The 57,671-nt window shown below is 45.7% G+C and carries 41 protein-coding genes and 2 pseudogenes (1 of these 43 running past the window's edge); 27 read left to right on the top strand and 16 right to left on the bottom strand.

From position 1 onward, the window contains the following. On the top strand, positions 1–279 hold the 3' portion of the coding sequence (locus KG118_RS09930; RefSeq protein ID WP_117711601.1) for a UDP-2,3-diacylglucosamine diphosphatase. It extends 486 nt beyond the left edge of the window; the window shows 279 of its 765 coding nt (coding positions 487–765); its start codon lies off the left edge, out of view; the stop codon is at positions 277–279. A 123-nt stretch (positions 280–402) separates the two neighbouring features. Further along, positions 403–612 carry a hypothetical protein gene (locus KG118_RS09925; RefSeq protein WP_117711602.1) on the top strand — a complete coding sequence of 70 codons (210 nt, stop codon included), beginning with the start codon at positions 403–405 and terminating at the stop codon, positions 610–612. Positions 613–673: 61 nt separating this feature from the next. Here KG118_RS09925 and KG118_RS09920 read toward each other — a convergent pair whose 3' ends face one another. The 3 genes from KG118_RS09920 to pta form a co-directional block, all read right to left on the bottom strand. Continuing rightward, positions 674–2,074: an alkaline phosphatase gene (locus KG118_RS09920; RefSeq protein WP_117711603.1), complete on the bottom strand. Its 1,401-nt coding sequence runs from the start codon at positions 2,072–2,074 to the stop codon at positions 674–676. Positions 2,075–2,240: 166 nt separating this feature from the next. Next, on the bottom strand, positions 2,241–3,437 hold the full coding sequence (locus KG118_RS09915; RefSeq protein WP_117711604.1) for an acetate kinase: 1,197 nt from the start codon (positions 3,435–3,437) through the stop codon (positions 2,241–2,243). Positions 3,438–3,455: 18 nt separating this feature from the next. Next, positions 3,456–4,472: a phosphate acetyltransferase gene (gene pta, locus KG118_RS09910; protein WP_117711605.1), complete on the bottom strand. Its 1,017-nt coding sequence runs from the start codon at positions 4,470–4,472 to the stop codon at positions 3,456–3,458. Positions 4,473–4,702: 230 nt separating this feature from the next. Here pta and KG118_RS09905 point away from each other — a divergent pair, with 230 nt between their 5' ends. Genes KG118_RS09905 through KG118_RS09890 form a run of 4 tightly spaced genes read left to right on the top strand, consistent with a single transcriptional unit; the run spans position 4,703 to position 7,735 of the window. Next, complete coding sequence (locus KG118_RS09905) at positions 4,703–5,041, top strand: CidA/LrgA family protein (RefSeq protein ID WP_009121833.1); 339 nt, start codon at positions 4,703–4,705, stop codon at positions 5,039–5,041. Continuing rightward, positions 5,038–5,733 carry an LrgB family protein gene (locus KG118_RS09900; protein ID WP_117711606.1) on the top strand — a complete coding sequence of 232 codons (696 nt, stop codon included), beginning with the start codon at positions 5,038–5,040 and terminating at the stop codon, positions 5,731–5,733. The genes KG118_RS09905 and KG118_RS09900 overlap by 4 nt, the downstream gene beginning before the upstream one ends. Before the next feature lie 50 nt (positions 5,734–5,783). Then, the gene (locus tag KG118_RS09895; protein ID WP_117711607.1) at positions 5,784–6,698 is read left to right on the top strand and encodes a DUF2156 domain-containing protein; all 915 of its coding nucleotides are present in this window, start codon (positions 5,784–5,786) and stop codon (positions 6,696–6,698) included. 23 nt (positions 6,699–6,721) lie between these two features. Further along, positions 6,722–7,735: a GNAT family N-acetyltransferase gene (locus tag KG118_RS09890; protein ID WP_117711608.1), complete on the top strand. Its 1,014-nt coding sequence runs from the start codon at positions 6,722–6,724 to the stop codon at positions 7,733–7,735. A gap of 6 nt (positions 7,736–7,741) precedes the next feature. Here the strand turns inward: KG118_RS09890 and KG118_RS09885 are convergent, their stop codons facing one another. The 4 genes from KG118_RS09885 to folP form a co-directional block, all read right to left on the bottom strand. Beyond that, positions 7,742–9,061, bottom strand: a complete 1,320-nt coding sequence (locus KG118_RS09885; protein ID WP_117711609.1) for a TldD/PmbA family protein — start codon at positions 9,059–9,061, stop codon at positions 7,742–7,744. A gap of 75 nt (positions 9,062–9,136) precedes the next feature. After that, positions 9,137–10,675 carry a TldD/PmbA family protein gene (locus tag KG118_RS09880; protein WP_117711610.1) on the bottom strand — a complete coding sequence of 513 codons (1,539 nt, stop codon included), beginning with the start codon at positions 10,673–10,675 and terminating at the stop codon, positions 9,137–9,139. Positions 10,676–10,864: 189 nt separating this feature from the next. Further along, entirely contained in the window at positions 10,865–11,629 is a 765-nt protein-coding gene (gene cdaA, locus KG118_RS09875; RefSeq protein WP_117711611.1) for a diadenylate cyclase CdaA, read from the bottom strand. 26 nt (positions 11,630–11,655) lie between these two features. Beyond that, on the bottom strand, positions 11,656–12,528 hold the full coding sequence (gene folP, locus KG118_RS09870) for a dihydropteroate synthase (RefSeq protein WP_213388430.1): 873 nt from the start codon (positions 12,526–12,528) through the stop codon (positions 11,656–11,658). A gap of 211 nt (positions 12,529–12,739) precedes the next feature. On the opposite strand from folP, the gene KG118_RS09865 reads away from it, so the two are divergent. Together KG118_RS09865 and KG118_RS09860 are read left to right on the top strand one after the other, a co-directional pair. Beyond that, positions 12,740–14,668, top strand: coding sequence for a tetratricopeptide repeat-containing sensor histidine kinase (locus KG118_RS09865; RefSeq protein ID WP_233514887.1), 1,929 nt, complete (start codon positions 12,740–12,742; stop codon positions 14,666–14,668). A 6-nt stretch (positions 14,669–14,674) separates the two neighbouring features. Then, positions 14,675–15,973: a UDP-N-acetylmuramoyl-tripeptide--D-alanyl-D-alanine ligase gene (locus KG118_RS09860; protein ID WP_117711614.1), complete on the top strand. Its 1,299-nt coding sequence runs from the start codon at positions 14,675–14,677 to the stop codon at positions 15,971–15,973. On the opposite strand, the gene KG118_RS09855 is transcribed toward KG118_RS09860, so the two are convergent. Next, positions 15,970–16,368 carry a VanZ family protein gene (locus KG118_RS09855; protein ID WP_117711615.1) on the bottom strand — a complete coding sequence of 133 codons (399 nt, stop codon included), beginning with the start codon at positions 16,366–16,368 and terminating at the stop codon, positions 15,970–15,972. The genes KG118_RS09860 and KG118_RS09855 overlap by 4 nt on opposite strands. Positions 16,369–16,471: 103 nt before the next feature. Between KG118_RS09855 and KG118_RS09850 the strand changes: the two genes are divergently transcribed. Both KG118_RS09850 and KG118_RS09845 read left to right on the top strand, forming a co-directional pair. Beyond that, positions 16,472–17,839, top strand: a complete 1,368-nt coding sequence (locus KG118_RS09850; protein WP_117711616.1) for a sodium-dependent transporter — start codon at positions 16,472–16,474, stop codon at positions 17,837–17,839. A 6-nt stretch (positions 17,840–17,845) separates the two neighbouring features. After that, positions 17,846–18,778: a ComEA family DNA-binding protein gene (locus KG118_RS09845; protein WP_117711617.1), complete on the top strand. Its 933-nt coding sequence runs from the start codon at positions 17,846–17,848 to the stop codon at positions 18,776–18,778. 9 nt (positions 18,779–18,787) lie between these two features. On the opposite strand, the gene KG118_RS09840 is transcribed toward KG118_RS09845, so the two are convergent. The 3 genes from KG118_RS09840 to KG118_RS09830 are packed head-to-tail and all read right to left on the bottom strand — an operon-like array spanning position 18,788 to position 22,363. Then, positions 18,788–19,444: an ABC transporter ATP-binding protein gene (locus tag KG118_RS09840; protein WP_117711618.1), complete on the bottom strand. Its 657-nt coding sequence runs from the start codon at positions 19,442–19,444 to the stop codon at positions 18,788–18,790. 42 nt (positions 19,445–19,486) lie between these two features. Then, entirely contained in the window at positions 19,487–20,197 is a 711-nt protein-coding gene (locus tag KG118_RS09835; protein ID WP_117711702.1) for a tRNA threonylcarbamoyladenosine dehydratase, read from the bottom strand. A gap of 42 nt (positions 20,198–20,239) precedes the next feature. Beyond that, on the bottom strand, positions 20,240–22,363 hold the full coding sequence (locus KG118_RS09830) for a cation:proton antiporter (RefSeq protein WP_117711619.1): 2,124 nt from the start codon (positions 22,361–22,363) through the stop codon (positions 20,240–20,242). 152 nt (positions 22,364–22,515) lie between these two features. On the opposite strand from KG118_RS09830, the gene KG118_RS09825 reads away from it, so the two are divergent. Continuing rightward, positions 22,516–23,523: an aspartate-semialdehyde dehydrogenase gene (locus KG118_RS09825; RefSeq protein ID WP_117711620.1), complete on the top strand. Its 1,008-nt coding sequence runs from the start codon at positions 22,516–22,518 to the stop codon at positions 23,521–23,523. A 69-nt stretch (positions 23,524–23,592) separates the two neighbouring features. On the opposite strand, the gene KG118_RS09820 is transcribed toward KG118_RS09825, so the two are convergent. The 3 genes from KG118_RS09820 to KG118_RS09810 all read right to left on the bottom strand — a co-directional run bounded on the left by KG118_RS09820 (position 23,593) and on the right by KG118_RS09810 (position 29,987). Then, positions 23,593–25,365, bottom strand: coding sequence for a RagB/SusD family nutrient uptake outer membrane protein (locus tag KG118_RS09820; protein ID WP_117711621.1), 1,773 nt, complete (start codon positions 25,363–25,365; stop codon positions 23,593–23,595). 34 nt (positions 25,366–25,399) lie between these two features. Beyond that, positions 25,400–28,735 (bottom strand): SusC/RagA family TonB-linked outer membrane protein, encoded by a 3,336-nt coding sequence (locus KG118_RS09815; RefSeq protein WP_117711622.1) that lies wholly within the window; start codon positions 28,733–28,735, stop codon positions 25,400–25,402. A gap of 403 nt (positions 28,736–29,138) precedes the next feature. Then, complete coding sequence (locus KG118_RS09810) at positions 29,139–29,987, bottom strand: hypothetical protein (protein WP_117711623.1); 849 nt, start codon at positions 29,985–29,987, stop codon at positions 29,139–29,141. A gap of 312 nt (positions 29,988–30,299) precedes the next feature. Here KG118_RS09810 and KG118_RS09805 point away from each other — a divergent pair, with 312 nt between their 5' ends. The 14 genes and pseudogenes from KG118_RS09805 to KG118_RS09740 form a co-directional block, all read left to right on the top strand. After that, positions 30,300–31,466 carry an exo-beta-N-acetylmuramidase NamZ family protein gene (locus KG118_RS09805; protein WP_117711625.1) on the top strand — a complete coding sequence of 389 codons (1,167 nt, stop codon included), beginning with the start codon at positions 30,300–30,302 and terminating at the stop codon, positions 31,464–31,466. Positions 31,467–31,523: 57 nt separating this feature from the next. Further along, on the top strand, positions 31,524–32,978 hold the full coding sequence (locus tag KG118_RS09800) for a sodium:solute symporter (RefSeq protein WP_117711626.1): 1,455 nt from the start codon (positions 31,524–31,526) through the stop codon (positions 32,976–32,978). Between the two features lie 14 nt (positions 32,979–32,992). Beyond that, entirely contained in the window at positions 32,993–36,082 is a 3,090-nt protein-coding gene (locus KG118_RS09795) for a golvesin C-terminal-like domain-containing protein (RefSeq protein ID WP_117711627.1), read from the top strand. A gap of 28 nt (positions 36,083–36,110) precedes the next feature. Beyond that, the gene (locus KG118_RS09790; protein ID WP_117711628.1) at positions 36,111–37,985 is read left to right on the top strand and encodes an outer membrane protein assembly factor BamB family protein; all 1,875 of its coding nucleotides are present in this window, start codon (positions 36,111–36,113) and stop codon (positions 37,983–37,985) included. A 19-nt stretch (positions 37,986–38,004) separates the two neighbouring features. Beyond that, positions 38,005–39,471 carry a glycosyltransferase family 2 protein gene (locus KG118_RS09785; protein WP_117711629.1) on the top strand — a complete coding sequence of 489 codons (1,467 nt, stop codon included), beginning with the start codon at positions 38,005–38,007 and terminating at the stop codon, positions 39,469–39,471. A 3-nt stretch (positions 39,472–39,474) separates the two neighbouring features. Next, the gene (locus KG118_RS09780) at positions 39,475–40,407 is read left to right on the top strand and encodes a DUF4922 domain-containing protein (RefSeq protein WP_117711630.1); all 933 of its coding nucleotides are present in this window, start codon (positions 39,475–39,477) and stop codon (positions 40,405–40,407) included. 27 nt (positions 40,408–40,434) lie between these two features. Continuing rightward, positions 40,435–41,757 carry a SpoIID/LytB domain-containing protein gene (locus KG118_RS09775; RefSeq protein ID WP_117711703.1) on the top strand — a complete coding sequence of 441 codons (1,323 nt, stop codon included), beginning with the start codon at positions 40,435–40,437 and terminating at the stop codon, positions 41,755–41,757. 26 nt (positions 41,758–41,783) lie between these two features. After that, on the top strand, positions 41,784–43,106 hold the full coding sequence (locus KG118_RS09770) for an MFS transporter (protein ID WP_117711631.1): 1,323 nt from the start codon (positions 41,784–41,786) through the stop codon (positions 43,104–43,106). Positions 43,107–43,133: 27 nt separating this feature from the next. Further along, positions 43,134–44,375: an exo-beta-N-acetylmuramidase NamZ family protein gene (locus KG118_RS09765; RefSeq protein WP_117711632.1), complete on the top strand. Its 1,242-nt coding sequence runs from the start codon at positions 43,134–43,136 to the stop codon at positions 44,373–44,375. 1 nt (position 44,376) lies between these two features. Continuing rightward, positions 44,377–47,292 (top strand): FAD-binding and (Fe-S)-binding domain-containing protein, encoded by a 2,916-nt coding sequence (locus KG118_RS09760; protein ID WP_117711633.1) that lies wholly within the window; start codon positions 44,377–44,379, stop codon positions 47,290–47,292. Between the two features lie 18 nt (positions 47,293–47,310). Next, complete coding sequence (locus tag KG118_RS09755; protein WP_117711634.1) at positions 47,311–48,501, top strand: acyltransferase family protein; 1,191 nt, start codon at positions 47,311–47,313, stop codon at positions 48,499–48,501. Positions 48,502–48,527: 26 nt separating this feature from the next. Next, positions 48,528–49,370, top strand: coding sequence for an ATPase (locus KG118_RS09750; protein WP_117711635.1), 843 nt, complete (start codon positions 48,528–48,530; stop codon positions 49,368–49,370). A 16-nt stretch (positions 49,371–49,386) separates the two neighbouring features. Further along, positions 49,387–50,202, top strand: coding sequence for an N-acetylmuramic acid 6-phosphate etherase (murQ, locus tag KG118_RS09745; protein ID WP_117711636.1), 816 nt, complete (start codon positions 49,387–49,389; stop codon positions 50,200–50,202). A 100-nt stretch (positions 50,203–50,302) separates the two neighbouring features. Then, positions 50,303–50,905, top strand: a pseudogene (locus KG118_RS09740) (GDSL-type esterase/lipase family protein); the annotation flags it as partial. An 87-nt stretch (positions 50,906–50,992) separates the two neighbouring features. On the opposite strand, the gene KG118_RS09735 reads toward KG118_RS09740, so the two are convergent. Both KG118_RS09735 and KG118_RS09730 read right to left on the bottom strand, forming a co-directional pair. Continuing rightward, complete coding sequence (locus tag KG118_RS09735; protein WP_117711637.1) at positions 50,993–51,640, bottom strand: FKBP-type peptidyl-prolyl cis-trans isomerase; 648 nt, start codon at positions 51,638–51,640, stop codon at positions 50,993–50,995. 32 nt (positions 51,641–51,672) lie between these two features. Beyond that, positions 51,673–53,214 (bottom strand): glycine--tRNA ligase, encoded by a 1,542-nt coding sequence (locus KG118_RS09730; RefSeq protein ID WP_117711638.1) that lies wholly within the window; start codon positions 53,212–53,214, stop codon positions 51,673–51,675. A gap of 527 nt (positions 53,215–53,741) precedes the next feature. On the opposite strand from KG118_RS09730, the gene KG118_RS09725 reads away from it, so the two are divergent. Then, complete coding sequence (locus KG118_RS09725) at positions 53,742–55,070, top strand: family 43 glycosylhydrolase (protein WP_117711639.1); 1,329 nt, start codon at positions 53,742–53,744, stop codon at positions 55,068–55,070. Positions 55,071–55,111: 41 nt separating this feature from the next. Continuing rightward, positions 55,112–57,298 (top strand): annotated as a pseudogene (locus KG118_RS17620) (cellulase N-terminal Ig-like domain-containing protein); the annotation flags it as partial. Between the last annotated feature and the right edge of the window lie 373 nt (positions 57,299–57,671).

The following is a 57,671-nucleotide window of genomic DNA, read 5'->3' as shown; positions in this document are numbered from 1 at the left end:
GCCAAACACAGCCGCCTGAAGAGGATAGACGGGAAAGAACCCGACTACATGGGCGAAAATAATGAACATCTGGTGCTGTACACCAAAAACTACCTGAAAAGCCACCCGAATATAAATTTCTTCATCTACGGACACCGGCACATCGAACTGGATTTGATGTTGAGCACCACTGCCCGCGTCCTTATCCTCGGAGACTGGATAAATTACTTCTCATATGCCGTATTTGACGGCGAAAACCTGTTTTTGGAAGAGTTCATCGAGGGAGAAACCAAGCTATAAACCATTTAGCACAACTTTCAAGAATCGTTTATTCTTATAAATGATTACGAAAAAGGACGAAAAGCCGGAACTTTTTGCCCGAAATCTTGTAGTATCATCATAACCATTAAAAACAGCATTATTATGGATGATATGATTTACAGAAACGATTCTATTGCCGAAGAGAATATAGACCCGAACGGCCGCCCGGCAAAAAACGAGTTTGAAGAATGGAGTGAAGATGTGTCCGAACGGACAAGTATCGGCTACAAAGATAAAAAGGTAAAATCCGCCAAAGAACGGAAAAAACTTATTGAAGAGATGGATGAAATCATCAAAAAAGAGATAAAGTGAAAAGAGATGTGTCAAAACAAAATAGCGTTTACTATTTTGTTTTGACACATCTCTTTTCACTTTATTTATATCCGGCAGCTTTCGCTATGCGTTTCGGAATTTCGGTATTGTCCATCTTTCCGACAAATAGATTGGAGCCTGCACCTATTGCAAAAACAGGGACATATCCGGCAGTGTGGCTATAGCCGGTCCACCCCACCATCGCTATCTGGCTCATCACCTTTCTGGCAGCGGCAGCCAAAGGTTCGGTCTTGGAATAAAGACTCTCTTCGAATACCACCTTATTTTTCACGAAAGACGTTTCATATTCATCACGAAGCAACTTTTCCTGTTCCCAAGTTAAAGGCAATTCTTTCCAGAAGCCCATCTTATTGGCAAGCAAATCCTTGATTTCGTCCCAAGAAGTTTTACCGGGCTTTTCTTTCCGTAAGTCAGTAATCGCTTTGGAAAGAAGATCTTGGGATTGCTCCTGATGCAGTAGAGCTTTTAAGAACATTTCATATTTTCCGGTTCCCAAACTCATTCCACCGGTCTCGTGGTCGGCCGTTACAACAATCAAAGTTTCTTTCGGATGCTCTTTGTAGAATTCATAAGCAACCTTAACCGCATTGTCCATATCAATAACTTCTTCGAAAACAGTAGCCGGGTCATTGCTGTGACATGCCCAGTCTATCTTGCCACCTTCCACCATAAGGAAAAAGCCTTTGTTATTGTCTTTCGTCAAAAAAGAAATGGCACTCTCCGTTATCTCCGGCAGGGTCAAGTCTCCCTCTTTATGGTCTATGGCATAGGGCAGAACAGGAGATTCGGCATTTTCTTTCTGAATAAGCACCATTTTCTTAGCACCTGCTAATTTAGCCTTATATTCATCCACCCCCCTGGCAATGGTATAACCTGCTCTTTCTATAATCGGAAAAATACTCGGAGCCTCCTTTTTATCTGCTGTTGTAGTGGGCTTCAGGAAGCCGCCACCCGCATAAAAGTCAAAGCCGGATTTCGGAAGATCGAGCGCAATCTCATAGTACATACTACGATTCGGCTGATGTGCATAAAATGCCGCCGGAGTAGCATGGTCTACACTGACACTGGTAGCCACACCTACTTTCTTACCGGCTTTCTTCGCCTTTTCAGCAACGGTCTGAAGAACGTTTTTATCATCATCCATACCGATAGCACCATTATATGTCTTTACACCGGTGGCAAGAGCTGTGCCGGCTGCTGAAGAATCGGTCACTGAATTGGTGGCGGAAAATGTGGTAGCCATAGTACCAACCGGGAATGTGGTAAATAAAAGCGGCTCTACTCCGATACGCCCCTCATGTTCCGCCAGATACATCTCTGTCCCGTTCACTTGATTCACACCCATTCCATCACCAATGAAATAGAATACATACTTTGCCCGCTGGGCATAGGATGTACCTGCCAGCAATACAAAAAGTAATACATACATCAATCGCTTCATAAATCTATACTATTTAAATTATCATATTATCAGTACTTTCTCTCAACGAACAAGCAAAGATAAGAATTTTAAGTCATTCGCATATGACGATGTTATTAAAAAGAAAATGCCGGAAACAGCTTCAACTGTCTCCGGCATTTTTATTAAAACTCTTGTAACAATATTGTTATTTCTTCAAGATAGCCATTGTATCCGAAGCAATCATCAACTCCTCATCGGTCGGGATTACTACCACCTTCACTTTAGAGTCTTCCGTAGAGATTACAGTTTCTTCGCCACGAATATTGTTCTTCTCCAAGTCAATCTTGATACCCATAAATTCGAGACCTTCGCATACTTCGCTACGACAGTTGCATTGATTTTCGCCAACACCGCCTGTAAATACGATGATGTCCACGCCACCCAAAGCGGCAGCATAAGCACCTACATACTTCTTGATGCGGTAGAAATACATCTTCTCTGCAAGAATAGCTTTCGGATTGCCCGCTGCTACGGCATTTTCCAAATCGCGCATATCACTTGACTCACCGAAGATACCCATAACACCGCTTTTCTTGTTCAGCAGATTGGACACTCCGTTTGCATCCAGATGTTCCTTATCCATGATAAAAGTAACGGCTCCGGCATCAATGTCACCGCTGCGAGTACCCATCATCAAACCTTCCAGCGGAGTCAAACCCATACTGGTATCTATACATTTGCCATCCTTAATGGCTGAGATAGAACCGCCGTTACCGATGTGGCAAGTGATGATTTTCTTTCCTTCCGGCTGCACTCCCAAGAATTCGCACACACGCTTTGATACATAGCGGTGAGAAGTTCCGTGGAAACCATAACGACGAACGCCATATTTCTCATACAGTTCGTAAGGAACGGCATACATATATGCGTAATCAGGCATTGTCTGGTGGAAAGCAGTATCGAACACACCAATCTGCGGAACATTAGGCAGAATAGCCGAAACGGCATTCACACCCTTTAAGTTGGCAGGATTATGAAGCGGAGCCAAGTCATTGCAAGCGGTAAATGCATCCAGCACTTCCTGAGTCAGCAATACAGATTCGCTGAACTTCTCACCACCGTGCACCATACGGTGACCTACTGCATTGATTTCATCCAAAGACTTGATGGCGCCATATTCGGGGCTAATCAACGTATTCAGAATAAACTCTACACCCACTGTGTGTTCCGGTATGTCTTTTTCAAGAATCTTCTTCTCGCCATTAGGCAAAGTCAGTTTCAAGAAAGAGCCTTTCAGACCGATTTTTTCAATACCACCTTGAGCGATAACCTCTTTGTGATCCATATCAAACAATTTGTATTTGATGGACGAGCTACCGCAGTTCAATACTAAGACTTTCATATTATATCAGATTTAAAGTTATTTAGCGTGTTTAGCGGCAATAGCCTGATTGGCAGTAATTGCAATCATACGATAAACATCCTCGATGGAGCAACCGCGTGACAAGTCATTTACAGGACGGGCGATACCTTGCAGAATCGGACCGACAGCATCGGCATGTCCCAAACGTTGTACCAGTTTATACGAAATATTACCTACTTCAAGGCTCGGAACAACCAGTACATTTGCGTTGCCTGCAATGGCTGAACCCGGAGCTTTGCTGGCACCAACTTCGGGAACCAACGCAGCATCAGCCTGCAATTCACCGTCGATAGCAATGTCAGGAGCCATTTCTTTAGCAATCTTCAAAGCGTCTACTACTTTATCCACCACTTCATGTTTTGCAGAACCCTTTGTAGAGAAGCTCAACAAAGCCACTTTCGGGTCAAGACCTGCAACAGCCTTAGCGGTACGTGCAGTACAAACAGCTATTTGCGCCAACTGAGAAGCATCGGGAACCGGAGTAACGGCAACGTCACCCATCACCAAAATACCATTCTTACCATATTCGGGAGCGTGTGTCAACAAAAGCATCGCACCGGAAACACAAGTAATGCCGGGAGCAGTCTTGATAATCTGCAAAGCCGGACGAAGCACATCGCCGGTAGTATTGCGAGCACCTGCCAACTGGCCGTCCGCATCACCGTTCTTGATAATCAAACAGCCTAAATAAAGCGGATTGGTTGCCAACTTGCGAGCTTCTTCAATAGTCATGCCTTTCTTCTTACGCAGTTCGAACAGCAACTGTGCATATTCTTCCTGCTTCGGGTTGTTCTCCGGATCAATAATAGTAGCCTTGGAAATATTGCCAAGTCCCCACTCTGTTGCGCAAGCGTTAATTTCAGTTGGATTACCCAACAGAATCAGGTCTGCAATACCATCTGTCAAAATTTGATTGGCAGCTTTCAATGTGCGTTCTTCCGTACCTTCAGGAAGGACAATGCGTTGGCGATCGGCTTTCGCACGCTCTAAAATTTCATTAATTAATCTTTGCATGATATTTTAATTGTGTATAAGAATCGGTAGTTCGTGTTATTCACGCCGCAAAAGTACACAATTTTGCAATATACACATTGCAATTTCGAGCCTTTTTCTACACCAAACGAGAATTATTATAATATTTAACACTAACAGATGATTTGCAAGAGAGTTCCTCATTTCAAATAGCTAACTTTGCAGCGTTTTCGAATATTCAATAGGTAGATATTATTTAATAATCAGGTATTATGATCCGTCAATGCGCCATCCTTTTCGGATGTTTAGCTTTGGGTGAATTGATTGTATTCTTAACGGGTATCAAACTTCCATCCAGCATCATCGGTATGCTGCTGCTCACCCTTTTCCTTAAGTTAGGTTGGATAAAACTGCACTGGGTGCAAGGTATGTCCGACTTTTTGGTTGCCAATCTGGGATTCTTTTTTATCCCGCCCGGTGTGGCGCTTATGCTTTATTTCGACATTATCGCCGCCGAATTCTGGCCTATTGTTATCGCCTCATTAGTCAGTACCCTGTTAGTACTTGTAGTTACCGGCTGGGTTCACCAATTAACACGTAAAATCAAATGAACTTTTTAGAAAATGAATTCTTCCTGTTGGCTATCACTTTCGGGATATTCTTCTTAGCCAAAATTCTTCAAAAGAAAACAGGAATCATGCTGCTGAACCCCATCCTGCTGACCATTGCCATACTCATCATCTTCCTGAAAATTACAAATATCAGCTATGAAACCTATAACAAAGGCGGGCATCTGATTGAGTTCTGGCTAAAGCCCGCAGTAGTTGCACTGGGGGTTCCCTTGTACCTGCAATTGGAAACCATCAAAAAACAACTGCTGCCTATCTTGCTCTCACAGTTGGCAGGATGTATTGTAGGGGTTATCTCCGTAGTCCTGATAGCAAAGCTAATGGGGGCTTCCGATGAGATTATTTACTCACTGGCTCCAAAATCCGTCACTACCCCGATAGCCATGGAAGTAACGAAATCGATAGGTGGTATTCCCGCACTAACAGCCGCCGTAGTGGTTTGCGTAGGACTGCTGGGCGGAATACTCGGCTTTAAGACAATGAAACTTACCCACATAGGAAGCCCTATGGCACAAGGGCTATCTTTGGGAGCGGCCGCACACGCAGTCGGAACATCAGCTGCAATGGACGTCAGCAGCAAATACGGTGCGTTCGCCAGTCTCGGACTAACACTTAATGGAATTTTTACGGCCCTGTTAACTCCAACTATTTTGCGATTATTAGGGTTGCTCTAACAAAATCTTCTTATTTTTGTTATTATATTCTCAACCAATAGAAATTATTTATGATTCCATTTAAAGATATCGAACTAAAAGACAAAGATGTTATTACCTCTTTCACGCTGAACAGTCCGCGCCGGAATTGCGATCTTTCATTCTCCAACTTATGCAGTTGGCGGTTCTTATACAACACAAAGTTTGCCATTATGGACGGATTCCTGTTATTGAAATTCTGGGCAGACGGAGAACTTGTATATATGATGCCTATCGGCAACGGTGATTTAAACAAGGTACTGGATGCGCTGATAGAAGATGCCAACCGTGAAGGAGAGCCTTTTTGCCTGTTAGGTATCTGTGCCGGAATGTGTTCCGAACTGGAAACTTTTATGCCCGGCAGATTTCAGTTCACGGCAGATCGGGACTATGCCGATTATGTGTATCTGCGCTCTGACCTCGCAACCCTGTCCGGCAAGAAGTTCCAAGCAAAGCGAAACCATATCAATAAATTCAAGAAGACTTATAATTACGAGTATACTCCCATTACAGCCGACCGCATTCAGGAATGCCTCGATTTGGAAGCGGAATGGTGCAAAGTCAACAACTGCGACCAGCATGAAGGCACAGGCAACGAACGCCGCGCATTGATATATGCCCTGCATAATTTTGATGCGTTGGGACTGACGGGAGGCATTCTTCATGTGGAAGGCAAAATTGCGGCTTTTACGTTCGGTATGCCTATCAACCAGGACACCTTCGGAGTACACGTAGAAAAGGCCGACACCGGTATAGACGGCGCTTATGCCATGATTAATTATGAATTTGCCAACCATATCCCGGAACAATACATCTACATCAACCGGGAAGAGGACTTGGGTATTGAGGGACTGCGAAAAGCCAAACTCTCCTACCAACCCGCCATTATCTTGGAAAAATACATTGCCTGCTTAAAGGAACATCCGGTGGAAGCCATTAAGTGGTAAGGTTATGATAAGGAGGTGAAACGATGCGGGAAAAAGTAAAGAACTTATGGAAACTATGTTTTAACGACAGCGAAGAATTTACGGATATGTATTTCCGCTTGCGTTACAGCAATGACGTCAACATAGCCATTCAAAGCGGTGAAGAAGTGATTGCCGCCTTGCAAATATTACCTTATCCCATGACCTTCGGAGAAGGAGAAATCAAGACCGGCTACATATCAGGCGCCTGTACGCATCCCGATTATCGTAACCGCGGGGCTATGCGTGAGTTGCTGTCACAAGCATTTGCCCGTATGCAACGGGATGATGTGTGTATCTCTACATTGATTCCGGCAGAGCCGTGGCTGTTCGGCTATTATGCCGGTGTGGGGTACGCACCTGTATTCAAGTATGCCTCAACTCTCTTCACTGCTTCAGACAAGATTATCGCTGATGAAACGGTTGTCCTACATCAGATTAATGACTATCAAGAAGAGACATACCGCTATTTAGACCGAAAGCTGAGGGAACGTTCTTATTGCATCCAGCACACGGAAGAGGACTTTCGGGTAATCATCGCTGATTTGCAGTTAGGCAACGGATGTATTTACACATTAAATCAAGGCGATAAGATTCTGGCTATGTCTGTCGCATATCCGACAGAGAGCAGTTGGCAAATCGGAGAGGTCGTTGCGGAAACACCCGATATGCACTCATTATTATTGCAACGTATCTGCGAACAGCTGAATATCCCGTCCGCCCGGGTCATTGCTCCGCCTGCGGCACAGCAAGACTCACAAGTACTGGGCATGGCACGCATCATCAACGCCAAAACGATACTGCAACAATATGCAGCCAAGCATCCGGAACAGGAAATGAACATCGCACTTACAGACCTGCAAATCAGTGCCAACAACGGTTACTATTATCTGAACAACGGTAAATGTATGAATAGTGCCAAGCGTCTGCCGGGCAGCCACTTGGCACTTACTATCGGCGAACTTGCCGAAAAAATATTATCACCAGTATACCCTTATATGAGTCTGATGCTGAATTAGCATTTGCTACAATCCGCTGAAGTCTACACCCTCAAATACCAATGAAGGAATACGCCAAGAGGAAGACATACGGGGATCATTGCCCACAGCGGATAAAGAAGCCCAAAGGGTAATCATATTACCTGTCACGTTCATTTCATTGATTGGTTGGGTCAGCTTGCCATTCTCAATCAAGAATCCCTCAATGCCGTACGAGAAGTCTCCGGAACTGCTGTTGCAGTTACCTCCGTTGAAACCGGTAACCAAGATACCTTTCTGCACATCCGCCACCAGACCGTTCAAATCTTTATTACCCGGTTTGAGTATCAATAAGGAAGGAGAATTAACGGTAGGTTCCACTCCCATCTTCTTGGAATTGTAAGTGTCGATGAAGTATGTTTTCAGCACTCCGTCTTCAAAAACAGGACGCGGTTCTGTTGCCACTCCTTCGCTGTCAAAATAGCGTGCGCCCCTTGCACCTACCATATGAGGTTCGTCCATAAGATTCAGCAACCCCGCACCTACTTTTGTATTCAGTTTGTCCAGCTGGAAAGAGTTCTTTTGCTGTAATGCAGAACCGTACAACGCACTCAATACCGGACTGAGCAGATTACTCGAATTCATAGGGTCTACCACCATCGTGTATTTACCGGAAGCTACCTTCTTTTGTCCGAGTTTCTTCAGAACACGTTCCAATGCTTTCACGCCTATGCCCGACTTCACCAGCTTATCATAGAACAAAGCCGACTCATACCAATAAGAAGACGGGCGGGCTTCTCCCTCTCCCCGCATCGCTACATCTGCAGACACTGAGAACCAAGTGGATTTGGACTCTCCCTCAAAACCGTTGCTTGTCAAGCGGTAAGAAGAATTCTCACCGTCACTGTACGAAGTACCTACGGAGATGATACGACTATCCTTACCCAAAACCTCCTCTGCGGCAGCACGTGCAACGGCTACCTTATCATCCGGATTGATAGTTTCGAATCGCTTGTCGAACAATTGCAAATCAGGCTTTCCACCTTTATAATAGCGGGAAGCGTCCGGCAATACACGCGCTTCGTCCACAGCCAGATAGCGCGTGGACTCGATACCATTCTTTATAAACGACTCCAATTCCTTCTTATCCAAACGGTTGGTTGAGTAAGAGCCATACTTGCCATCGACATACAGACTGATGCTAAGCCCGCTTTCCGAGGCTTGCTGCAATTTGTCCATTTTGGCATCACGCAGTTCAAATGAAGCGTTGGAGTTGGAATACAGCACCAACTTTGCTGCCCGGCATCCGTTCTTCAGGGCATAATCCATTGCCCACTGTGCCAGTTTTTTATTATTGTCCGTAATCATATTCTTAATTGATAGTTAACAGTTGACAGTTGATAATTAGAGAAACATTATCAGCTATCAATTATCCGTTAGTATTTAATTTTCTCCTCCTACAGTGAGTTTGCTGACCAATGCCGACGGCATACCGCACGTCACGGGACAAGACTGCCCGTCTTTGCCGCAAGTCCATGTACCATTGTCAATTTTGTCGTTGTCGGCAACCATTGTTATGTCTGCCAATGCCTTCGGACCATTGCCTATGATGTTGATATCCTTAATGGGCTGCGTCAGCTTGCCGTCCTCAATCAAGTAACCGGACTTCACAAAGAAAGTAAAGTCACCGGCTCCAATCTGAACCTGACCATTCGTAAACGTATCTACGAAAATACCGTTCTTCACAGTGGAAATAATATCCGTTTCTTTCATATTGCCGGCTTCCATATACGTAGCGCGCATACGGGGAATAGGCAGGTTGCGGAACGTATCGCGGCGACCGTTTCCGGTGGGATTCACGCCATAATGTTTGGCGCTGATACGGTCGTGCAGATAGCTGGTGAGCACACCTTCCCGGACAATATACGTTTTCTGTCCCTCCACACCCTCATCGTCGAAGTTCACAGAACCGCGGTTGAAGGGGATTGTACCGTCATCCACCACGTTAATATGCTCGTTGCACACTTTCTTATTCAACTGGCCGGAGAATATGGATATGTCCTTACGGTTGAAATCCGCCTCAAAAGCATGACCGATAGCCTCATGCAACAAGATGCCGGAACCGCCTGCACCCATTACAACAGGCATTTCACCGCCTTTGGGTTTGATGGCCTTAAACAGGATAGCTGTCCGGTCCACCACCTCGCGGGCAATCACGTCTACAACATCGTCTGTCATAAACTCAAAACCCCGACGATAGGACCTGCCGGCATAACCGTTTTCCATCTTACCGTTTTCTTCCATGATACAAACCGCCATGAAAGACACCATCGGACGGTAATCGTAGTAACTGACGCCTTCCGAATTACAGAACAACACGTGCGACGTGCTATCCTGCAAATAGGCCTGCACCTTGCGGACACGATTATCCAAAGAGAAAATCTTCTCATTCAGTTTTTCCAGATAAGGAATCTTCTCTTTTACGCTCACATCTTCCCAAGGAGAGGTCACAACATAGCGGTTTCGGGCTATTGTCTTCTCCGTCAGCCCTACCGGTTTGCCCGCCTTGCCCGAGGATGCAATGCGGGCGGCAGTGCGCGCGGCACGTAACATCTCTTCCAAAGTAACACCTTCCACGTATGCATAGCCGCTCTGGTCGCCGGCAAGCACACGCACTCCCATACCAAAATCAATGTTGGAACCGCAGTTATTTACCTTGCCGTCCATCAGACTCACATCATTGTTGAACGTATGCTCAAAATACAAATCTACGTAATCGCCTCCTTTTTCCAAAGCAACGGCCATTACTTTCTTTAAATCGGCTTCCGTCACGCCAAAATGATTGATGGCAGCAGCAACAGCTGACTTATTGTCCGCCCCGCCCAACGCTCCGCGCACAGACTCCGGCATAGCCAACGACGGCATAGCCAGTGAACCCAAGACGGCCATTCCGCCGGTTCGTAAGAAGTTTCGTCTATCCATTCTATTCAGTTATAAATTATGAGTTATAAGTTACTTATCTTTACATACACAGAATCATGGGAAATAAGTCGTATATGGAGGTAGCCTCAGTCGTATACTTAGGGCATCTCAGTATACGACTGAGACTACCCTACAGAAACTGCATTGGTTATCAACCACTTACAAGCCGATAGAAACATCCGGTTTCATTTAAATTTCTTTTGTCAAAAGGCTCTCCAATTCCTCCGCGCTCAAGCGCAAATAGAACTGCCCCTTATAGGCAACAGAAATAGAACCCGTCTCTTCCGACACAATAATCGCATGAGCATCCGACACCTGCGATATGCCCATAGCTGCACGATGGCGCAGCCCCAGTTCCTTCGGAATATCCAGATTGTGCGACACAGGCAGGATGCACCCTGCAGCCTTGATGCGCTTCTTGCTGATGACCATAGCCCCGTCGTGCAACGGGCTGTTCTTGAAGAAGATGTTCTCTATCAGACGCTGGTTTATATCGGCGTTGATTACCTCTCCCGTCCGCACCACATCGTCCAAAGGCACATTATGTTCAATGACAATCAGCGCACCTACTTTCTGTTTCCCCATACTGATACACGCCATTACCACAGGCATTATTTCATCATGCTCCATGCTCTCTTTCTTATTCCCGGTGAAGAAACGCACCAGCGCACTGGCATGCTGATGTGAACCGAGCGTAAGCAGGAAACGCCGTATCTCGTCTTGAAACAGGACGATAAGCGCAAGCACGCCCACACTGACCAACTTGTCGAAGATAGACCCTAAAAGTTTCATCTCCAACACTTGGGAGACCACCAGCCAAATCAGGATAAACACAAGAATACCCGTAAACACGTTGATAGACCCGGAGGCTTTCATCAGCTTGTACGTATAGTAAAGCAGGAAAGCCACCAGCAGGATGTCTATAAAATCTTTTATGCCAAATTCAAAAAACACGGTCGTTAGCGATTAATGGTTAGCGATTAATAATTTGCACCCGATGCAGAACCGGCAGCAGTCATTGCTTCCACGATTTTCACCGTTTCCACCGCTTCCCGCACATCGTGCACACGAAGTATATCAGCCCCCTTCAGCAAACAAATGGTATCCAATACGGTTGTACCATTCAGCGCATCTTGAGGGGTAGTTCCCAACAGACGGTAAATCATCGATTTACGTGAGACACCGACCAACAAAGGAAGTTCAAAAATACGGAACTCCTCCAAATGAACCAACAGTTCGTAATTATGCTCTACGGTCTTGCCGAAGCCAAACCCCGGGTCCAAAATAATATCTTTGACGCCCATATCACGCAGTTGCTGCACTTTACGGGCAAAATACATAAATACCTCTTTCAGCAGATTATCATAATGAGGATGCAGCTGCATATTTTGCGGCGTACCCTGCATATGCATCATGATGTACGGAACATTCAGGTCGGCAACAGTACGGAACATATTGTCATCCATTTCTCCGGCTGCAATATCATTGATGATTGCCACTCCATACTCCTCAACACACATCCTCGCCACATCCGCCCTGAAAGTATCTACCGAGACAACCGCGTCGGGCTGTACTTTCCTGAGAATACCCAGTCCCATACGCAGACGTTCCATTTCTTCATCGGGCGACACATTCTCCGCATTAGAACGTGAAGAGTAAGCGCCGACATCGATGATGCCCGCCCCCTCGGTCACTATCTGTTCTATGCGGCGCGTTACATCGATTTCCGTCTGCATACGGCTACCGGCATAAAAAGAATCGGGAGTGACATTGAGAATCCCCATGACACAAGGAGAAGAAAGGTCTAACAAGAAACCGTTGACATTTATATATTTGGATTGCAGAGCTTTCATTGACAGTTCTTTTTTATTAGATAACTGCAAATGTAAACAAAAAAGCCTTTGTTGGTGCACCAAGTTCAAAAAATAAAGTATCTTTGTTCACAATATACAAGTATTTATCATGAAGGTAAGTTCCAAACAATTCTTTACCATCTTATTCTGCGTTCTGTGCTTCTCTTTTATGCTCTATGGCTCATCTGCGCAAGGACAACAAAAGAACGCAATGAAGGAATACAACGTGGATAGTGTTCTATACGACTATTATCTGCGCTGCAAGGCAGAGATTTTATCTCCCGCCATCATGCAGATGGCAGATACTTTATTCCGCATGGCAGGCGAAAAAAAAGACTTGCGTATGCAGGCAGTAGCCTTAACCAACAAGCTGGACCACCATTACTTTCAAAACAAAAATAAAGACAGTATCTTGTACTACGTAGAACTGGTAAAGAAGTTCTCTACAGAGACAAACCAGCCTAAGTATTACTATTTTGCATGGAGCAAAAGGCTCATCAACTATTACATCAAACAACGCCAATACAATATGGCTTTGTACGAAGCCGATAAAATGATGAAGCAGGCTGAGCAAGACAACTATCCCGCCGGAATGGCAAATGCTTACAATATATTGAGTTCCATTTACCAAACCAAAAGACTTTTTAAGCAGGCTGCCGAAGCTCGGGAAAAAGAAATAGAAATTACCCTGAAGTACAACATCGACACCTATAATCTGGGAAATACATGCTCCCTGCTGGCCTCTTTCTATTGTACTTTGAGAGAGATGGATAAAGCCAAAGAATGTCTGGACAAAGCCGAAAAGTATATATATAGCGCTCAGCAGGAATATTACTTTTACTTAAGATACGCCGATTACTATCAAGCCCTTAAAGAATACCCCAAAGCAAAAGAATGCCTGCAGAAAGCCAAAAAGCTATTGGATGAGGAAAAAGAAGTGCAGCGAATGGCTACTGACTATTATCAGAACGAAAGAAACTATTACATGGCTACCCGCCAACCTGCCAAAGCGCTATCCGTACAGGAATATATCTCCCGGAATTATGCAAATAAAGTCTCTTGGGGAGATGAATTATTGAGCAAAGCAATCATCTACAGGGAAATGGGAAATACTGCCAAAGCAGTCGAATATTATAGTGCATATATCCAGAAGACCGATTCCATAAACCGGATTCATGAGGATATTGCCGCCGGAGAATTCTCCGCCATATTAGGAGTGGAAAAGCTCAACATTGAAAAAGCGGAACTTCAGCAAAAGGCCCAACAGCAAGATCTGGCAAATAAACAACGCATCATTGTACTGCTAATTGTACTGCTAATCCTCGGCTCGATATTCTTCTACCGTGAGCACCTGCTCAACGGAAGACTCAAGACATCTCAAAAAGCAATTTCCGAGAAAAACAAACGGCTGCTTATCTCCGAGCAGGAACTGCTCATCGCAAAGGAGCGCGCCGAACAGGCAAGCATAATGAAAACGGAATTCATACAGAACATGAGTCACGAAATCCGTACTCCCCTAAACTCTATCGTGGGTTTCTCCCAGATACTAAGCAGTATCAGCGGTGAAAGTACGGAAGCGCAAGAATATGCCGGTATCATAGAGCAAGGCAGCAACAACCTGCTACAACTGGTAGAAGACGTATTGGATATTTCGAGTTTGGACAGTGGCACAGAGATACCGACCGATATTCCGGCAGATGCTACGAGATTATGCCGGGAGTGCCTTGAAAAAGCCACTAACGACCTTAAACCGGGAGTTACGCTCAGACTGCAGGCAGAGCAGGAGGAATTTGGCTTTTATACCAACCCGAAGCGCATCTGCCAAATACTCTCTCACCTGCTGAAGAATGCCTCGAAATTCACGTCAGACGGTAATATTACTCTTGGTTGGCACACGGACAAGGAACAGCAACATATCATCTTCAGTGTGACAGATACCGGGATAGGCATCCCCGCGGACAAACAAGAGTTTGTATTCGAACGTTTCACTAAGATAGATACCTTTGCGCAAGGCACCGGACTGGGACTGTCCATCGGACGCATTTGCGCAGAAAAGATGGGTGGCAACCTTACGCTCGACCCGAACTACACGAACGGCTGCCGGTTCTTGCTAACCTTACCATTGAAAACCAAAGAATAGAAAATCATGGATATAACCACTCTTTATCAAATATTCCTTAGCTGTACCGGCGTCACCACCGACAGCCGCAACTGCCCGAAAGGCTCATTGTTTATCGCCCTGAAAGGCGATACATTCAACGGCAATGCCTTTGCCTCCAAAGCGCTGGAAGCAGGAAGCGCCTACGCGGTTGTGGACGAAGCCGCCTATGCCCCCGCCGGAGATATACATTATATATTAGTGGACAACTGCCTGCATACCCTGCAGCAACTTGCCAACTATCATCACCGCCAACTGGGCACACGTATTATCGGCATCACCGGAACCAACGGCAAGACTACGACCAAGGAACTTATATCCGCCGTCTTGTCGCAAAAGTACAACATACTGTACACACTGGGAAACCTGAACAATCCAATCGGTGTGCCGCTCACCCTTCTCCGCCTGAAAGCCGAACACGAGCTTGGCGTGGTGGAAATGGGAGCCAGCCATCCCGGAGACATCAAGGAACTGGTAGAAATAGCCGAACCAGATTATGGAATCATCACCAATGTAGGAAAAGCCCATTTAGAAGGATTCGGTTCTTTTGAAGGCGTTGTCCGGACTAAAGGTGAACTGTACGACTATCTGCGCCGGCAAGGCAACTCCACCATCTTTCTTCATCAGGACAATCCTCACCTCACAGAAATAGCCTGGGGGCTGAATCCGATAACCTATGGAGAAGCGGACAATTTATATGTCAATGGACACGTCACCGGAAACTCCCCTTATCTTGCTTTTGAATGGAAAGCCGGGAAAGAAGGAGAGCGTCATGAAGTGCATACCCGACTGATTGGCGAATATAACTTCCCCAATGCCTTGGCAGCCATCACTATCGGGCGTTTCTTCGGAGTAGAACCGGAGAAAATAGACAAAGCCCTGAATGAATATGAGCCTCACAACAACCGTTCGCAACTGAAGAAGACAGCGGACAACACACTGATTATTGACGCTTACAATGCCAACCCGACAAGTATGCTGGCATCCATCAGCAACTTTCACAATATGCAAGCCTCACAAAAAATGCTGATATTGGGAGATATGCGCGAGTTGGGGAAAGACAGCCCCGAGGAACACCAAAAGATAGTAGACTATCTGGAAGAATGCGGCTTTAAGGATGTAGCGCTGGTAGGTGAACTGTTTGCCGAAACCCGTCACACCTACCCCACCTACCCCGACGCTCCGGCATTAATAGCCGAACTCCGGAAGAATAAGCCCTGCGGAAAAACAATCTTAATAAAAGGTTCAAACGGAATCAAACTGAACACCGTAACAGACTATCTCTAATCCACAGATTTACGCATCATCCTCGGCTTCAATACAAAATAAGCTATCAATGATGACAGAACAGCTCCCGTGGTATTGGCTGCAAAGTCCAGCCAATCACCACCACGGTAGGTAGTGCAATACTCCTGCAACAACTCCACTGCCCCGCTAAACAACACCGGACAAACAAATGCTCCCACCCACGCGTGCCATATAGGGGTATGGTCTCTGCGATGCGCCCGCAAGAATTCCAGCCACAGCATACCCGACATACCGAAATACATACAGATATGCACAACCTTGTCAAGATAAGAGATAGTGCCCAATTCAGTGGCAGGCGGTTTAAAAAACGACAAATAAATTACGGTAAGTATCACCGCAAGTGATGCCGGATATTTCTTAATATAATATAGCATATCTCAAATAATGAACAATCTGTGCACAAAAGTAGGGAACATTTTCTATATTTGCACGTTTTAAGAGCTATTAATAACGAATTGTAAGAAAAATCCACGTTTTATGACAAGAAATGAAAGAGCGAACTTTGGAAGCAAGCTGGGAGTGATACTTGCCTCAGCCGGTTCCGCAGTTGGTTTGGGTAATATCTGGAGGTTTCCTTTCGAGACAGGCAACCATGGCGGTGCAGCCTTCATACTGATATATTTGGTTTGTGTTCTTATCTTAGGAATCCCTATCATGATGGCGGAATTTCTTATCGGACGCCGTTCGCGCGCCAACACAGCCGGAGCATATCACAAACTGGCTCCGGGAACCCAATGGCGCTGGGTGGGACGAATGGGCGTATTAGCCGGATTCCTTATCTTGGGTTACTACTCGGTAGTGGCGGGATGGACTTTGGAGTTCATAGGAGAAGCCGCCACCAACAGCTTTGCCGGCAAATCAGCCGCAGAGTTCATCGCTTCCTTCAATGGTTTTGTCAGTAATCCGTGGCGTCCTATTCTATGGTTGATTTTATTCTTGTTGACCACCCACTTCATCATCGTAAAAGGAGTGGAAAAGGGTATCGAGAAATCAGCAAAAATAATGATGCCTATGCTATTCATTCTGCTGATAGTACTTGCCATTTGTTCCATATCACTGCCCGGTGCAGGCGCAGGTATCGAATTCCTGTTAAAACCGGACTTCAGCAAGGTGGATGGCAACGTGTTCTTAGGAGCAATGGGGCAGGCATTCTTTTCACTAAGTCTTGGCATGGGGTGTCTCTGCACATACGCTTCTTATTTCAGGAATGACACCAACCTGCCTAAGACGGCGCTCAACGTAGCCGCTATCGATACATTAGTTGCCATTCTTGCAGGAGTCATCATCTTCCCCGCCGCATTTTCGGTAGGTATCCAGCCGGATGCAGGACCGAGTTTGCTGTTCATCACACTGCCCAATGTGTTTCAACAAGCATTCGGCGGCATACCTTGGTTGGCAATCGCCCTGTCACTCATGTTCTATATCTTACTGGCACTTGCGGCATTGACTTCAACCATTTCTTTACACGAAGTTGTAACGGCCTACCTGCATGAAGAATTCAAATTCACACGCGGTAAGGCGGCGAGATTGGTCACGGCCGGTTGTATCATACTGGGGATATTATGTTCGTTGTCGTTAGGCGTAGGAAAGAATTACACAATCTTTGGTCTTAACCTATTCGATTTATTCGACTTTGTAACCGCCAAAATCATGTTACCGCTGGGTGGCTTCTTTATCTCCATCTTTACCGGTTGGTATCTGGACAAAAAGATTGTCTGGGAAGAAGTCAGCAATAACGGAACTTTACACATACATATATACAAATTATTAATCTTCATTCTAAAATTCATCGCTCCAATAGGTATCGGGCTTATTTTCATCAATGAATTGGGTTTCCTCAAATAAACCATCATGAAAAACCCGTTTAAAGACTTCTTATACTTCTCCCGGGGAGAAAGACGTGGCATCCTTGTTCTTATCATTGGAATTATCCTAATCTTTCTCTCCGGGCATATTTATTCTTTCCTGCAAAACAACCGGCAACTTTCTGATGAAGAAATTCGGGAACAGGCTGCCGCCCTGAAAGAATACGATAGCTTTATCAGTTCTATACGGGAACAAGAAAAAAAGGCGAATGCCCGCTTCAATAAGCCTGGAAGATATAAAAGGGAAACAGTCATATTAGCTCCCTTTGACCCTAACCGTGCGGATTCCATTACCTTCTGCCGCTTAGGCCTTCCTGCATGGATAGCAAGGAACATCTTACGCTATCGGAGCAAAGGGGGAAAGTTCCGCAAAACAGAAGATTTCAAAAAGGTATACGGATTGACAGAAGAACAATACCGGACACTCTCCCCTTACATCTATTTTACGGCAGAAGACACTATAAGAAAGGCAACCGCTCTACTTACTCTCCCGCAAACAAAGAAAGACAGTCTTTATAAATATCCGGCAGGCACAGTGCTCAACTTAAACCATGCAGATACCACCGAGTTGAAGAAGATTCCCGGCATAGGCAGCGGCATAGCACGATTAATAGTGGGTTACCGACAACGCTTGGGCGGTTTTTACCAAATAGAGCAATTGCAGGATATTCATTTGGACTATCGCCAATTGCAAACATGGTTCATTGTTGCGCCCTCTGAAATCAGTCGCATCAACCTGAACCGCGTCGGTATAGAACGTCTCCGCCACCATCCTTACATAAACTTTTACCAAGCAAAAGCCATTGTAGAATACCGCAAAAAGAAAGGTACACTACATAATCTCAAGCCATTTGTCCTCTACGAAGAATTCACCGAGAGTGATCTGGAGCAGTTGAGCCACTATGTTTGTTTTGAATAGGAACAAAATCTAATCCTTACATACCGCCCCATCTTTCAGATGAATAGTGCGGTCTGTAATTTGTGCCAATCCTTCATCGTGCGTTACAATGACAAACGTTTGTCCCAAGCGGTTACGTAAATCAAAGAACAACTGATGTAGTTCTTCTTTGTTATGGGTGTCCAAACTTCCGGATGGTTCATCCGCCAGCACCACTGCAGGATGATTAATGAGCGCACGTGCAACAGCAACCCTTTGCTTCTCGCCACCGGACAACTCATTAGGCTTGTGCGAAGCCCGTTCCGCCAACCCCATAAAATTCAACATCTCAATAGCTGCAATTCTGGCCTCTTGCTGCCCCACCCCGGCGATAAAAGCCGGTATCATCACATTCTCCAAAGCAGTGAATTCCGGCAGTAATTGATGAAACTGAAAAACAAAACCTATATGCCTGTTACGGAAAGCGGAGAGTTCTTTTTCATTCAACAGATTCACCAACGTACCGTCAATCGCCACCGAACCGTTATCGGGCATATCCAGTGTCCCCATAATCTGCAACAAAGTAGTCTTTCCCGCACCACTGGGACCGACAATACTTACAATTTCCCCTTTTTCTATTTCCAAATCGATACCCCGCAATACCTGCAAATTGCCAAAGCTCTTCGTTATTCCTTCTAATCGTATCATCGTTTTAGTTACTATTTGACTATTGACTATTTGATAGTCTTGTTACAATCTTTTAATGACGTATTCCGCAAGGTAACATCCAAACACTGCCGGCATATAGCTTACAGTTCCGCAAGTGGATTTCTTGTTCTGTTCATCTTCCGTCAACAGTACCGCCTTTGGGTCGGCTTGCTCGGTACTGAAAACGACCGGAAGTTTACGTTTAATCCCCAATTTTTGCAAGCGTTTTCTCACCGCCTTACTCAATCCGCAGTGATAGGTATCCCATATATCGGCAAAACGTATCTGCGTAATATCACTCTTGGCTCCCGCCCCCATGCTCGACACAATCTTGATATGCCGCTTCAGTGTTTCCGCTATCAAATAACATTTAGGAGCAAGCGTATCAATAGCGTCTACCACAAAGTCATAGCAGGCAGCATCAAGCAGTTCGGATATATTATCGTCTTTCAGGAATACAGGCAATACTGTCAGTTGTACCTCCGGGTTGATATCTTTAAAACGTGCCGCCAAAACTTCGGCTTTCTCCCTTCCCATAGTGGAGTGTAAAGCAGGAAGCTGACGATTTATATTGGTAGGCTGCACCGTGTCCGCATCTACAATCGTCATTCGCCCCACACCGGCACGGCATATCATTTCGGCCGCATAAGCGCCTACTCCTCCAAGACCGACCACCAACACGTGCGCTTGCCGCAACCGTTCCATTTTCTCCTCGCCCAACAAAAGCCGGGTTCTCTGTCTCCAATCCTCCATCATCGCTAACCGCTAATTATTAACCACTAATCACTTATCCTCTCAATCCTCCTTAAACCATTTATAAACCCACTTCCCTACTTTCTCATAGTGTTGCGCCTCATTACGCGGATTAGAGAAAGAAACAGCATCCTGAGGTTCGCCCAATTGGTCGGGATAAAGTACAATCAAACTATTATTAGAGAAATATTTGCCCAGCTGCGCCGGAAGTTTCTCGAAAGAACTATCGTAAGAGATAGAGCCTCTACGCGCGCTTATCACTACCAACAGGTGGTCATAATTCACCTGCCCGGTCAATATCAGCAAATCTCCCCAATCATCCAGACGAGAAAAATCCGTCAAGGTCTGCCCATGCTTCTTCTTTACCAATGCCTGCAACTGTACAGTCGTTTCCTCATTTGCAAAGAAATGTACCCGGCAGCCCAACGTGCCGCCCATCCGGCAAAAATGCTCCACCCATTTCTGGAATCCGGCTTCGTATTCCGCCTTAGGGGGGACGGCTATGATAATCCGTCGTATCGTATTAATCGGAATCAGGAACTTAGCAATCATAACTTCACGGTGCAAACCTTTCAGCAAGTTCTCGGCAAGCATACCGAAGAAAGAGTCCACAATATTGACCTTACGGTGCAAGCCGATAATCACATCAGTCACCTCGTATTCTTTCGCTGTATGGATAATGCCCGCAGCAATATTCAAGTCATACCGGGTAATCTGGCGCAACGGCACATCGGCGGAAGCCGTAATCATGGCCGCCTTCTCCAAATACCTCTTGCCGCGGAGTTCCAAGCCCTCGGAAGTATTGTTGTCATTGATTACGTTCAATGCCAACAGATTATCTTTCTGTTTGGTATCACGTATTAGCAAGGATAGGTTCATCAGATATTCAATCGTATCAGGATTCGCCACCGGAATAAGAATCCTTTCCGCCTCAACCGTACGTTCTTCTTCCAGATGTGCTTCGCACATAGCAATCTTACGCGCGGCCCTTTCCGTAATAAAAGAGCTCACCACACACGTAACGAGAATCAGCAATACCGTACCGTTCAACACATCCTCATTCAGCAAACGCTCACCGTTCGGCAAGATGATATTATAACCCACCAATACCGCCGCCAGCGTAGCCGCAGCCTGTGCATTGCTCAAGCCGAACATCAACTCACGTTCTATGGGAGCCATTTTATAGATTTTCTGCGTCAGCCAGGAAGCAATCCACTTGCCCACCAATGCCACAACAATCATAACAGTAGCCACCTTCAAGGCGTCTCCCTGTCCGAAGATGACATGAATATCAATCAGCATACCCACCCCTATCAGGAAATAAGGTATAAACAGAGCGTTGCCCACAAACTCCAGATGATTCATCAACGGTGACACATGCGGTATGAGACGGTTCAGCACCAACCCTGCCAAGAACGCTCCCAAGATGCCTTCCATGCCCACGAACTCCATCAGGCCCGCTCCCAGAAAAACCATGGCAAGCACAAAAATAAACTGCATCACATTATCATCATAGCGGCGGAAAAACCAACGTCCGATACGCGGGAACGAATACATAATCAGAGCTCCGAGAAAGACAACCTTAATCACCAGCCACAGCCAGAACAACCCGCCGGACTCTCCCTTGAACAGACCGCCCACCACTGCCAGTACCAACAACGTAAGCGTATCCGTTACCGCCGTCCCTCCCACAGCAATACTTACACTGCGATGACGGGATACACCGTAACGAATCACAATCGGATAAGCCACCAGCGTGTGCGAAGCATACATACTTGCCAACAATATGGACGTCACGAGACTGTACTTCAGCAACATCATATTGGTGACCAGACCGATGCCTATCGGAATGACAAAAGCCAGCAATCCCAGCATCACAGCCTTTCCGCGATTCTTCTTGAAGTCACCCATATTCATTTCCAGACCTGCCAGAAACATGATATAATAGAGCCCGACCTTACCGAACAATTCAAAACTGCTGTCGCGCACCAAAATATTGAAGCCATGTTCTCCAATCACCAAGCCTGCCAAAATCATACCGATAATATGAGGTATACGCAATTTATTCAGCAATATAGGCGCAAACAATATAATAAGAAGTACAAGGAGGAATATCCATGTAGGGTCTGTTATAGGAAGTGTTAAACTGAGATTGAACCAGTCCATACGCAGCGAGTTTTAGGTTTTAACTGCAAAATAACGAAAAAGTTTTCACTTTATGCGGTGTCATACAGCAATTTGTTATAAATTTGCACCCAATTCTATCATTTATAGATAGATTAGAACTATTTTATAAACTATATTAAAACAAAAGAAAAATGAAAGTAGCTATTGTTGGAGCAAGCGGAGCCGTGGGACAAGAGTTCCTGCGAGTGCTCGATGAAAGGAATTTCCCGTTGGATGAGTTGGTGTTGTTCGGTTCTAAACGCAGTGCCGGCACTAAATACACCTTCCGCGGTAAACAGATCGAGGTTAAACTCTTGCAACACAACGATGACTTTAAAGGGGTTGATATCGCTTTCACTTCCGCAGGCGCAGGCACCTCTAAAGAGTTCGCCGAAACCATTACCAAGTACGGTGCGGTGATGATTGACAACTCCAGCGCTTTCCGTATGGACGCTGATGTGCCTTTGGTTGTACCCGAGGTAAATGCCGCTGACGCCAAAGACCGTCCGCGTGGTGTTATCGCCAATCCTAACTGCACTACTATCCAAATGGTAGTGACGCTGAAAGCCATCGAACAGCTTTCTCATATAAAGACCGTACACGTATCTACGTACCAAGCTGCCAGTGGTGCAGGTGCTGCCGCCATGGATGAATTGTACGAGCAATACCGCCAAGTTTTGGCGGGTGAACCTGTCACTGTTGAAAAGTTTGCCTATCAGTTGGCATTCAACCTGATTCCTCAGATTGATGTGTTCACAGAAAACGGATATACCAAAGAAGAGATGAAGATGTACAACGAAACACGCAAGATTATGCATTCCGACATTAAAGTCAGCGCAACTTGCGTTCGTGTACCCGCTCTTCGTTCCCACTCGGAAAGTATCTGGGTAGAAACAGAACGTCCAGTCTCCATCGAGGAAGCGCGCGAAGCGTTTGCTAAGGGTGACGGACTGGTATTAATGGACAACCCGGCAGAAAAAGAATACCCGATGCCGTTGTTCCTTGCCGGAAAAGACCCTGTATACGTAGGACGTATCCGTAAAGACCTCAGCAACGAGAACGGACTGACATTTTGGATTGTAGGAGACCAAATAAAAAAAGGCGCCGCATTGAACGCCGTCCAAATTGCAGAATACCTGATTAAGGAAAAAGAAGTTTAAAAAAGTAAAGGATGTGTCCTGCGGACACATCCTTTACTTTTTTATAATAGACTATTCATTGAATAACCCTTACCAACCCGGATTATTAGGTGCCAAGTTCGGATTCAAGTCTATCTGACCGGATGGAATCGGATAGAGGTAATATTTAACATCAAACGTACGAGTCTTATCTTTTGAGCCATCCATATAGTTGCCTACAAGTGTCACCTTTTCATTCTTGGCGATTTCTTTATCGGCAGACAGGTTTGCACCAAGCAAAATATCAGGATTCTTAGTTGAATCCAATTTATCCAATTGATGCCAACGGATCAAATCCCAATAACGAGTCCAATTGTCGAACATAAGTTCGCAACGACGTTCACGACGAATTTCCCAAATGAGATTACTAACTCCTATCGTATTTTTCGGGTCTTTGTAATCAACGTCTTTATTCAGCTTAGGCAGTTTGGCGCGATCTCTCAACAGATTGATGGAAATATCCAAATCAGCCTGTGTTATAGCTTCTCCACCAAGTTCGGATAGTTCTGCAGATGCTTCAGCGTATTGCAAATAGATAACAGACAGCCAGAATAAAGGACAATGAGTGTAGTTGGAACTGGTCTGATTTCTAAAGTTTACAGGGATGGCTGCATTATCATATTTAGATACACCGTATCCGGTAGATGAAGTCATTTCCATACCCACATTGAAACGGGTAAATCCACGTCCGTTGTAGAATACACAAGTGTCAATAGTTTGTTCCAAACGCGCGTCTCTCAACTTTAAAATATCCTTGATAGAATAACGATAGACAGTGACTTCCTTTTCTGTGTCTTTACCTTTATCTATAATTTTCTTTTCCATCACTTCCGTAGGCAAATCACTTGTATTGGCGGATGTCAGTGACAAGGGCTTACCGTCTTCTCTGAACAAATAGGCCTCAAACGCATCTTTAGTCATACCGCTAATCTGAGTAGAAGAACAAGTATAGTCAACCAGAGAATGGGTGAGCAAACTTTGCTTATAAGCTTTGTACAGAATCATTTCAGGGTTAGAGCTCAAGTCTGTTGAGTTATAATTTCCCTGATAAGATGCGTTCAGCTCATATTCCTTACCCATAATTACCTTACAAGCTGCTTTTGCTTCTGCCAAGTATCTCTTAGCACCTTCCAAATCGGGAGCGGCTTGTTTATCTTCCACCTTACGATATTTACGGAAAGTTCCTTCATATAAACATATTTCAGCTTTGATGGCATTCGCCATATCTACAGAGAAAGTAATCTTGCTACCCTTACCGGCAATCATGTTAGTGCAGGCAAAGTTAATATCTTCCAACACTTTGTCCATAACAATGTCACGGTTTTCTCTTTTAGAATACAGTACGTCCCCATCATTGATATTCAACGATTTGTCTATCCAAGGAACGTCACCGAACATACGTACAAGGTGATAATACTCCCAAGCCCTCATCATGCGCGCTACGCCAATCCAATGATATTGGGTAGCTTCATCCATGCTGGTAATTGCAGGTATCTTTTCCATCATAATGCAAGCACGACGGATTTCTTCCCAACAACTCTTCCAGTTAGAGTCAGTGGCAGGTACGTTCAAATTAGGCCAATCCGCAAAACTATTTCCCGCTTGGTCGTCCGACAGGGTTTTATAGTAAAACAATCCGGCGCCACCACCGTTCCCGTAACCGGTAAATTCTTCATAGAAAGCATTTGCATAACCTGACACGTTACTTTCATTGGTCCAGAAATTATCGTCTGTAAACGAATCTAATGGAGCCTTATCTAATATGCTGTCACAACCGCTGAAAGCTATTAGCGATGTTAAGAGTAATATATTAATTTTCTTCATAATTGTTACTATTCTAAAGTTCAACATAAAGTGTTTAGAAAGTTACCTGCAGACCGAATGATACGGTGCGGTACATCGGGTCAATACGTCCCCAAGTTCCGTTTCCATAGTCATTGTCATCAGCAGACTTATAACCCTGAGCGCTATCAATTTCGGGGTCAACCGGAGCTTTGCTTTTATTGATAAGTTCACAGATATTATTAGCGCTAAAGTAAACGCGTGCTTTCTCTATAAAGGCTTTACGAGTGAGATTTCTAGGCAGGGTATAACCTACTGTCAGATTCTTAAAACGCAGGTAAGCCATGTTGACCAAGTATTTGGATTGAGGGTAGAAGTTATGGTTACCTTTCTCCAATACGGAAATGGTTCCTTTACCTGCATTACCCGGCCACAAACGAGGGAATTCTGCGTTAGCATTAGGATTCTCTTCCGTCCAGTAATTCGTCTGATTGTCATAGATTGCATCTGCGCCACGCATCATCGGCATTACAAAAGCGGATTGTGTCCATACATCGCGCTTGCCTACACCTTGGAAGAACATATCGATGTCGAAACCTTTCCATTCACCACCGAGACGGAAGCTATATTGATAACGCGGAGTGGTATTACCGATTACTTTCAAGTCACCATGGTTATTGGCCGTACCGTCACCACCGTCAATTACGTCGTTGCCATCCAGATTCTTGAACTTGATGTCACCCGGACCATAAACAAAACCGTCCTGTTCCAAACCTTTCTGTGAAGCGATACCGGCTTTATAAGAACCATCAGCATTGAAGTCGTCCGCCGTAAACAACCTGTCTGTCTCAAAGCCCCAGATATCACCATAGACCTTGCCACTATAATTTTCACTTAACAACGGATTGTCATTATCCCATTTGGTTATAACGGTCTTAAAGTCACCGATATTGGCATTAGCGTACACTCTTACTTCATTGAAAGTATGATGCCAATCCAAGCTTAATTCCCAACCGCGTGTTCTCAATGTTCCTGCGTTGATTTTAGGAGCGCTTGCTCCCAATACTTCCGGCATGGTTTGTCCCGGAGCCAACATATCACGGGTTGTACGTTGATACCAATCGAATGTAACATTGAATTCATTATTCAAAAAACCGAGGTCGATACCCAAGTCCAATGTCTGAATACGTTCCCATTTTAAGGTAGGAGATACAAGAGTCGGCATACCATAGGTAACCAGTTTAGTGCCACTACCATCCAACCAATGAGTCTTAGCATCGGTATACTTGCTCAGTGTGGAAATAAACATATTGTCTCCGATAGCCTGATTACCGATTTCACCGTAAGAGCCGCGCAGTTTGGCATTATTTACAATCCGTTTAAGAGGTTCAAAGTATTTTTCTTCGCTAAAGCGATAACCTACCGAACCTGAGGGGAAGAATGCCCAACGGTCTCCATTGGGGAATTTGGAAGAGCCGTCATAACGTCCGTTTAATTCCAGCAACCAAATGCCGTTATAGTCATAGTTGATACGTCCGAACCAGCCTGCAGTTCCCCATTCCGAATGCTTTCCGCTAACGGTTTGGTCACCGACTGCAAGGTTAAATTCCGGCACGTTTCCGTCCAATAATTCCTTACGCTGTGAAGAATGATATTCATATTCTCCTTCTTCGGCATTAGCACCCAACATAACGTTGAAATTATGCTTCTTGGCAACAGTCAGTGCATAGTTGGCATATACGTTCAATGCATAAGAATGGTCACGTCCTGAACCTTGGAATACATAAGTACTCTTATTGGTTACGAATGTAGACGGGTTGGTAATATCGCCACCCCAAGAGTTATAACCTACTACGGGCAAACCTACACTCTTTTCATTGGTGTTTTGCAGATTGAATGTATAATCGGCATTCAAAGTCAATCCCTTAACGATAGTTGCTTTCAAGAAAGCTCCCAAGCGGGTATATGAATCTTTAGTGCGGTCATCACCGGCTTGTTTGCGATAAGCGATATCATTTCGCATATCCATGCCGTTGTAAGTACCGTAAGGGCCGAAGAAGCTACCCCAGCGCCACATATAAGTATAAGTGTCACGCATGGTATTGGGTTCGGTGTAAGTCTTGTCACTATAACTGAAACGACCTCCCAGTTGCAACCAATCGGTAATGTCTGTTGTAAGGTTGATGTTGGCGTTATATTTCTTCAGGTCGTCCGGGTTAAATGTCATGACGCCCTCTTCGTGATTGTAACCGAATGACAAGAAGTAATTTGTCTTGCCGCTGGTTCCCTGTACCGAAATATTATGGCTTTGTGAAGGTTTCCAGTTGCGGAACATGATACCCACTACATCCCAATCCGCATAGTATAATCCTTTACCGTTGGCAAGCAAATCAAAGTCATCACCGGGAACCATTTCACGGTAGCCTGCTTTCTTGCCGCCATGACGTTCTTTCCAGCTTTCAGCTTTGGAAATGAATTCATCGTTCATGTACATACCGAACAACTCGTTGTCAAGTCCGGCGCGCAAGTTGGCAGAACGCAATGCTCTCGCCTGAGTGGCTACATCCGGATAGTTAGGCAAAATGCTGGGGGTATCCCATGCAAAATTATTGGTATAATTAACGCTTACTTTATCCACTTTCTTAGCTGCTTTGGTAGTTATCAATACCACACCGAAAGCGGCACGCGTTCCGTAAATAGAAGTGGAAGCCGCATCCTTCAATACAGAAATATTTTCAATATCCTGCGTATTAAGGAAAGAAATATCTTCCATCGGCACACCGTCCACTACAATAAGCGGAGCACTTTTGGCACTGTTGCTTAAAGTACCTGTACCACGGATTGTTATGGAGGGTTCACTGTTCAGTTTACCGCTTGTGTTGATGATAGACAAGCCCGGAACAACGCCTTGCAGAGCTTTAGTCACATCCGATTGCGGGCGAGCCTCTAATGTCTTGGATACATCTACAGTAGATACGGCACCGGTCAGATTGGCTTTCTTCTGTACACCATAACCCACAACTACAACCTCATCCAAAAGCTCAGTATCTTCCTTAAGCGTGATTCTCATGCTCTTGCTCGCTTTTACTTCCTGAGTCTGATAACCTACAAAAGAGATTTGCAAGGTTGCTCCCGGGGTTACATTCAAAGTAAATTTACCGTCAAGATCAGTTACAATACCGTTCGTAGTGCCTTTTTCCACTACACTGGCACCAATGACGGCTTCGCCTTTAGCATCTACAACCAGACCTGTTACCGTCTGAGTTTGCATCTGTTCTGTTACTTCCAACGAACTGTTTGAGACAGTTTGAGTAGCCATCACATTACCGCTACTTAAAAACAGGGCACTGATAGCCACTGCGGTGAGGTATTTGCCATTAGCCAATCCTCGTTTTATGCGATCTTCATTCATAAATGATTGATGATTTTGTTGTTAATTAAAATGTTTTTCAAAATAGATAAGGGAAAATAGGTTAGGAATAGGGTAACTATTCTTCTCATAGGCTCTTGATTACTCCATAGGCGTTTTTAATTTAAAGGTTCATAACTATTATATTATCTCTTTATTTTTTTCAATTCAATCCAAGTCCATCAGGAACTTGTTATATATTGATTTTCAGTTAAATTATTAACTTTATTGGTTGTTTTAAGAGATAAAACGCGTTATTAACAAAGGTGATAAAGTATTCTGTGTACTTCACACGTAACAAAGATATATTATTATTCAATATCAAGAACATTTCTTTGCACTTTTTTAACCTTATACTTTTAAATTTGCAAAGACAGACTATATATACCTTATTATATATATGAGTTTAAGGTTCTTCAATATTTAAAGAATGGAATTCTATCAGTCCATTCATAGGAGTTTCTTCAATAACGTCCAATCCTATTCCGAATTCACCGGCCACTTCCCTTAATATGGCTGCATAACTATTGGCCAATGAACCGACAAATCTAATAGGATAATTCTTATAGTCATACTGACATACGTTTCGGGTAAAGAAAGCCCTTAAATTACCGGTTATCAAATTGAATACATAATCATCATTGGTATAGTCGGCCAAGAAATAAGAAATCGTAGAGAGGAAACGGTTTGGGAAAGGACGATTATACACCGACTCCATGACTTCATTAGGACTGATACGAAACTTTTCAAAAAAATCGGTCATCACATCCTTAGGCGTCAATCCCTTTAAGACATCAGACAGAAACATTTTTCCCAGTACGGCTCCACTGCCTTCATCTCCCAAGATATAACCACCTGCCCTTACATTCTTAACTACTATTTTCCCATCATAAAAACATGAGTTAGAGCCTGTTCCTAAAATGCAGGCAATACCCGCCTCACATTTAAACAAGCCTCGTGCCGCCGCGAGAAGATCGCTCTCCACTTGGATAGGCGTCTTAAATTGTGCTACTAACGACGCTCCTAATATATTTTTCTTTTCATAAGAGGTACATCCTGCTCCATAATAATATACTTGCTCTAATTTCCTTTTGAAAAAAAACTCGGGTAAACCTAAGCGCACACTCCGGCTAATCTCTCTCCTCGTTTGAAAGAAAGGATTCAACCCCTCGGTGAAAACACGCTGTATCAAGTGATTGTCCTCAACCAGGGCCCATTCAGTTCTTGTAGAACCACTCTCCGCAATCAGTTTCATAGGTAGTTAGTTTTAGAATTGAATACAAATATATAGTTATTTTTAATATTCCGAGAATAAATCATCAAAAAGTTTATCTTCTTATAAGCCACAAAGCGTATCTGCCTACTGAATAATTTATTTTTATATGTACGAACTATATGACAAATTTAAAAAACATATAAGGTGACTGCAACTGTCACCTTTATTCTTTTAAACCACTTCCTTAATTGCAAATTAATAATTATAATGCTAAATATTCGCAAATAATTGTTTTTGATATTAAAATAAAAAGTATCTTTGTCCATACGAACTTTCCTTAATAATACTATTATGAAGAAACTGCTACTATTGACCATTCTGTTATGTAGCTCATTGCTGTGCCAAGCACAGAAGGAGCGCATAATTTTAGGCGATGAACAGACCTCTGAGTATTTTCCAATCCTGAAAGGTAAACGGATTGCAATCTTTTCCAATCATACAGGAATGGTGGGGGACAAACACTTATTGGACATCCTGTTGGAAAATAAATTCAATGTAGCAGCTATATTTTCACCAGAACACGGTTTTCGCGGAGATGCAGATGCAGGCGAGCACGTATCCAGCTCAGTCGATAAGAAAACAGGCGTCCCTATTCTTTCCCTTTACGACGGAAAAGACAAAAAGCCGAGTAAGGCATCTATGAAAAAGTTCGACATACTGGTGATTGACATACAAGATGTAGGCTTGCGGTTCTATACCTATTATATAACAATGTGCCGCTTAATGGACGCTTGCGCCGAATATAACCGCAAGGTGTTGCTGCTGGATCGCCCTAACCCCAACGGACATTATGTGGACGGACCCATACTGGATATGAAATATAAATCCGGAGTAGGCTGGCTACCCATCCCGATTGTGCATGGCATGACGCTGGGCGAACTGGCATTAATGGTAAACGGCGAACGGTGGTTACCGGCTTCTCGCGTATGCGACCTCACCGTTATACCTTGCAAGAACTACACGCACCAAACGAAATACACGTTGCCGATTCCGCCGTCTCCCAACTTACCGAACATGAAATCCATCTATCTATATCCGGCAACTTGCTATTTTGAAGCTACTCCCGTCAGCTTGGGCAGAGGCACTGCACTTCCCTTTCAAGTGTACGGTCATCCCAATATGAGGGGCTACAGCTATAGCTTTACACCTAAAAGCACCCCCGGAGCCAAGAATCCACCTCAACTGAACAAATTATGCCACGGCGTAAACCTCAGCAATATGAGTGACGAAGAAATATGGAAACGCGGAGTAGATTTGAGTTATGTCATTGATGCTTACAAGAACCTGAATATGGGCAATCACTTTTTCCGTCCGTTCTTCGAGCTGTTGATAGGTACGGACTATGTCCGTAAAATGATAGTGGACGGAAAAAGCGCTGAAGAAATTAAAAGCCGTTGGAAAGGTGATGTGGAAAAGTTCAAAAAGCAACGAAAGCCCTATCTCCTTTATAAAGAATAATCATTTATAAAAAACAACTACGAATCAGTTTGTAAATACTAACATCCAATCACCGCAATGAGCCCACTATCCGTTATCATTACTATTGCCGCCTATTTTGCGATACTTTTTACAGTATCCTATATTGCGGGCAGAAAAGCCGACAATGCAGGGTTCTTTGTAGGCAACCGCAAATCATCTTGGTATGTGGTAGCCTTTGCAATGATTGGTTCCAGCATATCGGGAGTAACATATGTATCTGTGCCCGGTATGGTTGGCGCAAGCAGTTTCGGCTATTTACAGATGGTGTTGGGATTTGTCGCCGGACAGCTAATTATTGCGTTTATTCTGACACCCCTATTCTACCGGATGAATTTAATTTCTATCTACGAATACTTGGAAGACCGTTTCGGGATGTCTTCATATCGCACGGGAGCATGGTTCTTTTTTATCTCTAAAATACTTGGGGCAGCCGTACGTTTATTCCTTGTTTGCCTAACATTGCAATTACTGGTGTTCGAGCCATTCGGGCTTCCGTTTATCCTAAATGTAGCCATCACTGTAGTATTAGTGTGGCTGTACACTTTTCGCGGTGGAGTTAAATCACTTATCTGGACAGATTCCTTAAAGACATTCTGTCTCGTGGTATCGGTTGTATTGTGCATATACTACATAGCATCCGACCTTCATCTATCCTTCACCGGTATGATTGGCACGATAGCCGACAGTGATATGTCCCGTATATTCTTCTTCGACGATGTCAACAGTAAACAATACTTCTTCAAGCAGTTCTTTGCCGGAGCATTTACCATGATAGCCATGACAGGACTGGACCAAGATATGATGCAAAGAAACCTTAGCTGCAAAAACTTCAAAGATTCACAGAAGAATATGATTACCAGTATCATTTCACAATTCTTTGTTATTCTGCTATTTCTGATGCTGGGTGTATTACTTTACATATTCGCCGACAGTCAAGGCATACAGGTGAATAAGAGTGATGAACTCTTCCCCGTAATCGCCACAGGGAATTATTTTCCTGCCATTGTTAGCATCCTGTTTATTATCGGTCTCATTTCTTCCGCTTATTCGGCAGCCGGTTCTGCACTGACGGCCCTCACCACTTCTTTCACCGTAGACATTCTCGGTACGAAAGGAAAAACAGAAGAAGAAGTTGTAAAAGTCCGGAAACGGGTACATATAGGAATGGCTATAATAATGGGCATAACCATTTATGTATTCAATCTGCTGAATAATACCAGTGTAATTGATGCCGTATATATTTTGGCAAGTTACACGTATGGTCCTATCTTGGGCTTGTTTGCTTTTGGCATTTTCATGAAGCAACAGGTACGCGACAAGTATATACCATTCGTAGCTGTCGCCTCTCCATTTTTTTGTTTTATCCTGCAAAAGAATTCGGAAGCATGGTTCAATGGTTACCAGTTCAGTTATGAACTACTCATATTCAACGCACTGTTCACATTCATCGGACTCTGCATATTGATAAGGAAAGACAAAAAGAACATTTAACTTAATACATCATCATGAGTGTAAGACTTCACTTTTTATTTAGTATGCTCGCCGCCGCCCTCATCCCCCAGGTAGGCGGCGCGCAAGAGCTTCCGGCAGAAACCCGTCAAGAGATAGAACAGTTTCTGGACAATACCGCACGGAAGGAAATATCCGTAGGACGCATCACTATTGACTCTGTAGCCATAGAGGAAAATACTCTGAAACTTTTTGCCAACATGAACTGCTCTTATATTCCTTTCCGGGAGAATAATGTGGCGGAAATTTATCAAGGAATCAGTGCTTTGCTGCCTGCCGAATTCTCGAAATACAAATTACAGCTGCGCACCAACAAACACAGTATTGAAGAACTCATACCGCAAATATTGCGCCTGAAAAAAGACAAGAAGGCGTTGACTTTCAGCCAACAAGTGCAGCACCCTTTAGTAACCAAAGTATCCAGACCCTATACTCCAACCAACGGATTGCAAAACCGTCACATTGCTTTATGGCAAAGCCACGGTTACTACTATGAATCAAAACTCAACCGTTGGGAATGGCAACGCGCACGCATCTTCCAGACCGTAGAAGACCTGTACACACAGAGTTATGTACTACCCTACCTCGTTCCGATGCTGGAAAACGCAGGAGCTAATGTCTTGATTCCACGTGAACGTGACTGCCAGACCTCCGAAATCATTATCGACAATGACGGTTGCCTCGACACACGCTCTACATATGCAGAAAACAGTGCCGACAAGAGATGGATACAAGGCAATGGTGAAGGCTTTGCACATCTTCGCCCTCAATATACGGATTTTGAGAATCCTTTTAAAGAGGGAACATTCCGCGCCATAGAGACCATTAAGAAGGGAAAAGAAAGTGTTGCCGAATGGATTCCCGAAATTCCCCAAAGCGGACATTATGCTGTTTATGTCTCTTATCAGACTGTTTCAAACAGCAGCAATGACGCACTTTACACCATTTATCATAAAGGCGGGGTATCTCAATTCAAAGTGAACCAGCAAATGGGTGGTGGCACTTGGATTTACTTAGGAACGTTCGGTTTCGATGCCGGAAAGAATAATGCCTGTAAAGTAACCCTGAGCAACCGCTCTGTCAAAGCCGGACAAATCGTAACCGCCGATGCCGTAAAGATTGGCGGCGGCATGGGAAACATTGCCCGACGTATCTCCGAAGAAGGCGCAACAGATAATTTGAAAAGTTCCGATAAAGCCGTCAATTCATCAAACGGAACAGGAAGCGCTCCGGCAACACATCAGCCCTCCTATGTTGCCGAATACCAGAAGAGCGGGTATCCCCGCTTCTGCGAAGCAGCCCGTTACTGGATGCAATGGGCGGGTATCCCGGACAGCGTGTATTCCGACAGTAATGGTAAAAATGATTACACTGATGATTATAAGAGCCGTGGCATATGGGTGAATTACCTTGCCGGCGGTTCTGCCGTCAATCCCGCAGAGAAAGGTCTGAATATTCCGGTGGATATGGCATTCGCTTTCCACTCCGACGCCGGTACTACGCTGAATGACTCCATTATCGGAACACTCGGCATCTATCAGACTGATGCCTATAACGGCGTATTTGCCAACGGTGCATCACGCTATCTCTCACATGATTTGACAGACTTGATTCAGTCCAATATCGTACGTGACATCCGCACACTTTACGAGCCTCAATGGACACGCCGCGGCAAATGGAATCAATCCTACTACGAAGCACGTGTTCCGCGAGTTCCGACAATGCTGCTTGAACTGCTTTCCCACCAGAATTTTGCTGATATGCGCTATGGACTCGACCCGCGTTTCCGTTTTACGGTGAGCCGTGCCATCTATAAGGGAATGCTACAATTCCTTTGTTCGCAATATAAGATGGATTATATAGTACAACCTTTACCGGTGGACCATATGAGTCTGCGCATGATTGGCGAAAATGAGATTGAACTGACTTGGCAACCGGTAGCCGACTCTTTAGAGCCTACAGCCGTTGCCGAAAGATATGTCGTCTATACCCGTATCGGTGACGGAGACTTTGATAACGGTGTAGTGGTAGACAAAAACAGTTATCGGGCCACTCTTCCTGCCGGCATCGTATGCAGCTATAAAGTGACTGCCCTCAACAAAGGCGGAGAAAGTTTCCCCTCCGAGATACTTTCAGCCGGACAAGCCTTCAATAGCAAAGGCATTGTATTAATAGTCAACGGATTTGATCGCATCAGTGCACCGGCAGATTTTGTAGCTGCCGCACCGGCAGATACATTGCTTGCCGGTTTTTTAGATGAATTGGATCATGGAGTACCCTACATACAGGACATCAGTTATATAGGAAAGATGAAAGAGTACCGTCGCTCTATTCCGTGGATGGACGATGACGCATCCGGCTTCGGTGACAGTTACGGCAATTATGAAACACAGGTTATCGCCGGAAACACATTCGATTATCCAGCTCTGCATGGAGCCGCCATATTAAAAGCCGGCTATTCCTTTGTCTCCAGCAGTGACGAAGCAGTTGAAAACAAACAAATCACCCTGAACGATTATAAATATACCGACCTTATCCTTGGCAAAGAGTGCCAGACCAAAATGGGCAGGGGCGGAGTAAATCCTTTGGAGTTCAAAACATTCAGCCAACCAATGCAGGAATGTATTACAGCTTATTGTAACCAAGGCGGCAATATCTTCGTATCAGGTTCCTACGTAGGAACAGACCTGTGGGACAACCGTCTTATTCCTGCCAAAGAAGAAGACAAGAAATTTGCTATGGAAGTACTGAAATACAAATGGCGTGTGGGGCAAGCAGCCACAATGGGCAAAGTGAAGTGTGTAGCTTCCCCCTTCCCGGTTCTCTCAGGAAACTACACATATAACAATGAGCTGAGCTCAGATTCTTACATTGTGGAATCTCCTGACGCCATTGAACCGGCTACCAAAGAAGCTTATACGGTAATGCGCTATTCCGAGAATAACCTAAGCGCCGGAGTAGCCTATGAAGGAGACTATAAGACTTGCGTCTTAGGATTCCCCTTCGAGTCACTGCGTACAGCAGAAGAAAGAGAATGTCTGATGAACGCTATTCTGACATTCTTCGACAATAAAGCCAAGAAATAAAAAGAACTTATAACACCAATCATCATTTATGAATCGAAGATTATTCATCAGCGCCCTGTTTGTTTGCCTGTTACCATTTATGGTACAGGCACAACATGGGACATTCCGTTTCGCGCAATTGACGGACCTCCATCTGAGTCCGAACAATCCCAATCCGACGGAAGATCTGTTGCGCTCTGTAGCACAAATCAATGCAACCGACAGTATTGATTTCGTATTGGTAACAGGTGACCTCACTGAAGAAGGTGACCGTGCAACCATGGAAAAAGTAAAATCATGCCTTGACCTGCTGAAAGTGAAATATTACGTAGCACTGGGTAACCACGAGACCAAATGGAGCGATTCCGGCTGCACTGCTTTCGGAGAAATATTCGGTGGCGAACGATTTGATTTCGAGCATAAAGGCTTTTTGTTCTTAGGCTTCAACTCCGGTCCGCTGATGCGTATGGCCTATGGTCATGTTGTACCTCAAGACATCCGGTGGATGAAAAAGAGAATGGACCAATACAATGCCGGTAATCTCCAACTGAATAAGCCCGTGATACTTGTCACCCACTATCCGATGATAGAAGGGGATGTAGACAACTGGTACGAAGTAACGGATGCCGTACGCCCGTATAATATACGCCTATTCATCGGTGGACACTATCACCGTAATCGTAACTTACGCTATGACGGCATTCCGGGAATCCTGATGCGCAGTAACCTGCGCGACAAGGATAAAAAGCCCGGCTATGGCATTTATGAGATAACCAAAGATTCCATCCTCGTCTATACCCAACGTATCGGAGAGCCCCAAAAACAATGGGCTGCTTTCTCTCTGACAGATTCGTACTATGACCATAACGGAAAAGCCGAGAAATATCCGGATTTTTCCGTAAACAAGGAGTATTCACAGGTAAAAGAACAATGGACGGTACAAACCGGAGCAGGTATTTACTGCTCGCCGGCTGTGGAGAAAGATAAAGTATTCGTTGGTGACGACATGGGCTATCTGACAGCCTACGCTCTTAAAAACGGTAAAAAGTTATGGAGCTTCCAATCCGGGAAAAGGATAGTCGGAACGCCTGCCGTAAGTGAGGGAATTGTGGTCTTTGGCTCCGCAGACTGTAAAATATATGGTCTGAACGCCCAAAACGGTAACTTGCTGTGGACAGTAAAAGCCGCCGAACCCGTATTAGGGGCAGTAACCATAGACAATGGAGTTGCCTATATCGGTGCCAGCGACCATACATTCCGTGCCATAAACATCTATACGGGAGACGTAAAGTGGAACTTTACAAGCGTAAAGGGCTATATTGAGACTAAGCCTCTGGTAACAGAAAATAAAGTGATTTTCGGTGCATGGGACAACACCTTATATGCCTTGGACAAGGCAGACGGCAAGGAGTTATGGAAATGGACAGGCGGACTGACCCGTATGCACTTTTCTCCGGCAGCCGTATGGCCGGTAGCCACAGACGGAAAGGTATTCATTACCGATCCGCAACGTGCCATGACAGCTATTGACCTAAAAACAGGTAATACCGTGTGGCGCACTTTCCAGTCTATGGTACGGGAAACGATAGGCTTGTCTGAAGACGGAGAACGTATTTACAGCAAGACGATGAACGACAGTATCGTCTGTTATTCCGCCAAGGGCAACCAACCGTGCGAATTATGGGCATCCAACGTCGGCTTCGGCTACGAACACGCACCCTCCATGCAGGTAGAAAAAGAAGGCGTCGTATTTGGAAGCACTAAAGAAGGGCTTATCTTCGCATTGGAAGCCAAAACAGGGAAAGTATTATGGAAACACAAAATCGGAAATTCACTTATAAATACTGTGGTTCCGCTTAGTAATGACCGGGTACTATTTACCGCTACCAGTGGAGAAACCGGACTGCTGAAAATAAAAAAATAAAAAATAACACCTTATAGATATGAAGAAGATTGATTGCTTTATTCCTTACGCAGGAAAAGAACAAGCTGAAAAAACAGTACAAGGATTACAGGCTGCAGACCTCGTTGGAAACATCCATTTAGTAACGACCGACGCTACCCTTGAAACGCTACCCGGTTGTGAAGTCCTATTGGTAGATATGCCCTACAGCTGTACTACCATGAAAACCATAGCTCAAAGAGCCAATGCGGAATATACATTACTTTATACCAAAGAGACTACTCTTGAGCTGGGTATGTTCGCATTGGAACGCATGATGCACATTGCAGAAGATTCAGATGCAGGAATGGTCTATGCCGACCATTACCAGATAGCTAACGGCAAGCAAACGAATGCACCCGTCATAGACTATCAATTCGGTTCGTTGAGAGATGATTTCAACTTTGGTTCAGTGCTCCTTTTCAAAACTTCCAAACTGAAAGAAGCCGCCGACCGTCTTACATCCAATTACAACTTTGCCGGCCTCTACGACTTACGCTTGAAGTTGAGCCAAAGAGCCGACCTTGTACATATCAATGAATATCTGTACAGTGAAGTAGAAAATGATACGCGTAAGAGCGGTGAAAAGATTTTTGATTATGTTGACCCGAAGAACCGTAACCGTCAGATTGAAATGGAAGAAGCGTGTACAGAGCATCTGAAAGAAATCGGCGGCTATCTGAAACCGGAATTCAAACAGATTGAGTTTTCTGCCGGAAACTTTGAGTACGAAGCATCTGTTATCATCCCCGTACGTAACCGCATACGCACTATTCGCGATGCCATTCAATCCGTTTTAAACCAGAAAACAGACTTCAAGTTCAACCTTATCATCATTGACAATCATTCCACAGACGGTACAACTGAGGCTATTAATGAATTTAAGAATGACGAACGCCTCATCCATATTATCCCTGAACGCAACGACCTTGGTATTGGCGGCTGCTGGAATATGGGTGTACATCACCCCAAATGCGGCAAATTTGCCGTACAACTGGACAGTGACGATGTATATGCCAATGAAAACACACTGACTACAATGGTACGTGCTTTCTATGAGCAGAATTGCGCTATGGTAGTAGGTACTTACATGATGACGGATTTCAATATGAATATGATTGCCCCGGGTATCATCGACCACAAAGAATGGACGCCGGATAACGGACGGAACAATGCTCTCCGCATCAATGGTTTGGGTGCACCGCGTGCATTCTATACTCCGGTACTGCGTGAGGTGAAAGTACCTAACACAAGCTACGGCGAAGACTATGCCTTGGGATTGAATTTCTCACGCCAATACCAGATAGGCCGTGTTTATGATGTTGTCTACAACTGCCGCCGCTGGGATGACAATTCAGACGCTTCATTAGACATCGTTAAAATGAACGGACACAACTTATACAAAGACCGTATCCGCACTTGGGAATTGCAGGCACGCGTGGCAATGAACAAGAAAAACAAGAAATAATATATGAACCAGACAATACACAATCTTCTGACCGAACAACTTGCTTCTTGGGAAATGGCGCGTAACAACTACGCCGCCCTTTCCGGAGTGCAGGTGAAAGAGCTGAATGTGAACGGTATTCCTTATAAGGTACAGTTCAATCCGGCACGTATTGTATCTTCCGGAGCCAAGGTAGATGCCAAATCCATAAAAGAGCGTAAATGCTTTCTCTGCCCTGCCAACCTGCCGGCAGAACAAAGAGGCATTCCCTTTGAAGGGCATTATAATATATTGGTCAATCCGTTCCCTATATTTCCCCGTCACCTGACGGTACCGGAAACCGCCCACGTCAACCAACGCATAGCTCCCCGTTTCGGAGATATGCTGGACCTGGCACAGCATCTGACCGATTATACAATCTTTTATAACGGACCTAAATGCGGCGCATCCGCTCCCGATCATGCACATTTCCAAGCCGGAAACAAAGGCTTTATGCCCATCGAGCAAGACTGGCGCGAACAAATAGCGGGCAAAGTAGTGGATTACGGTCAGGCTACCCTTTGGTATTTGAACGACTCCCCGCGCACTACCCTTGTCATTGAGTCTGCCGACCGGAGAACAGCACTCAAACTGTTCGACATCATCTATCATTCCCTGGATATACAGCCCGATGAAGATGAACCGATGATGAACGTTCTCGCAATGTACGAAGCCGATAAATGGATTGTTTTCATCTTTCCCCGCGCCAAGCATCGCCCAGCTTGTTACACAGCAGAGGGTGATGCCAATTTGCTTAGCAGTCCCGCATCCGTTGATTTAGGCGGCGTATTCATTACGCCTGTTGAAAAAGACTTTATCAAAATAACGGTAGAGGACATTGCGCAAATATTAAGTGAGGTGTGTCTTTCACCTACAGATTTCCAGAAAGTACGGCAACGTATCAAAGAACAAATATAATATCCGTTATTCCTTAAACAGATGAATATGAAAGAGCCCAAAGTAGAAGTTGGTATATTATTCGAGTCGCAGATAGAGTTTGTCCTGTTAGCTCCTTACCGCACATCCGGCAAGGAAGTCAGCGGCAAGCAAGTTGTCACCTATGACGAAGGAAAAATCCTTTGGAACGGTCGTCAATATGACGAGTTACTATTTGAACCCCTGCAGGAATCTGCTGCGGCATTCGAATTGCTGGATGTAACTATCGGAATAAACTTTCATTGGGAACGGAAAGAAGACCAACGCTTTCAGGGCTCCTTAAAGATTATTGTGGAAAACGGCAAACTGACGGGTATCAATGTCATCCATGTCGAAGACTATCTGACCAGTGTCATTTCCAGTGAAATGAGCGCAACGGCTTCTTTGGAACTGCTGAAAGCCCATGCAGTCATTTCGCGTAGCTGGCTACTGGTACAGATACAGAAAAACAAAGAAATAGCAGAAGCGCAAACCGACTATTCCGCTTTTACCCAAACAGACGAAGAACTCATCCGTTGGTACGACCGTGAAGACCATACTCATTTCGACGTATGTGCAGACGACCATTGCCAACGCTATCAAGGTATAACCCGCGCCTCTACCGATATAGTCAGACAGGCGATAGCCGCCACTCGCGGACAGGTACTTACCTCGGAAGGCAAAATCTGCGACGCCCGTTTCTCCAAATGCTGTGGCGGCGCTTTCGAAGAATTTCAATATTGCTGGGAAGATATTAAATACCCTTATCTTGCCAAACAACGCGACTATAGAGTTGATAGTGAAAAATTACCCGACTTGACGCAAGAAGCCGAGGCTGAGCGATGGATACGTACTTCTCCCGAGGCGTTTTGTAATACCACGGATAAGAAAATCCTATCGCAGGTACTCAACAGTTACGATCAGGAAACTACAGATTTCTACCGTTGGAAAGTAGAATACACCCAAGACGAACTCTCTGCCCTCATCTTGAAACGCTCCGGCATAGACTACGGACAGATTATAGACCTTATTCCTATTGCTCGCGGCACTTCCGGACGTCTGTGGAAACTGAAGATTGTCGGTACAAAGAAAACACTGACTATCGGAAAAGAGTTGGAAATTCGTCGGACACTCTCTCCCTCACACCTTTACAGTTCCGCCTTTGTCGTGGACCGTACAGAGGTGTCGGAAGAAGGTGTACCCGGACGTTTTATCCTCACCGGAGCCGGCTGGGGACATGGCGTAGGGCTTTGCCAGATAGGCGCTGCCGTAATGGGCGAACAGGGATACGAATATGATGCTATACTGTTGCACTACTATATAGGTGCGAGCATTGATAAACTATATGACTAATCTAATAACAGAAAACAATTAATAGAATGAACAATATCAAGAAAATATCACCTTGGGCATGGGTTCCTACCTTGTATTTTGCACAAGGTATCCCCTACTTTATCGTGAACAATATCTCCGTACTGATGTTTGCCAAGATGGGCGTTCCCAATGGAGACATGGCGTTATTTACCAGTTTACTGTACTTGCCCTGGACCATCAAACCCTTCTGGAGTCCGTTTGTCGACATCATCAAAACAAAAAGATGGTGGGTTGTTTCCATGCAGATTCTGATGTCAATAGCCTTTATTTTACTGACGCTGAGTATACCGCGTCCGGATGAAGCAACCATGGCAGCCGGAACCACGTCCATCAGTATGTTCACCCTCACGCTGATATTATTTATAGTCACAGCATTCGCTTCCGCCACACACGACATTGCAGCGGACGGTTTCTATATGTTGGCGCTAAAATCGGGCGAACAAGCAGAGTTCGTCGGTATCCGAAGCACTTTCTACCGTCTTGCATCTATTTTCGGTCAAGGAGTACTCGTAGCTATTGCCGGTGCTATCGAACTGAAATACGACAATATTCCGCTATCATGGACCATCACGATGCTGGTTACAGCCGTCATGTTCAGCGCGGTAAGCCTCTACCATCTCTTTGCAATACCCAAGCCGACTTCCGACAAGTCTGTCTTGGCACCGGGAACAGCCAGCGCAAAGGCTATTTTCAAGGAGTTCGGACGTACATTCACTACTTATTTCACCAAGCCCGGCGTATTGCTTGCCATTGTATTCATGCTACTCTACCGTCTGCCTGAGGCATTCCTCATCAAAATGTGTATGCCGTTTCTTGTTGCCAACAAAGAAGCAGGAGGCTTAGGACTATCCACAGCAGAAGTAGGCATCGTATATGGTACTATCGGAGTAATATTCCTCACGTTGGGCGGTATCCTCGGCGGGGTATTCGCATCACGCATAGGGTTAAAGAAATCCATCTGGTGGATGGCGGCATGTATGACACTACCTTGCCTGACCTTCGTCTATCTTGCCATTTGCCAACCCGAAAACCGGTTTGCCATATCCACTGCCATTGCCATCGAACAATTCGGTTACGGATTCGGTTTCACAGCTTATATGCTCTATATGATGTACTTCTCCGAAGGAGAGTTCAAAACATCCCACTACGCTATTTGTACCGCATTCATGGCATTGAGTATGATGATTCCGGGCATGTTTGCGGGTTACATTCAGGAATCTATCGGATACACCAACTTCTTCTGGATGGTAATCGTGTGTTGTATCGCCACTGTGATAGTTACCGTCTTTGCAGACAGAAAGATAGACCCGGAATATGGAAAAAAGTAATTAGTGACTAATAATTAATAATCGGCTATGAAGAAGATAATGACAATCTGCCTGATTTGTATCCTTTGCGGAAGCATGGTACAGGCACAAAAAATAAGAATAAAGACCGGTATTGAAGTACTGAAAGAACAAAACTTCAAATGCCTGGAAGGTAAACGTGTAGGATTAATCACCAATCCTACCGGAGTAGACAACCATATGAAATCCACGATTGATATTCTGCACGAAGCACCGAACGTAAACCTCGTGGCCCTTTATGGTCCGGAGCATGGCGTACGCGGTGACGTGCATGCCGGCGACCACGTAACGGATATGAAAGATGCCTCCACCGGACTGCCCGTTTACTCCCTGTACGGAAGTACACGCAAAGCAACACCGGAAATGCTGAAAGACATCGATGTACTGGTGTATGATATCCAAGACATCGGCTGTCGTTCGTTCACATATATCAGCACCATGGGACTTGCCATGGAAGCCGCTGCCGAAAACGGAAAAGAGCTTATCGTACTGGACCGCCCCAATCCCGTAGGCGGACTGAAGATTGAAGGTAATCTGACGGAAGATGACTGTGTTTCTTTTGTCAGCCAATTTAAAATTCCGTACCTTTACGGACTCACTTGCGGTGAGCTGGCTTTAATGTTGAATGGAGAGAAGATGCTGAAAGAGGGCAAGCAATGCAAACTGCAGGTTGTAAAGATGAAAGGCTGGAAACGCAAAATGGACTATACACAGACCGGATTGCAATGGGTGCCTTCTTCCCCGCACATTCCGCATCCGCATTCCGCATTTTTCTATCCCGTCAGCGGTATTTTAGGCGAGCTGGGCTATATGTCCATCGGAGTAGGTTACACGATTCCGTTCCAGATGTTTGCCGCTCCATGGGTAGAGGCTGACAAGCTTGCCAAGAACTTGAATAACCTGAACGTACCGGGTGTCATTTTCCGACCGATGTACCTGAAACCTTTCTACTCCGTAGGCAAAGGAGAACTGCTGCAAGGCGTACAAGTGCATATCATGGACTTCGGCAAAGCCCCGCTCAGTGAAATACAATTCCTCGTTATGCAAGAAGTTGCCGCACTCTATCCCGACCGCGCCGTATTCGACCATGCAGACAAAGGCCGTTTCTCCATGTTCGATAAAGTAAGCGGTTCGAAGCAGATACGTGAGCGTTTCAGTAAGCGGAACCGTTGGGAAGATGTCCGGGACTATTGGTATAAGGATGTCGAGAATTTCCGTAAACTATCGAAACAATATTATTTGTATAAGTGACATGAAAAAGAGTAGCTATATGGCTTTCCTGCAGGAAGCGAGACAATTCATCCCGCAGGAAAGGATTTATACCGACGAACTCCGCCGGCTGGCTTGGGGAACTGACGCAGGATTCTACCGCCTCATCCCGCAAATCGTAATCCGTTCGGAAGGAGAAGAGGAAATCTCCCGGTTGCTGAAACTGGCTGGTTATTACAGCCTGCCCGTTACTTTCCGAGCGGCAGGAACAAGCCTGTCCGGACAAGCCATTAGTGACTCCATACTTATCGTAGCCGGCAAGCATTGGGAGAAATACAGCATATCTCCCGACCACAAGGAAATCACCCTGCAACCCGGCATTATCGGGCAACGGGTAAATAAACTGTTAGCTCCTTTCGGACGAAAATTCGCTCCGGACCCGGCTTCCGTAAAAAGCGCCATGGTAGGCGGTATTGTCATGAACAATGCTTCCGGCATGAACTGCGGCACGCACGCCAACAGTGACAAGGTGCTTCTCTCCGCCCGTATCATCCTGCCGGACGGAACACTGCTTGACACCGGAGACTGTGTCAGCCGTGCCGCATTCGAAGTGACACACCGCGATTTTATACGCCGTATTTGCACCCTTCGCGATGAAGTGCGTGCCAACGAAAAGCTGGCGGAACGCATCCGTTACAAATATTCCATTAAGAATGTAACAGGTCTTAATTTGCTTCCCTTCGTCCGCTTTGACGATCCGTTCGATATAATAACCCACCTCATGGTTGGTTCGGAAGGAACATTGGCATTCCTTTCCCAAGTAACCATGCAGACTGAGTACGACTATCCTTGCAAGGCAAGCGCCATGCTCTACTTCAAAACCATAAAAGACGCTTGCCGTGCCGTAGTAGCCATGAAGAAACTCACCGACAACAACGGCGAGTGGATTGTAAAGGGAGCGGAACTTCTGGATTGGAAGTCTTTAGCTTCAGTCAGCGACCCTATATTCCTGAAATATAGGGGAGAAGTATGTTCATCTCTCCTGCCCGGCGTAGAACCGGGAGACGAAACCGGACTGACCGCCGTGCTGACTGAAACCAAAGCCCGCAGCGCAGAAGAACTGAGACAGAATATCAGCAACATAGAATGCTGTCTCGCTGATTTCCGAACTTATACGCCCGTCCGCTTCACCGACAAACCGGAAGAATACTCACAATACTGGGCTATCCGATCCGGCATCTTCCCTTCCGTAGGCGGAACGCGGAAACCGGGAACAACGTGCCTCATCGAAGACGTAGCCTTCCATATCGAAGATTTACCCGAGGCAACCGCCGAATTGCAGCAACTCATAGCCCACCACGGCTACGAAGACGCCTGCATATACGGGCACGCACTGGAGGGGAACTACCATTTCATCCTCAACCAATCCTTCGGCAGTGACGCCGAAGTGAAACGTTACGAAGATTTGATGAATGATGTCAAGACACTGGTTGTAGACAAATACGACGGTTCTCTAAAGGCTGAGCATGGCACAGGGCGCAATATGGCTCCTTTTGTCCGTTATGAATGGGGAGACTCCGCCTACGAGGTAATGAAAGCCGTTAAAAAGCTGTTCGACCCGAAAGGTCTATTAAATCCCGGAGTTATCTTCAATAACGACCCGAAATGCCACATCAAAAACTTCAAGCCGCTTCCGCTGATACCTTTGGATACGGAGAGCCCGGCTGCCAAAGTAAACCGTTGCATTGAATGCGGATTCTGCGAAGTAAACTGTCTTTCCTGCGGTTTCACCCTTTCTTCACGGCAACGCATTGTGTTGCAAAGAGAGATTGCACGTCTTCGGCAGAATGGTGAAGCCCCCAAACGTCTCTCCCTACTGGAAAAGCAATACCGCTATCCCGGCAACCGAACCTGTGCCGGTGACGGGCTTTGCTCCATGTCCTGTCCCATGGGAATCAACACAGGCGACTTGACACATATTATTCGCCAAGAAGAAATGCCGCAAGGCTGCTTAGGATATAAGGCCGGCAATTTTGCCGCCAATCACTTTGCCGGTATCAAGAGTACCCTGCGTCCTGTATTGGGATTGGCTAACTTCGGTCACTCCGTATTAGGAACAAAAGTCATGGGCAGTATTACCAAAGGTATGCACAACGTCCTCGGTATTCCCCAGTGGACTCCTGCCATGCCAAAGCCCTATCATTTCGATGCAGCCGGCTCTCAACGTCCCACTTCCGGTCAACCGGCCAAAGTTGTTTACTTCCCCAGTTGTATCAACCAAACCATGGGTTTACCCAAGAAATCTCCCGTAGAGCAGGCATTGGTTAGCAAAATGATTGGGCTACTGCAAAAAGGCGGTTATGAGGTCATCTTCCCTAAGAATATGGAAAAACTCTGTTGCGGTACAATCTGGGAAAGCAAAGGTATGCTTGACATTGCCGACCGTAAAACAGCCGAACTGGAAACTGCCCTTTGGGAAGCCAGCGAACAAGGCAAATACCCTGTTCTATGCGACCAAAGCCCATGCCTGCACCGGATGCGTGAGAAGATTCATAAAATGAAACTTTATGAACCGGCAGAATTTATCTATACATTCTTACGCGACAGACTGGTGTTCACACCTATCGACCGTCCCGTAGCAGTCCACATCACTTGTTCCATGCGCAAAATGGGACTGGCTGACACGATTATCGCTCTGGCGCGTCTCTGTTCCACAAAGGTCGTTGTGCCGGAAGAAGTCGGTTGCTGCGGTTTTGCCGGCGACCGGGGCTTTACATATCCCGAGCTGAATGCGTATGCCCTGCGCAAGCTCCGTCCGCAGATAGAAGCAGCCGGCATCAGCATCGGCTATTCCAACAGCCGTACCTGCGAAATAGGGCTGACAACCAACTCCGGCATTCCATACGTGTCCATAGCCTACCTCGTAGACCAATGTACCGTACCTATCATCCAAAACTAACTTAACACACATAAAATTATGAGCAATCCGGTAAAAACAAACAAGCGTATTCTTGCCCTCGATATACTTCGGGGCGTCACTATTGCAGGAATGATTATGGTCAACAACCCGGGCACATGGGCACACATTTATGCACCCTTGCGCCATGCAGAATGGAACGGTCTTACCCCTACCGACCTCGTCTTCCCCTTCTTCATGTTCATCATGGGAATTTCCACATACATTTCTTTGAAGAAGTATAACTTTGAATTCAGCCGTGCCGCCGGCATGAAGATTCTCAAACGTACCATACTCATCTTCCTCATAGGTATGGCCATCGGCTGGTTCTCGAAGTTCTGTTATTACTGGACCTCCCCCACCGAAGGCATCAGCTTCGGCGCACAATTATGGGAATCCGTATGGACATTCGACCGCATCCGTATTTTGGGTGTCATGCAACGTCTGGCACTCTGTTATGGCGTTACTGCTATCATAGCTCTGACCATGAAGCATCGGAACATCCCTTACCTTATTGCCGCCTTGCTGGCAAGCTACTTCATCCTGCTGGTATGCGGCAATGGCTTTGCCTATAACGACACCAATGTCCTTTCCGTTGTAGACCGCACCATCCTCACCCCCGCACATATGTATAAGGATAACGGTATCGATCCGGAAGGTCTGTTAAGTACCATTCCTGCCATAGCCCATGTGTTGTTGGGGTTCTGCGTAGGCCGCATGATGCTTGAAGGCGGCAAAGCCGACAAAGACCGTGAAAGTATGCTCAACTCACACCTTATCAAACTGTTTTTAGCGGGCACTATCCTTACATTTGCAGGCTTCCTGCTGAGTTATGGATGCCCCATCAACAAGAAGATATGGTCGCCTACCTTTGTACTCACTACCTGCGGATTGGCTTCCAGCTTCTTGGCGCTCCTCATCTGGATTATCGACGTGAAAGGGTATAAAAAATGGAGCCTGTTCTTTGAGTCATTCGGTGTCAATCCTTTATTCATGTATGTATTGGGCGGCGTACTTGGCATCCTCTTCGGCAGCATCAGCTTTCCATGGGGAGAAGGCAGCATCAGCATACACGGATTCTTATACAAGATACTATTGATGCCGGTATTTGGTGATACCGGCGGCTCACTGGCTTATGCGCTGTTATTCGTCGGTATCAACTGGTGCATCGGCTACCAACTTTACAAACGAAAGATTTATATCAAACTATAATCGAATAACTCTAAACAACTAAAAATATGATTCTAATAGCAGACAGTGGCTCTACAAAAACCGATTGGTGTGTTGTAGAGAATGGACAACTCATCCAACAGATATTCACGAAAGGGATTAACCCTTTCTTTCAGTCGGAAGAGGAAATCAGCAATGAGATAGCAACGGCACTGTTGCCCCGGTTAACAACGAATGCGTTGAATGCTGTATATTTCTATGGTGCGGGATGCGGATTTCCCGACAAGATAGCCATGGTTCACCGGGCCATTACCAAGCATCTTCAGGTAAAAGGAGAAGTGGAAGTGAATACAGATATGCTTGCCGCAGCCCGAGGACTTTGCCAACATGACGCCGGCATTGCCTGCATCATGGGTACAGGCTCCAATTCATGCTATTATGACGGGAAACAGATTGTACGCAATGTATCTCCCTTAGGGTTCATTCTCGGGGATGAAGGCAGCGGCGCCGTATTGGGAAAATTGCTGGTGGGTAACATTCTTAAAAACCAGATGACTCCGGAACTGAAGGAAAAGTTCCTCGCACAGTTCAACCTGACACCTGCCGACATCATCGACCGTGTTTACCGCAAGCCGTTCCCCAACCGTTTCCTTGCAAGTCTCTCTCCATTCCTTGCCCAAAATCTGGATGAGCCTTGCATACGTACATTAGTGCTGGGCAGCTTCAAAGCATTCCTCAAACGCAATGTCATGCAATACGAGAATTACCACAAGAGTAAAGTGCACTTTATCGGTTCTGTAGCTTTCTACTATAAAGCAATATTGGCGGAAGCGGCTCAGGAAATGGGTGTCCAACTGGGCACTGTCATCAAAAGCCCGATGGAAGGATTAATAGAATATCATAAATCATAAAATAGCAAATCGCCTTATGTTTATAAAAATATCAGAGCAGCCCTCGCTCTACAACGACTTGGAAAAGAAGTCTGTCCGTGAAATACTGGAAGACATCAACAGAGAAGACCAAAAAGTGGCGCTTGCCATACAAAAGGCAATTCCCCAGATAGAGAAACTGGTGACACAGATTGTGCCCCGCATGAAGCAGGGGGGACGTATCTTCTATATGGGCGCCGGTACAAGCGGACGCCTCGGCGTACTCGACGCATCTGAAATACCGCCGACATTCGGTATGCCTCCTACGTTGGTTATCGGCTTGATAGCCGGTGGTGACACAGCCCTGCGCAATCCGGTGGAAAATGCGGAAGACGATACGCAACGCGGCTGGGAAGAGTTGGTGGAACGCAATATCACGGATAAAGACACCGTTATCGGCATAGCTGCCTCCGGTACTACTCCTTACGTAATCGGTGCGCTGCATGAAGCACGCGAGCATGGCATTCTTACGGCTTGCATCACGAGCAATCCCGACTCCCCTATGGCAGCGGAATCCGATGTGCCTATCGAAATGGTTGTAGGTCCGGAATACGTTACGGGCAGTTCCCGCATGAAGTCGGGCACGGGACAGAAGATGATTCTGAATATGATTACCACTTCCGTAATGATACAATTGGGACGCGTGAAAGGCAACAAAATGGTCAATATGCAGCTTAGCAACAAGAAGCTGGTAGACCGTGGAACACGTATGTTGGTTGAAGAATTAGGACTTGACTATGGAAAAGCCAAAGCCCTCTTGCTGATGCACGGTTCCGTGAAGAAAGCTGCAGATGCATATCGGGCAAAGGAATGATAATGTTATGAAAACTCTTATCAGCATCCTTTTAATTATGTCCTGCCTGCAAGCGATTGTCGCACAACCTTTGCAGACCGAAGCTGCCGGTGAACAATCCCCGCGCATTTATACAGACCATTACTACAAACGCTTTCGGCAGTTTATGGACGAACCGGCCATCGGTAATAAAGACATCGTAATGCTGGGCAACAGCCTGACGGAGAATGGCGGCAACTGGGCTGCCCGTCTTGGCAATAAGAACGTGCGCAATCGCGGCATCATCGGCGATGAAGTAATGGGGGTATACGATCGTCTCCACCAGATATTGCCGGGACATCCTGCCAAGTTGTTTCTGCTTATCGGTGTGAACGACATCTCCCATGACTTGACGAGCGACAGTATTGTCAAGATGATACGTACAACGATAGAGCGCATCCGGAAAGAATCTCCCGGCACCAGACTCTATCTGCAAAGCCTGCTTCCCATCAACGAAAACTTCGGCCGCTATAAGAAGCTGGCAGGAAAGACAAGCATGATACCCGAAATAAACAAACAGCTGAAAGCACTTGCCAAAGAGAAAGGACTGACCTACATCAACCTCTTCCCACTCTTCACGGAGAAGGGCAGTAACGTGCTGCGTGCCGACTTGACGACAGACGGACTACATCTAAAAGAAGAAGGATATAAGATTTGGGTAAAAGCCATCAAGAAGAAGATTTAGCAAAAGATACACATAAGCAACCGCTAACAAACAGAAAAGGTGATAAAGCGTATTCTTTATCACCTTTTCTGTTTGTATCAAATTCGTTTATTCAACAAGTCCTGTCAAATACACATCAAACGTCAATGATGTATAGCCCGGAATAGAACCGGATGAACTGCCGCTTGAACCGTATCCGCTTTGCCAAGGAATATACAGCATCCAGCGTTCACCTACCCGCATATACTGCAAAGTCCACGTCCATCCCGGAATAACTCCCGAAACAGTAAATTCAGACGAAGAATTGAAAACTGTGGGCCATTTGGACGAATCGGTTAAAGGCAATGATATATCGCGGTCTGTTGCTCCATAACCGTCAAAGTTACCGTCAAACTCATCACCCGTGATGAGAGTTCCATAGTAGAAAGCCTCAACAGTAGAATTATATCCGTCGAAATTAGGACGTTCTCCAGTGTTATTCTTTACAAGTTTCTTGCAATATACATACTGAGGTACTATATTCGTGCTGGTTGTCGGCACTTGTATAGCAAACAACTCACCCTCTTCCATCTTATCGGCATCTTCAGCTGTAAGCACAAGCCTGTCGCCTGTCTTCCCCTTTATAGAGTCAATAAAAGCTTCGTTGCGCGGTTGCCAATTATCATACTTACCGGCTTCCTCCACTTCTTCGCAAGCCACAAACGCACCTGCCACAAATAGCAAGAAAGGTAAAAACAAAAGGAACGGTCTCTTCATCTAATTATAAATTACGGAATTACTATTATTTCTTATTGCAGCGTCTTCAGCAAAGACGTAATGCTTACGCGGTCTGCAATGATATTGTTCAGTTCGGAGATAGCCACACGCTCTTGCTGCATCGTATCACGGTTACGCAGAGTCACGCAGTTGTCTTCCAAGGTCTGGTGGTCTACCGTCACACAGTACGGAGTACCGATAGCATCTTGGCGGCGATAACGCTTGCCGATGCTGTCTTTCTCATCATACTGGCAGTGGAAGTGGAACTTCAGGTCGTCGATAATCTCGCGGGCCTTTTCGGGCAGCCCGTCTTTCTTTACCAACGGCATAACGGCCAGTTTCACCGGAGCCAATGCTGCAGGCAACTTCAGGACAACACGCGTCTCGCCATTCTCCAACTGCTCCTCGCAATAAGAAGCTGACATGATGCTAAGGAACATACGGTCTACACCGATAGAGGTTTCGATGACGTACGGAGTGTAGCTTTCATTGGTTTCCGGGTCAAAATACTTGATGTTCTTACCGGAGAATTTCTCGTGCTGAGACAAGTCGAAGTTCGTACGGCTGTGGATACCTTCCACTTCCTTGAAGCCGAAAGGCATCAGGAACTCGATGTCGGTAGCCGCATTGGCATAGTGGGCAAGCTTGTCGTGATCGTGATAGCGATAATGGTCGTCACCAAAGCCCAGTGCCTTGTGCCATTTCAACCGGGTAGCTTTCCACGTCTTGAACCAGTCGAGTTCAGTGCCCGGTTTTACGAAGAACTGCATTTCCATCTGCTCGAACTCACGCATACGGAAGATGAACTGGCGAGCAACAATCTCATTACGGAAAGCCTTGCCGATTTGTGCGATACCGAAAGGAATCTTCATACGGCCTGTCTTCTGTACGTTCAGATAGTTCACGAAGATACCCTGAGCCGTTTCCGGGCGAAGATAAATCTTCATGGCGCCTTCCGAGGTAGAACCCATTTCGGTGGTAAACATCAGGTTGAACTGACGAACTTCCGTCCAGTTCTTTGTACCGCTGATGGGGCAAACAATTTCTTCGTCAAGGATAATCTGGCGAAGTTCGTCAAGATTGTTATCATTCAACGCTTTGGCAAAACGTTCGTGCAAAGCGTCACGCTTAGCCTGATGTTCCAGTACACGGGCATTCGTGCTGCGGAACTGCGCTTCGTCAAAAGCCTCGCCGAAACGCTTGGCGGCTTTGGCCACTTCCTTGTTTATCTTGTCGTCATATTTGGCGAGTTGGTCTTCAATCAAAACATCGGCACGATAACGCTTCTTCGAATCGCGGTTATCAATCAAAGGGTCGTTGAACGCATCTACGTGCCCGCTTGCCTTCCAGATTGTGGGGTGCATGAAGATAGCCGAATCAATGCCTACTATGTTTTCGTGCAGCAGCACCATGCTCTGCCACCAGTATTGTTTGATGTTATTTTTCAGTTCCACACCCATCTGTCCGTAGTCGTATACGGCTCCCAAGCCGTCGTAGATGTCGCTTGAAGGGAACACGAATCCGTATTCCTTGCAGTGTGATACGAGTTTCTTAAAAACGTCTTCTTGTGCCATTTTTTGTTGTATCTTAATTAATTTGAAATCTTTGTTTAGCTAAAAACGCCACAAAGATAGGGATTTATCTTATATTGTAGGACAACAGGGGTATTAATTTATGGTAATGTTTGCAACCACGGCTCATGCTACCGCCATTTCCTTCGTGGTAAATGTTCATTTGCTTCGTCACAAATACGGCAATGCTTCAGAAGTAATGTTTTTTCCCTACGTTGTTTTCTTCGTTTTCCAGCTGCGGGCCCGACGGTTTCCAGTTGCGGGCTCTCCGTCCCGCAGTTGGCAACCGGACAGCCCGCAGCTGGAAAACGAGGTTTTACTTATAGCTTGGCGGCATTATCCATCGTGCACTTCCGCATTACCAACCTGACAAACCGGGATTATGCTCACAACTCTTCCCCGCTCATATCGCAAACCGCTGTGATAAAAACCGTAGTCTTTACTTAAAAATATAAGAGTTGTATCTAAAAGTATAAGGAAAAGAAAGGGCATGCCCGTTACATTTGCAATATGTAACAATTTATAATATTATGAAAAGACTTTTCCTTCTACTCTCTGCAGCAGTTACTATCGCAAGTACGCAGGCACAAAACCCGGTTATCGGAAACCAATTTACCGCCGATCCTACGGCGCGAGTGTTCAACGGTAAGATATATATGTATCCTTCGCACGACATCCCCAGTCCCATCGACCGTCTGAAAGAATGGTTCTGTATGGCTGACTATCACGTATTCTCCTCAACCAACCTGACGGACTGGACAGACCACGGTGTCATTCTCACACAAAACGATGTACCTTGGGTACAGCCCGACTCTTACTCTATGTGGGCTCCCGACTGCGTGTACAAAGACGGAAAATACTATTTCTATTTCCCCAGTACTCCCAAAGGTGAAGGCAAACGCGGTTTCAGCATCGGTGTAGCCACTGCCGACAGCCCGGAAGGACCGTTCACACCGGAAGCCGAACCGATAAAAGGAGTATTCGGCATTGACCCCTGCGTGCTCATTGACACAGACGGAGAAGCATATATGTACTGGTCCGGACGCGGATTATCGGTTGCCAAACTGAAACCGAACATGACCGAACTCGCCTCTGAACCGATGCAAGTGCAAGGCTTGCCTTCCAAAGGCTTCAAGGAAGGCCCGTACGCATTTAAGCACAACGGCAAATATTACCTCACCTTCCCTTGGGTACAAGACAAGACCGAAACCCTGGCTTACGCCATGGGAGACAGCCCGATGGGGCCGTTTGACTTTAAAGGGATAATCATGGATGAGTCACCCTCCGGTTGCTGGACCAACCACCACTCTATTACGGAATACAACGGCCAGTGGTATCTCTTCTACCACCATAATGATTATTCTCCCAATTTCGACAAAAACCGTTCGGCACGCATCGACTCGCTTTTCTTCAATGCAGACGGCACTATCAAGAAAGTGAGACCGACACTGCGCGGCGTGGGGACAACCGATGCACGCAGCAAAATACAGATTGACCGCTACTCTGCAATAAGCCCTTATGGAGTTTCCATCGACTACTTGAACCCCTCCAATACATTCGAGGGATGGCAGACTTTATTCCACAGAGCAGACACATGGGTGGCATATAACAGAGTAGATTTCGGCAATGCACCCGTAAAACGTCTCAAAGCACGTGTGCGCTCAGAAAAAGGAGGGACGATAACCCTGCGGACTCCCGGTGACAAAGGCATGGCTATTGCCGAATTACCCATAAAGCCATCCGAGAAATGGACAGAAATCAGTACAAGCGTGCGTAATGCACCTACAGGTATGCAGGACTTGATTGTTACACAAACCGGAGGAAATCCGGTAGCCGTAGACTGGATAAGTTTTGAATAATCTGCGGCTGGTATCCTCAAATCCTTTAATATCATTACCTCATGAACAAACACCATTCATTCTCATCATTATGCTACAAAGCCGCCTCAGCAGTCGTCGGGCTATCATTGCTCAGCGCCTGCGGGCAGGGCGGCTCTCCGTCATTCACACAGGTCAATAACTTGGTGTTAAACGATTCCAGCTATTTCGAAACTCGCGGGCTGAACTATTTCGTCTTTAACAACAACTACGATGCCATGTTCGATGACTCCAAAGTCAGCGCCGTCGAGATTATTCACCATGGAGTTCGTACAGCTACCAACGGTGATGTTCGTCTCAACCCCACACCGGGACAATGGGACAAGCTGCCCAGATTTGTAAACCGCACCGTAGACAAAGAGGCTAAACGTATCGATGTGAATCTGGAATACCCCCAATACTCTTTTGCATATACATTGACCGGAGAAGCCCGTGATGGCGGTTTCTACCTCAGCATATCGACAGACAAAGCGCTACCCGACTCATTGGTTGGAGTAGCCGGACTGAATATGGAGTTCTTTCCACCCGTATTTTTTGAGCACTCCTACCTGATGGACGGCAAACCGGGACTGTTCCCCACCTCGGCAGCCGACAACATGACTGTTATCAACGGCATTGTTGAACCTACTCCAATGGCTACCGGTACTAAAATTGAAATAGCTCCCGATGCTCCGATGAAACACGTCACAATCCGTACCACATTGGAAGACAGCAAGCTAATGCTCTTTGACGGACGTGACAAACAGCAAAACGGAACTTTCGTGGTGCGCACCCTATTGCCTGCCGGCAAAACAGGTAAAATAGCCGAATGGTTCATACAAGCCGAAACCGATACCCGCTGGTTACGCACTCCTACCATCAGCTATTCGCAAGTGGGTTATCATCCTGCGCAACAGAAAATGGCCGTGATAGAATTAGACAAAAACGACAAGCCACTTTCAAACGCCACCCTCTATAAGGTGAATGCAGACGGTTCTTTGGCAACAGCCCTGTCGGGCAAGCCTACTGCATGGGGTATATACACCCGCTATAACTACCTGCAATTCGACTTCTCGCAAGTGAAAGAACCCGGTATTTATAAAATAGCTTACGGCGAACAGCTAAGCGGCCCGTTCCCTATTGATACGGATGTATATCAACGCGCTTGGTATCCTACGCTGGATGTCTTCATGCCGGTACAAATGGATCATATGTTTGTCCGTGAAGCCTATCGCGTATGGCACGGTGCAGCCCACTTGGACGATGCCCGCCAAGCACCGGTGAACTACTCGCATTGGGACGGCTGGAGACAGGGACCGAGCACAGACAACAGATTCAAGCCCGGACAACACATCCCCGGACTGAATGTAGGAGGCTGGTTTGATGCCGGAGACTTCGACATCCAAACACCTTCGCAACAGCAAACCGTACAGTCATTGGTGGATATTTGGGAAGAATTTGCCCTCACCCACGATGAAACGACCATCAATCAGAAAGCTCGTTACACCGAAATACATCTGCCTGACGGCAAACCGGATGTTTTGCAGCAAATAGAACATGGCGTATTGCAGCTCGTGGCACAAGTCAATGCTGTAGGATACGCCATTCCGGGCATCAATGAATCACATCTCTATCAATACCGCCATTTAGGTGATGCCGTGACCAAAACCGATGGTATTGTAGGCAATGAAGACGACCGTATGGCATTCACCAACCGTACCCCTGCCCTCAACTATGGTACGGCCACTGCGCTTGCCGCAGCTGCACGTGCTCTGCCCACCCTCAATCCTCCACTTGCCAAAGAAGCCTTACGCATAGCCGAATTTATCTGGAAAGACGAACACAGCCGCCAAACCGGAAAAAAAGAGAATAACGAATGCCGTGCCGCCTTTGAATTATGGCGTACCACAGGTAATGAGTTTTATAAGGCGCGGGTAGACGAGCTGCTGCCCGGCTTGACCCAACAGTTCGGCAGGAACACAAGTTTCATTATCCGCCTGTTACCGTTTATGGATGATGCTTTCAAACAACAGATGAAGCCGCAGATTGAAACATATATAGCACAACAAACCAAACTGGAAAGCAAGACTCCTTTCGGCATTGGTATCAGCTTGAGCAACTGGGCAGGCAACGGCACGATACTCCGCAATGGTATCACCAATTACCAAATCCATAAAATCTTCCCGGAACTGGTCGACCCGGAACTGGTGTTCCGTAATTTAAACTACATCTACGGTTGCCACCCCTATCATAACCGTTCATTTGTATCGGGAGTGGGTGCCCAACCCAAGAAAATAGGCTACGGCAACAACCGCGCCGATCATTCATTCATCCCCGGAGGTATAGTGCCGGGGGTTCGTCTCCTTAAACCGGACTTCCCGGAAAACCGTGACGATTACCAATTCCACTGGAGCGAGAACGAGTACGTAATTCCGCTGGCACCCGATTACATCTACTTGGTCAATGCAGTGAACAAGCTATTAAACCTCAAATCCGCAACTAAGCTCTTCAGCGTCCTTCTTGCGTCTAAACGTCCTCTCATCACTGAATTAGCAGATAAATTGAGGCTGAAATACCCACTTCTGCCCACAATATCCCCTTGCC

Origin of the sequence: Bacteroides propionicigenes, assembly GCF_018390535.1 — a bacterium.
Lineage (GTDB): Bacteria > Bacteroidota > Bacteroidia > Bacteroidales > Bacteroidaceae > Bacteroides > Bacteroides propionicigenes.
Note: the sequence above shows the minus strand (reverse complement) of the source record. Positions and strands in the feature narration are given on the sequence as shown.

Excerpts from the sequence above, each read along its gene's own strand:
- KG118_RS09780 (WP_117711630.1), top strand. The coding sequence starts at position 39,475 with ATGAACCAGACAATACACAATCTTCTGACCGAACAACTTGCTTCTTGG.
- murQ (WP_117711636.1), top strand. The coding sequence starts at position 49,387 with ATGTTTATAAAAATATCAGAGCAGCCCTCGCTCTACAACGACTTGGAA.
- KG118_RS09925 (WP_117711602.1), top strand. The coding sequence starts at position 403 with ATGGATGATATGATTTACAGAAACGATTCTATTGCCGAAGAGAATATA.
- KG118_RS09805 (WP_117711625.1), top strand. The coding sequence starts at position 30,300 with ATGAAGAAACTGCTACTATTGACCATTCTGTTATGTAGCTCATTGCTG.
- pta (WP_117711605.1), bottom strand. The coding sequence starts at position 4,472 with ATGCAAAGATTAATTAATGAAATTTTAGAGCGTGCGAAAGCCGATCGC.
- KG118_RS09800 (WP_117711626.1), top strand. The coding sequence starts at position 31,524 with ATGAGCCCACTATCCGTTATCATTACTATTGCCGCCTATTTTGCGATA.
- KG118_RS09865 (WP_233514887.1), top strand. The coding sequence starts at position 12,740 with ATGAAGGAATACAACGTGGATAGTGTTCTATACGACTATTATCTGCGC.
- KG118_RS09855 (WP_117711615.1), bottom strand. The coding sequence starts at position 16,368 with ATGCTATATTATATTAAGAAATATCCGGCATCACTTGCGGTGATACTT.
- KG118_RS09775 (WP_117711703.1), top strand. The coding sequence starts at position 40,435 with ATGAAAGAGCCCAAAGTAGAAGTTGGTATATTATTCGAGTCGCAGATA.
- KG118_RS09840 (WP_117711618.1), bottom strand. The coding sequence starts at position 19,444 with ATGATACGATTAGAAGGAATAACGAAGAGCTTTGGCAATTTGCAGGTA.
- KG118_RS09750 (WP_117711635.1), top strand. The coding sequence starts at position 48,528 with ATGATTCTAATAGCAGACAGTGGCTCTACAAAAACCGATTGGTGTGTT.
- KG118_RS09725 (WP_117711639.1), top strand. The coding sequence starts at position 53,742 with ATGAAAAGACTTTTCCTTCTACTCTCTGCAGCAGTTACTATCGCAAGT.
- KG118_RS09810 (WP_117711623.1), bottom strand. The coding sequence starts at position 29,987 with ATGAAACTGATTGCGGAGAGTGGTTCTACAAGAACTGAATGGGCCCTG.
- KG118_RS09885 (WP_117711609.1), bottom strand. The coding sequence starts at position 9,061 with ATGATTACGGACAATAATAAAAAACTGGCACAGTGGGCAATGGATTAT.
- KG118_RS09765 (WP_117711632.1), top strand. The coding sequence starts at position 43,134 with ATGAAGAAGATAATGACAATCTGCCTGATTTGTATCCTTTGCGGAAGC.
- KG118_RS09795 (WP_117711627.1), top strand. The coding sequence starts at position 32,993 with ATGAGTGTAAGACTTCACTTTTTATTTAGTATGCTCGCCGCCGCCCTC.
- KG118_RS09905 (WP_009121833.1), top strand. The coding sequence starts at position 4,703 with ATGATCCGTCAATGCGCCATCCTTTTCGGATGTTTAGCTTTGGGTGAA.
- KG118_RS09820 (WP_117711621.1), bottom strand. The coding sequence starts at position 25,365 with ATGAAGAAAATTAATATATTACTCTTAACATCGCTAATAGCTTTCAGC.
- KG118_RS09785 (WP_117711629.1), top strand. The coding sequence starts at position 38,005 with ATGAAGAAGATTGATTGCTTTATTCCTTACGCAGGAAAAGAACAAGCT.
- KG118_RS09735 (WP_117711637.1), bottom strand. The coding sequence starts at position 51,640 with ATGAAGAGACCGTTCCTTTTGTTTTTACCTTTCTTGCTATTTGTGGCA.
- KG118_RS09760 (WP_117711633.1), top strand. The coding sequence starts at position 44,377 with ATGAAAAAGAGTAGCTATATGGCTTTCCTGCAGGAAGCGAGACAATTC.
- KG118_RS09845 (WP_117711617.1), top strand. The coding sequence starts at position 17,846 with ATGAAAAACCCGTTTAAAGACTTCTTATACTTCTCCCGGGGAGAAAGA.
- KG118_RS09770 (WP_117711631.1), top strand. The coding sequence starts at position 41,784 with ATGAACAATATCAAGAAAATATCACCTTGGGCATGGGTTCCTACCTTG.
- KG118_RS09815 (WP_117711622.1), bottom strand. The coding sequence starts at position 28,735 with ATGAATGAAGATCGCATAAAACGAGGATTGGCTAATGGCAAATACCTC.
- KG118_RS09900 (WP_117711606.1), top strand. The coding sequence starts at position 5,038 with ATGAACTTTTTAGAAAATGAATTCTTCCTGTTGGCTATCACTTTCGGG.
- KG118_RS09860 (WP_117711614.1), top strand. The coding sequence starts at position 14,675 with ATGGATATAACCACTCTTTATCAAATATTCCTTAGCTGTACCGGCGTC.
- KG118_RS09890 (WP_117711608.1), top strand. The coding sequence starts at position 6,722 with ATGCGGGAAAAAGTAAAGAACTTATGGAAACTATGTTTTAACGACAGC.
- folP (WP_213388430.1), bottom strand. The coding sequence starts at position 12,528 with ATGAAAGCTCTGCAATCCAAATATATAAATGTCAACGGTTTCTTGTTA.
- KG118_RS09895 (WP_117711607.1), top strand. The coding sequence starts at position 5,784 with ATGATTCCATTTAAAGATATCGAACTAAAAGACAAAGATGTTATTACC.
- KG118_RS09880 (WP_117711610.1), bottom strand. The coding sequence starts at position 10,675 with ATGGATAGACGAAACTTCTTACGAACCGGCGGAATGGCCGTCTTGGGT.
- KG118_RS09835 (WP_117711702.1), bottom strand. The coding sequence starts at position 20,197 with ATGGAGGATTGGAGACAGAGAACCCGGCTTTTGTTGGGCGAGGAGAAA.
- KG118_RS09755 (WP_117711634.1), top strand. The coding sequence starts at position 47,311 with ATGAGCAATCCGGTAAAAACAAACAAGCGTATTCTTGCCCTCGATATA.
- KG118_RS09920 (WP_117711603.1), bottom strand. The coding sequence starts at position 2,074 with ATGAAGCGATTGATGTATGTATTACTTTTTGTATTGCTGGCAGGTACA.
- KG118_RS09850 (WP_117711616.1), top strand. The coding sequence starts at position 16,472 with ATGACAAGAAATGAAAGAGCGAACTTTGGAAGCAAGCTGGGAGTGATA.
- KG118_RS09830 (WP_117711619.1), bottom strand. The coding sequence starts at position 22,363 with ATGGACTGGTTCAATCTCAGTTTAACACTTCCTATAACAGACCCTACA.
- KG118_RS09915 (WP_117711604.1), bottom strand. The coding sequence starts at position 3,437 with ATGAAAGTCTTAGTATTGAACTGCGGTAGCTCGTCCATCAAATACAAA.
- KG118_RS09730 (WP_117711638.1), bottom strand. The coding sequence starts at position 53,214 with ATGGCACAAGAAGACGTTTTTAAGAAACTCGTATCACACTGCAAGGAA.
- KG118_RS09790 (WP_117711628.1), top strand. The coding sequence starts at position 36,111 with ATGAATCGAAGATTATTCATCAGCGCCCTGTTTGTTTGCCTGTTACCA.
- KG118_RS09825 (WP_117711620.1), top strand. The coding sequence starts at position 22,516 with ATGAAAGTAGCTATTGTTGGAGCAAGCGGAGCCGTGGGACAAGAGTTC.